The sequence below is a fragment of the Rhabdonatronobacter sediminivivens genome (genome assembly GCF_013415485.1).
In the GTDB taxonomy this organism is placed as follows: domain Bacteria; phylum Pseudomonadota; class Alphaproteobacteria; order Rhodobacterales; family Rhodobacteraceae; genus Rhabdonatronobacter; species Rhabdonatronobacter sediminivivens.
The window spans coordinates 56,891-111,370 of sequence record NZ_JACBXS010000006.1; the positions used below are offsets into that span (position 1 = coordinate 56,891).

Below are 54,480 nucleotides of genomic sequence, written 5' to 3' on the forward strand. Positions count from 1 at the left end.
GGCCAGTCGGTGGAGATCATCACCGCCGAGGGTCAGCGCCCCCAGGGCACCTGGATCGATATTGTGGTGACGGGCCGGGCCAAGGCCGCGATCCGGCGCTCCCTGCGTGAGGAAGACCGCGAACGCTTCATCCGCCTGGGCGCCGAACTGGCGCGGGTGGCGTTCGAGCATGTGGGCCGGAAAGTCAGCGACAAGGCCCTGGCCACGGCGGCCAAGGCGCTGGGCATTCCCGGCGGGCGCGAGGAGTTGCTGGCCCGGCTGGGTGCCGCGGAAATGAGTGCGCGCGCGGTGGTCGAGGTGCTCTATCCCGAACTCGCCGATCAGACCGGCGAACTGGTCGATGCCCGCCGTCCCGTTGTGGGGCTGGAACCCGAACAGTCCTTTCGCCGTGCCGCCTGCTGCCAGCCCTTGCCGGGCGAGCGGATCGTGGGCATCACCTATCGGGGCAAGGGTGTGGTCGCCCATGCCATCGATTGCGACGCCCTGGCCGATTACGAGGAACAGACCGAACGCTGGATCGACCTGCGATGGCATGAAGGTCGGCATGAAGCCGTCCATGTGGTGACGCTGGAGATGACCATATCGAATGATGCCGGCGTGCTGGGCCGTATCTGCAGCTTGATCGGCGAACAAAAGGCCAATATCTCGGATCTGAGCTTCGTGGACCGCAAGCCGGATTTCTATCGGCTGCTGATCGAGGTGGAGCTGCGCGATGTGGAGCATCTGCATCAGCTGATGACCGCGCTGGAGGCCGAGAATGACGTTGCCCAGATCGCCCGTCACCGGGACCCGAACCGCCGCCCCTGAGCGCATGCTGCGCCGGATGGCACCGGCGGGCCGGGGGCAAGGGGACTGAAATTGGTTTTCAAGCGCCGCACGGCTCCCAGCACCGGCCAGAAACTTCGCAGCCTGGTCTATCCACGCGGCGGGTGGTGGCGTGCGGCGGGCTATGTGCTGCACCGTCTGCGTCGGCTGCCCGATGCGCCGGAACGGATCGCCGTCGGTGTGGGGGCGGGAATCTTCGCCTCGTTCACGCCGCTGTTCGGGTTCCATTTCTTCCTGGCGGCTACGGTGGCGTGGATATTTCGGGGCAATATCTTTGCTTCGTTGTTGTCGACCTTCTTCGGCAATCCGGTCACCTTTCCCATCATCGTGGTCAGCAGTATCGAACTGGGCAGCCTGCTTCTGGGGCTGGACCGGACCATGACCGCGCCCGAAGTGATGAAGGCCTTTGGCGCGGCCTCGGCCGAGGTAACGGCCAATCTGGGCGCGCTCATCAGCGACAAGCCCGTCTATTGGGGGCATTTCCTGCGGTTCCTGTATCAGGTCTTCCTGCCCTATCTGCTGGGTGGGGTCATCCTGGGGACTGTCGTGGGTGTGATCGGCTATTTTGCCTCGCTGCCGGTGATCCGGGCGTATCAGGCGCGGCGCCGGGCGCGGCTGCGCGCGCGGTTTGAACTGGCCCGGCGCCAGGATGCCGCCCGCGCGGCGGAGGTTGCGGGCAAAACCGAAAAGCCCGATTGAGTTCGCAGGCTAAAAGGTTACAACTGTGCCGGAAGAGCCGAAACGGTGCAGGGGGCGGACATGGCAATCGAACGCAGGGATGAGCGCTTGCGGCTGGGGATCAATATCGATCATGTGGCCACGCTGCGCAATGCCCGGGGCGGGGACATGCCGGATCCGGTGCGCGCGGCGGTGATGGCGCAGGAGGCGGGGGCCGACGGGATCACCGCGCATCTGCGCGAGGATCGCCGCCATATCCGCGATGAGGATATCGCCCGGCTGATGGCGGCGATTGAACTGCCGCTGAACTTCGAGATGGCGGCGACCGAGGAAATGCAGCGCATCGCCCTGATGCACCGGCCCCATGCGGTCTGTATCGTGCCCGAACGGCGCGAGGAGCGCACCACCGAGGGCGGGCTGGATGTTCTGGGTGACGAGGCGCGGCTGCGCGACTATATCGCGCCATTGGCCCAGGCGGGGTGCCGGGTGTCGTTGTTCGTCGCCGCCGATGATGCCCAGATCGAGGCCGCCGCCCGTGTGGGTGCGGCGGTGGTCGAACTGCACACCGGCGCCTTTTGCGACCTGCACGCCGAAGGGCAGCATGACGCGCGCGACGCCGAGCTGCGCAAGCTGTACACAAGCGCCGTGCTGGCCCATCAGCTGGGGCTCGAGGTGCATGCCGGGCATGGGCTGACCTATGACACCGTCGGTCCCATCGCCGCCATGCCCGAGGTGGTGGAGCTGAACATCGGGCATTTCCTGATGGGGGAGGCGCTGTTCGTGGGGCTGCGGACCGCGATTGCCGAGATGCGCCGCCAGATGGACGCTGCCCGCGAATGATCCTGGGGGTCGGTACCGATCTGGCCAATATCGACCGGATCGAAGGCACGCTGGCGCGGTTCGGCGACCGGTTCCGCCAGCGGGTGTTCACCGAAACGGAACTGCGCAAGGCGGGCCGCCGCAGCGGACAGGAGGCGGCGACGCTGGCCAAGCGCTGGGCCGCCAAGGAGGCCTGTTCCAAGGCGCTTGGCACCGGGCTGCGCATGGGGATCGCGTGGAAGGACATGGGCGTTGCCAACCTGCCCAGCGGGCAACCGGTCATGGCGGTCACAGGCTGGGCGGCCGAGCGCTTGGCCGCGATGACTCCGCCGGATCATGTGGCGCGCATCCATGTCAGCCTGACCGATGACCACCCCTGGGCACAGGCCTTTGTGGTCATCGAAGCGCTGCGCGAGGAGGCCGCGTCCGGGTGATCCAGCGGAGCGCGCGTTCCGCGCGCACGCCTTCTGGCCCTGCGGGCGGTTGGGGGGCGCTGCCCCCTCTGCGCGCAAGCGCGCATTCACCCCCGGAGTATTTTCGGCAAGATGAAGGGGAGGGCGCGCGTCGGCTGTTGGTGAAACAGGAACGGCGCGGCCCTTGAGGCCGCGCCGTTCGCCTGCGTCATCATGTGGTTCAGAGTTTTTCGATCAGTTCCGGCACGGCGGTGAAGAGATCGCCCACCAGACCGTAGTCTGCCACCTGGAAGATGGGCGCTTCCTCATCCTTGTTGATGGCGACGATGATCTTGGAGTCCTTCATCCCTGCCAGATGCTGGATGGCGCCCGAGATGCCGACGGCAATGTAGAGTTCGGGCGCGACCACCTTGCCGGTCTGGCCCACCTGCCAGTCATTCGGGGCGAAGCCCGAATCGACCGCGGCGCGGCTGGCGCCGACGGCGGCGCCCAGCTTGTCCGCCAGTTGCTCGATCAGCTTGAAGTCATCTTCGGAGCCGACGCCGCGCCCGCCGGAAACCACGACACCTGCCGAGGTGAGATCGGGCCGGTCGCTGGCGGCAACCTTGTCCTCGACCCATTCGCTGAGACCGGGGTTGTCAGCAGAAGCAATGGTTTCGACCGGGGCGGGGCCCCCTTCGCCGGCGGCATCAAAGGTGGAGGTGCGGATGGAGACGACCTTCTGCGCGTCCGAGGATTTCACCGTCTGCAGCGCGTTCCCTGCGTAGATCGGGCGTTCGAATGTGTCGGCATCGACCACGCCGGAGACATCGGAGATCACCATCACGTCCAGAAGCGCGGCCACACGGGGCAGCACGTTCTTGGCGTCGGTGGTGGCGGGGGCCAGAATATGGCTGTAGTCGCCCGCAAGGCTGACGATCAGGGCCGCGGTGGGTTCGGCCAGGCGGTGGCCGAGGCTGTCATCCTCGGCGCAGAGGACCTTGGTCACGCCGTCGATCTTGGCCGCTTCGGCAGCGGCATCGGCGGCGCGGGCGCCTGCGCAGAGCAACGTCACCGGCCCGATGGCGCGGGCGGCGGTGACGGCCTTGGCGGTGGCATCGCGGTTGAGCGCGCCATCGGTGACTTCGGCAAGCAGCAGAACGGACATCAGAGCACCCCCGCTTCATCCTTGAGTTTCGTGATCAGCTCATCCACCGAGCCAACCTTGACGCCGGCGGCGCGGGCAGGCGGTTCGGAGGTCTTGAGCACTTCCAGCCGGGGGGTGACATCGACGCCGTAATCGGCGGGGGTCTTTTCCTCGAGCGGTTTTTTCTTCGCCTTCATGATATTGGGCAACGAGGCGTAGCGCGGCTCGTTCAGGCGCAGGTCCACGGTGACGATGGCGGGCATCTTCACCTTGATGGTCTGCAACCCGCCGTCGACCTCGCGCGTGACCAGGGCGTGCTCGCCCTCGACCTTCAGCTCGGAGGCAAAGGTGGCCTGCGCCCAGCCGGTCAGCGCCGCCAGCATCTGGCCGGTGGCGTTCATGTCATTGTCGATCGCCTGCTTTCCGGCGATCACCAGGCCGGGGTCTTCGGCGTCGATCACCGCCTTCAGCAGCTTGGCCACGGCCAGGGGTTCGATATCGGTGTGCACGTCATCGGCTGCAACGATCAGGATGGCGCGGTCGGCGCCCATGGCCAGCGCGGTGCGCAGGGTTTCCTGCGCCTGCTTCACGCCGATGGACACGGCCACGATCTCGGACACCGTGCCGGCTTCCTTGAGGCGGATCGCCTCTTCGACGGCGATTTCGTCGAACGGGTTCATGGACATCTTGACGTTTGCCAGATCGACTCCGCTGCCATCGGTCTTGACCCGGACCTTGACGTTGTAGTCGATCACGCGCTTGACGGGTACAAGGACCTTCATGGGCGTGACTCTCCGCTTCTGAGGGTCCGGGCGGGGTGCCCGGACGGGTTTCTGCGCCGATGTCTAGCGGGTTGGTGGGCCGGAAAACAGGCCAAATCCGACGAAACCCTGCGCCCGGACGTCGCGTTCCCGGGCTTTGTGGGCCACGGCCGCGGATTTCTGCGGCCATGGCGCGGGGCAGGGCGTCTAGCGCGTGAGGCCAGGCACCCAAAGCACGTCGGCACGGCCGCTGTCATTGGCGATGCGCCCGGCAACGAACAGCCAGTCCGAGACGCGGTTGAGGTAGCGCAGGGCTGATTCGTTGATCCCTTCGAGGGCGGCAAGCGCCACGGTCTGCCGTTCGGCCCGGCGGGCCACCGTGCGGCACAGGTGCAGATGTGCCGAAAGCGCGCTGCCGCCGGGCAGGATGAAGCTGCGCAGGGGCTCCAGGTCGGCGTTCATGGCGTCAATCTCGGATTCGAGCCGGTCCACCTGGGCGGGCAGGATGCGCAGGGGCGTGTATTCGGCCTCGGCGTCGCGTTCCATATCCGGGCGGCAGAGGTCGGCGCCCAGATCGAAGAGGTCATTCTGGATGCGGGCCAGAGCCTCGGCCATGTCGCCTGTTGCGTGCAGCCGCGCCATGCCCAGCGTGGCGTTGAGCTCATCGACCGTGCCATAGGCCGCCACCCGGGCCGAGGTCTTGGAGACGCGCGTGCCATCCCCCAGAGCGGTCTGACCGGCATCGCCGGTGCGGGTATAAATCTTGTTGAGAACGACCATCGGTTACCCCGTCTGTGCCTTGAACCATGCAAAGGCGACGATCAGGATCACGGCCACGAATTGCGCCCCCAGCCGCCAGCGCATCAGGCGGTTGGCGTGTTTGCGATTGAATTCGCCACCGCGCGCAAAGCCGCCGACGCCCACCAGCAGGATTCCCAGCACCACAAGGGACGCAATCGCGCCAAGGATGAAGAGCGGATCGTTGAGCATGAACACCTCCTGCCGTCGCCTCAAGGGCATGTAATGGTTCCGGCGGAAAAAGCGAACGGGAATCTTGGATCGATGCGAGGAAGCGCCAATCGAAAGGGCCGCCCCGATACGGGGCGGCCCAAGCGAGCTTCAGGAGATGGAGCCAGTTAGAGCCTTGGCTCAATCGAAAGGATCGCCCGTCCGGGCTGCCGTCAGGACGCTTCCCTTTCGACTGTCTTCGCACCTCTCTCCAACATCACTCTAGACACTGGACCACCTCCTTTCATTACGTTGCTGTTGATACCGAAGGTGGCACATATTTTGTGTATGTCAAAAGAAATCATGCGATGGGTTGCGAAAATTTCCCCACGATGATCCGGAATGGCACCAATGCAAGCAGCGCCAGTCCCAGTTTCACCATCCAGTCCGCAACGGCCAGGCTGACCCAGAGCGGAACCTCGGGGCCGACGCCCAGAAGCGGCAGCACATCGGCGGCCCAGCTGACATCATCGGCAGGGTTGATGAAGGCGAGCGAGGCCGAAAAGGCGATGGTGAAGAACAGCGCGGTATCGACCGTGGAGCCGACCAGGGTCGAGGCCAGCGGCGCGCGCCACCAGCGGCCTTCGCGCAGGCGGTCAAAGATCACCACATCCAGCATCTGTGCCGTCAGGAAGGCGATGCCGGACCCCAGCGCGATCCGCAAGGTGGTGGCGTCAAAGGCCGTGGCCACCAGCGAGAAGGCAACGCCCACGGCGAAGCCGACCCAGACGACCTTGCGCGCGGCCGAAGGGCCGTAGAAGCGGTTCATCAGGTCATTGACCAGAAAGGCCAGCGGATAGGTGAAGGCCCCCCAGGTGAGCCAGTTGCCGAACAGGAATTGGACAAGGATGTTCGAGGCGACGACAATCGCCGCCATGGCAAGGATGCCGGGCAGATGTGCGCGAGTCATGGATCTATCCGTTTTGACAAGGTTGCGGAGACTTGGCCGCACCCGTTCGGGCACGGCAGGCGGTGCGTTACACCGCCCGGGGCCCGCGCGCAAGGGTCTGGCTGGCGCTCAGCGCGCGCGCAACGCGTCCCGGATTTCGATCAGCAGCTCTTCGGTGGTGGGGCCTTTGGGGGCTGCGGGTTCCGGATCTGGCTGGGGGCGCTGGCGGATGCTGCGCAAGCGGTTGACGAGCTTGACCAGCACGAACACCACCCAGGCGGTGATCAGGAACTTGATGACGGCATTGATGAAATTGCCGTACATGAATTGCGCATCACGGACGCCAAAGCTGAGTTCCGAAAAGTCCACACCGCCGACGACAAGCCCCAGCAGCGGGTTGATCAGATCCTGCACCAGGGAACTGACGATGGCGGTGAAGGTCGCCCCGATGATGATGCCGACGGCCAGGTCGATGACATTGCCGCGGGCGATGAAATTGCGAAATTCGGTCAGCATGCGATCCTCCGGTATCCGATCCGGAGCGCAGTCTGGCCGAAAGCTGCGCGGTGGCAACCCCGGGCGGGCGCAGGCGCGTGGCGCTCAGCCGCACTCGCCCCATTGCTGGCGCTTGCGATACAGGGTCGATGGTGACACGCCCAGTTCCCGCGCCGCCTGCGGAACCGACCCGTCATTGCGCCGGATCGCGGCCTCGATCGCCATGCGTTCGATCCGCGCCAGCGTCCAGCCCCTGAACGGATCTTCCGGCGCGGTTGCGTTGCCTGCAGGGGGGGGCGAGGGCGCTGCGCAGGCTTCGCTGGCCGACTGTTCCTGCAGCCGTTTCGGCAGCATGTCCGGCGTCAGAACCGGACCTTCGTTCAGGACCACCGCATTGCGCAGAACATTGATCAGTTGCCGGACATTCCCGGGCCAGGGCAGGGCGCGAAACAGGTCCAGCACCGCGGGGGCGATCCGGTTGAGGGTGCTTCCTTCCTCGGCGGCCATGCGTTCCAGAAGGGTCTGCGCCAGTTCGACCACATCCTCGCCCCGGTCGCGCAGGGGGGGCATGTGGATCGGCACCACATGCAGGCGATAGAACAGATCCTCGCGGAAGCGGCCGTGGCGGACCTCGTCCTCGGGGTCGCGGTTGGTGGCGCAGACGATGCGCACGTCCAGCTTGCGCGCCCGGGTGGCGCCCACCGGCGTGATGGTCGAGGTCTGCAGGAACCGCAGCAACTTGGTTTGCAGGTTCAGGTCCATCTCGCAGATTTCGTCCAGGAACAGGGTGCCGCCATCCGCTGCTGCGGCGGCGCCCTGCTTGTCGGAAATCGCCCCGGTGAAAGAACCTTTCAGATGGCCGAAGACCTCGGATTCCAGCAGGTCGCCGGGGATCGCGCCGCAGTTCAGGGCGATGAACGGTTTTTCCCGCCGGGTGGACAGCCGGTGCACGGCTTCGGCGCACAACTCCTTTCCGGTGCCGCTTTCGCCGGTGATGAAAACCGTCGCCATGGACCGCGCCACCGAGCGGATCAGGCGATAGGTTTCCTGCATGGAAGGGGAGGCGCCGATGAACGGGGGCAGGGTATCGCGCTGGCCGCCGAGTGTTGCGGCGGGTACGCAGGACCTTGCCTTCAGGGCATGGGTGACAGCCTCGATCAGGCGCGCCCGGTCCACAGGTTTGACCAGAAACTCATGGGCTCCGGCGCGCATCGCGCTGACGGCGCGGTCAATGGACCCGTGGGCGGTGACCACCACCAGCGGCGTGTCCGGCGCGATCTGCTGAAAGGTCTGCAACAGATCCAGCCCGTCGCGATCCGGCAGCATCAGGTCCATGACTGCCAGCACCGGCCGGCACCTGCGGAGCTTCTCGATCGCCTCGGCCCCCGTCTCGGCGGCCTCCACCTCGAACCCTGCAGCCTTCAGGACGGCGCTGTAGGTCAGCCGCAATGACGCTGTGTCTTCTACCAGAAGGACAAGCGGAAACCCCGTGCCACCACCATGCGATGCGTCAGCGGCCATTGCAGCACCTGCAGACCGATGACGCGCCCGCTTGCCGCCAGTCGTCCGGCGTCCTTGGGGATTCGGGATATCTGCACGGGTTACTGAGATACAGGCGCATTCTTTCCGGAAAGCGGCCCGCGATTGACACAGGGGGATAGAGAGTCACGTCACTTGGGTTCCCGAAAAACACATTCCAAAACACGTTGCGGTTGCGGAACATGCACCGCCAGCACGCCATAACGATGAACAGGTATACACGGAAAAGCAACACGAAGTTGTGAAAAAAGCACTGGCTCGCGTCCTGGCATGTGATGCGCAAGCAAGAAGCGACCTGCCCAGCGGCCGGGGCCGGGGGCAGGCGCTTGGCTTCAGTCCCGGGCCGCAAGACCAAGCGGTTTCAGCGCGGCGGTGATCTCGTCCAGGATGGCCGGGTCATCGATGGTGGCGGGCATGTTGAAGGGTTCGCCATCGGCGATCTTGACCATGGTGGCGCGCAGGATCTTGCCCGAGCGCGTCTTGGGCAGGCGATCCACCACCACCGCGTGCTTGAAGGCGGCAACAGGGCCGATTCTTTCGCGGACCAGTTTCACGCATTCGGCCGTGACCTCGGCATGGTCGCGGGTGACACCGGCATTCAGGCACAACAGGCCCAGCGGCAACTGGCCCTTCAATTCATCCGAAACGCCGATCACCGCGCATTCGCCCACATCCGGGTGGCTGGCCAGCACTTCCTCCATGGCGCCCGTGGACAGGCGGTGCCCGGCCACGTTGATCACGTCATCGGTGCGCGCCATGATGTAGACATAGCCGTCCTCGTCCAGATACCCGGCGTCGCCGGTTTCATAGTAGCCTGGAAACGTGGTCAGATAGGATTTGCGGAAACGGTCTTCGGCGTTCCACAGATTCGGCAGCGTCCCCGGCGGCAGCGGCAGCTTGATGGCAATGGCGCCCAGTTCCCCGGGCGGCAGCGGGTTGCCGCCTTCATCCAGAATGTGAATCTCATGCCCCGGCATGGGCACCGACGGGCTGCCGATCTTGACCGGCAGCGGCTCCAACCCCATGGGGTTCCCGGCGATAGCCCAGCCGGTTTCCGTCTGCCACCAATGGTCGATCACCGGCACGCCCAGCTTGTCCTGCGCCCAGAGGATCGTATCCGGGTCCGCGCGTTCGCCGGCCAGATACAACACGCGCAGCGAGGACAGGTCATAGTCCCCCACCAGCTTGCCCTGCGGGTCCTCACGCTTGATGGCGCGGAAGGCGGTGGGGGCGGTGAAGAAGCTGACGACGCGATGTTCCTCGATCACCCGCCAGAAGGTGCCCGCGTCCGGCGTGCCCACGGGCTTGCCTTCGAACACGAGGGTGGTGGCGCCGTGGATCAGCGGGCCGTAGCAGATGTAGCTGTGGCCCACGACCCAACCCACGTCCGAGGCGGTCCAGAACACCTCGCCCGGGTTGACGTTGTAGAGGTTCTTCATGGTCCAGGCGAGGGCGACCAGATGCCCGCCCGTGGCGCGGATCACCCCCTTCGGCTGGCCCGTGGTGCCTGAGGTATAAAGGATATAGGCCGGATCGCTCCCCTTGACCGGCACGCAATCGGCGGGGGTGGCGTCTTTCTGAAACGCATCCCAGTCATGGTCACGCCCGGGGATCAGTTCGGCGCGTTCCTGTTCGCGCTGGAAGATGACGCAGAAATCAGGCTTGTGCGTGGCCATGTCGATGGCGCCGTCCAGCAGCGGTTTGTAATGGACCACGCGCCCCGGTTCGATCCCGCAAGACGCCGCGATGATTGCCCTGGGCTGCGCGTCATCAATCCGCGTGGCCAGTTCGCGCGCGGCAAAGCCGCCGAAGACCACCGAATGGATCGCGCCCAGCCGTGCGCAGGCCAGCATGGCCACCAGCGCCTCGGGGACCATGGGCATGTAGATCAGCACCCGGTCGCCCTTTGACACGCCCTTGGCGGCCAGCGCACCGGCCAGCCGTGACACGCGGTCCAGCATCTGGGCATAGGTGATATGGGTCTTGGTGCCGGTCACCGGGCTGTCGTGGATCACCGCCACCTGATCGCCGCGGCCTGCGGCCACATGGCGGTCCAGCGCGTTGAAGCAGGTGTTCACCTCGGCATCGGCGAACCATTCATAGATCGGGGCGCGGTCATCGAACAGCGCCTGCGTCGGTGGTGTCACCCAATCGATCGCCCCGGCCTGGTCCATCCAGAAAGCATTGCGATCGGTGATCGAGCGCTTGTAGATCTCGGCGTAACCCATGTACATCTCCTCCGGCCACATTGGCATTTTGTTACGCGAGTGACGGGGCGTCACGCAATGCTGTTACCGGCACCAACGAGGGCTATCTTGTGGAAATTTGCAAATTTTTCCCCGGAATCTGGAATCAGTTTGCAAAGCCCGCATTTCTGCAAAAGAACACCAGTGCCATCGCTGATTTTGCAAAGTCATGGCTGCGCGCTGCGGCGCCGCACAACCGCCAGCCCATACCCGGAGGCCCTTCATGCGCAGCATCCTGATCACCGGTTGTTCCTCGGGGATCGGCTACCATGCTGCCCATGCCCTGGCCGCGCGTGGCTGGCAGGTCTTTGCCACCTGCCGCAAGCCCGCCGATTGTGCGCGCCTGCAGGCCGAGGGGCTGGAGAGTTGCACGCTGGATTACACCGACCCCGAAAGCATCGGCGCTGCGCTGGACCATGTCCTGACCGTCACGGGCGGGCGGCTGGATGCGCTGTTCAACAATGGTGCCTATGCCATCCCCGGCGCGGCCGAGGATCTGCCCACCGATGCCCTGCGCGCCATATTCGAGGCAAACCTCTTTGGCTGGCATGACCTGACCCGCCGGGTGATCCCGGTGATGCGCGGGCAGGGCGGCGGGCGGATCGTGCAGAATTCATCCGTGCTGGGCTTGGCGGCCCTGCGCTGGCGAGGGGCCTATGTGGCGACGAAATTCGCACTCGAAGGGCTGACGGATGTGCTGCGGCTGGAAATGCGCGGAACCGGGGTGCATGTGGTGCTGATCGAACCCGGCCCGGTGACCAGCCGTATCCGGCAGAACTCGATCCCCCATTTCGAACGCTGGATCGACTGGCGCGCCTCGCCGCGCCGGGCGCAATACGAAGGGGAGTTGCTGGCGCGGCTGTATGAAGATCGCGCCCCGGACCGGTTCGAATTGCCCCCCGATGCCGTGACCCGGGTTCTGATCCGCGCGCTTGAGGCGCGCGCCCCCCGTCCGCGCTATTTCGTGACCCTGCCCACGCATGGCATGGCCGCTGCAAGGCGCCTGTTGCCGGGGCGGGCACTGGACTGGCTGCTGGCGCGGGTGTGACGGCACGCGACAGGCGCGCAGGGGCGGCGCTTGTCGCGGCCAAAGGAGGCAGAGGGGGTTTACAGGAACTCGCGTTCGCTCAGCGCGCGGGCCACTTCGGCGCGGACCAGCTTGCGGATGGACCGGGTCAGCCGCTCGCCCATGGTGCCGTGCAATTCCTCGCGCAGGATCTGCGCCACCAGATCCCGCAGCATGGCTTCGTCGATCACCACATCGGCCGGGGCCTCTTCCGCATCGGGCCGCGGTTGGGGCATCGAAGGGGCGCCGGCTTCGGCATCCTGCGCGTCCGCCCCGCCCGGCGCGGACCCCGCTGCGCCCCGGTTCTCCGCCGCAATGCGTCGCACGGCCGCGTTCACGCTTTCGCCGTCAGGCTGCCCCGCATCCGCTGCCGTCGGTTGCGGTGATGCCGGGCCGTTGGCCGCTTCGGGCATCCCGTTCGTGTTGACCACGCGCAGGGATGGCGTCAGCAACAGCCGATCCGATGGCGCCCGCGCCAGCGCGGCCTCCTGCGATACCAAGCGGCGGATCGAGGACAGCACATCCTCGATTTCCCGCGGGGACAATGAATCCGACATGCCTGCCCTGCTGTTTCTTGTTGTTGTGCCAGCCTAACCCGAAACCCCGTCCGATGGAATCCCGGAATCGGCCCTGTCCGCTGGCAGGGTTACTGCCGACCCAGCGATTGCAGCACCCGGTCCAGCGCCTCACCCTGCGCAGAGCGCGCGGGGGCGTTCTGCACCGCGTTGAAATACGCTTCCGGGTCATAGGTGGGAATGCCAAGGTTCAGGTGATCGACTGTCAGCAGCCCCATCGCTTCCAGAACCGAATAGGCGGCCACCTGCAGTTGCGCCTGTTCGGACACCAGCGCGGCGCGGGCGTCCAGAAGCTCCTGCTCGGCGTTGAGCACATCCAGCGTGGTGCGCGCGCCCAGCGCCGCCTCTTCGCGGACCCCGTCATATGCGGTCTGCGCGGCGCGGATCTGGCGTTCGCTGGCATCGATCCGTGCGCTGGCGACCTCCATCCGGGACCAGGCCTGGGCCACGTTCTGCAACACCTGTGCCACCGTCTGGTGCAGGTTGGACCGCGCCGCGTCACGGCGCGCAATGGCCTGGCGGTTCTGTGATGACAGCGCCCCGCCGCTGTAAATGGGGCGCGAATACTCCAGCCCCAGCGAGGCGGACTGGTTGGTGCCGCTACGCTGCACCCCCTGCGGGGCAGCGTCAAGGCTGCGCGAGGTGCCGAACCCGGCACTGGCCGAGCCGGTGACCGATCCCAGCCGTTGCGCCGCCGCGCGTTCGGCGTTCAGATCGGCGGCGGCAACCTCATGCTGGGCCTGGCGGATGGAGGGATGCGTGACCCGTGCCACCTGCTGGGCGGCGTCCAGGTTGCGCGCGGTGGCGGGCAGGGCCGGGGGCTGGCGCAACTGGCTTGGCGCGGTGCCGGTGGCGAAGCGATAGGCCTCACGCGCGATCTGCAGATCGCCCTGCGCGGCGGCCAGCAGGCTGCGTGCGCCCGCCAGACGCGCTTCGGCAATGGCGACATCGGTGCGGGTGACCTCACCGACCTCGAACCGCTCCTGCGCGGCGCGCAATTCCTGCGTGATCAGCCGCACGTTCGATTCGCGCAAAGCCACCGTGTCCGTGGCCGAGCGCACATCCATGAAGGCCGCAATCGCATTCAGCAGCACCTGCTGTTCCAGCCCCACCAGCGCCGAGCGCACCGCCAGCACCTGTTCGCGCGCTGCCTGCACCCCCAACTGCCCGCGCCCGAAATCATAGAGCGTGACAGTGGCCGACAGGTTCAGCGACGCGGACAACTGGCTGCTGTCGCCGCGCAGCGAATCCTGGTTGAATTGCGCCTGGCTGCGGGCGACGAAATTGACCACCGGGCGCAGGCTGGCCACGGCCTGGGCCACGTCTTCATCGGCCGCGCGCAGCGTGGCGCGGTTCTGGTCCAGCAGGTTCGAGTTGCGATAGGCCGCAACGAGGGTGTCCGTCAGCGACTGTGCCGACAGCGGCGGAGCGCCAAGGGCCAGCACCGCCAACCCTGCCAATGCGACCCTGCGCGCGCCCCTGATCCAGCCGCCCGTTCCGTGAAGTCCCTGCATTCTGCCTGCCTCCTGCATGGGGGCGTTTGCCCGGTTATTGGCGTGCCTTTTCCTGCCCGTCTGGCCCGCACGCATGGCCCGGGCCCGTCAGAAGCTGAATGCGCGTTCGCGCGCGAACCCTTCCAGCACCGGCGCGGCGGCGTTGAATGCATCGCGCCAGGCGATCCGGCCATCGGTCTTGACGCCGATATGGGCCACGCCCAGCGCGCCATCCATGAACAGGCAGCCCACGCGGCCACCTTCGGCCAGTTGATCGGCCAGCGCCTGGGGAAAGGTTTCGACCCCGCCCTGGACCATGATCACATCATAGGGGCCGCTGCCCGGGGCGCCGGTGGTCAGTTCGGCCTGCCGGATATCGGCATTGTCGGCGCCCATGGCGCTCAGCGCGGCCTGGCCCTCGGCCACCATGGTGGCATTGTCATCGATACCGACCACGGCCTCGGCCATCTGCGCGATGACGGCGGTGGAATATCCCATCCCGCAGGCGACATCGAGCACCAGATCGGTTTCGCCGATGTTCAGCGCATCCAGAAACTTGGCCAGGGTGCGCGGCTCCAGCAGCACACGGCCATCGCCCAGGTTCAGGTTTTCGCCGACATAAGCCGCTTCGGCCAGGGGCTTGGGCACAAAGGCTTCGCGCGGCACCCGCAGCATGGCGTCGATGATGGGAAACTTGGTCACATCCGAAGGCCGCACCTGGGTATCGACCATCATGATGCGGCGGGCGGGATAGTCCGTCATGGAATGAACTCTCGGCTTTGCTGTATCGCGATAACTCTTGCCACATAAACGCGGGGCGGGCAACAAGGCGCAGCACCTTCGGCGGGGGTTGTGCCCCCGGCGTTACGGCACAAACGGAAGGAGAGAACATGCTCAAGGTCTATCTGTCCGGTGAGATCCACACCGACTGGCGCGAGCGGATCATCGAGGGCGCGAAGGGGCTGGAGGTCAGTTTCAACAGCCCGGTGACGGATCACGCGGCCTCGGATGATTGCGGGGTCGCCATCCTGGGGGCCGAGGAGAACAAGTACTGGCATGACCACAAGGGCGCCATGGTCAATGCCATCCGCACCCGCAAGGGGATCGCCGATGCCGATGTGGTGGTGGTCCGCTTCGGCGAAAAATACAAGCAGTGGAATGCCGCATTCGACGCCGGGTATGCCAGCGCGCTGGGCAAGTCGCTGATCATCCTGCACCCGCCCGAACATGCCCATGCGCTCAAGGAAGTCGATGCCGCAGCCCTGGCGGTGGCGCAGGAGCCTGAGCAGGTGGTCGATGTCCTGCGCTATGTGCTGACCGGCAAGCTGCCCGGCTGAGCGCCCGGATCAGCCCGGAAAGCCCGGCGCGGCGCGCAGATACCCGGTGAGCAGCCCGCGGCGGTTATGGATCGGCCCGCCCAGCCGCGCCTGCGCCGCCGGGTGGCCTGCGTCCAGCACCCCCGCGCGGATCAGCAGCGCGGCAATCGCGGCCTCCGAGGCGCGGGTGCCGCCATCCACGATCTTGAGCGCGATTCCCAGCCGCTGCTGTGGCAGGATCGCCACGAATACGGCCTCGGCCCCGGTCTTGATCGCCGCCTGCTGGCCCATGGCGCGCATCAGTTCGGTGCAGGCGCGGCCTTCGCCCGCGACCAGTTCGGGGTGCAGCATCATCGCCTCTCGCAGGCGGACCATGGCGCGGGCGCGGGCATCGCCACTGTCGCTGGCAGCGGCAAAAGCCGCCATGGCGCGTGCCAGCCCGGTGACGGTGGTGATGAAATTCGGCGCCGAACAGCCGTCGATCCCGTATCCGGGCGCAGTTTCGCCGGTGACCGCCTCGAACGCCTCAAGCACTGCGCGCTGCACTGGGTGATCGGCCTCGACATATTCCGCCCCGCCCCGCAGGTGGCGGTTCAGCATCAGAAAACCCGCATGCTTGCCGGAACAGTTGTTGTGCAACTGGCACGGCGCATCGCCTGCGCGCACCAGCGTGTCGCGGCTGTCGCTGTCATAGGGGTCATGCGCGCCGCAGCGCAGGTCGCTTTCGCCCAGGCCCATATCCGCCAGCCAGCGCGCCACGGCGTCCGTATGGATCGCCGCCCCCTGATGCGAGGCGCAGGCCAGCGCCAGATGCTGCGGCGTCAGCTCTGCGCCTGCGCCGCTTTCCAGCAGCGGCAGCGCCTGGATCATCTTGGCCGAGGAGCGCGGGTATATCGGCGCATCCGCATCGCCCCAGCTGTCCACCACGGCGCCGCTGGCATCGCAGATCACCGCATGCCCGGCATGGACACTTTCCACCATCTCGCCGCGCCAAAGCTCGATCATCCGGTGGGCCTGCGGGGCGGAATTTTCGCGCAGCATTGCCTGCTCCTGCTCACGGCTGCGCGATTTTATGCGAACGGCCCTTTCCGACCGCCGCCTGTTCGCGCTATTACGGGTCCGGTTAGAGCACGACCGCCCGCGACAGACAAGACGCCCGGCACCGATCGGGTCAGGGCGCGGATGGAATGGCGGGCGGACAGAGCAGGCTGGAGGCTGTGGGACAGATGATCGCAACAAGTAGACCCTTTGCACCAATGAACCTTGCGCTGGGCGTGGCGATGGCCCTTGGCGCGGCAGCGCAGGCATATGCACAGGACTCCACCAACCGCGTTGCGGTGGAGACCGCCTGGAGCGTGTTCGTCGATGGCGATCCGCGGGAATGCTGGGTCGTCTCCTCGCCGCAGGAGGTGGTCAACACCCGGGGCGGGCAACCGGCCAGTGTGCGGCGCGGCGATATCCTGCTGTTCACCACCTATCGCGCCGGTGGCACACCGGGCGAGGTGTCGTTCACCGGCGGCTATCCGTTCGACCCGGACTCCACCGTGGGGCTGACCATCGGCTCGAACGAGTTTCAGTTGTTCGTCGAAGGGCAATGGGCCTGGGCCGGTTCGGCCGAGGATGACGCCGCAATCATGGCCGCCATGCGTGGCGGGGCCGAGGCTGTGCTGACCGCGCGCTCCTCGCGCGGGACGGACACGCGGGACACGTTCTCGCTCTTCGGCTATACGGCGGCGACCGAAACCGCGGCCGAGCGCTGCGCCGAGTGACACCGGCCCCCAGCCGGGGGCCAGACGATGAATTGCTGCGCCGGGCTGTCATGCCCGGCGTTTCTTGCTATATGACAGGGGCCATGCCCCGCCCGGAGAAGACCCCATGACCGCCACCGCGCCCATCACCCAGGACGTGCTGACCATCCGGCGCACCCCGCCGCAGGAGGGCAAGACCAACCTCATCGGCCTGACCCGCTCCCAACTGGCCGAGGCACTGCGCGCCATCGGCACGCCTGAGCGGCAGGTCAAGATGCGCCTGGGCCAGGTCTGGCAATGGCTCTATCACTGGGGCGTGCGCGATTTCGCGGCCATGACCAACCTGGCCAAGGACTACCGCGCGCTGCTGGAGGACCATTTCACCATCGACCTGCCGCAGGTGGTCAGCCGCCAGGCCAGCGCCGATGGCACCCGCAAGTATCTGCTGCGCATCGCCGGCGGGCATGAGGTCGAAACCGTCTACATCCCCGAAGAAAACCGCGGCACGCTCTGCGTGTCCAGCCAGGTAGGCTGCACGCTGACCTGTTCCTTCTGCCACACCGGCACGCAAAAGCTGGTGCGTAACCTGACCGCCGCTGAAATCGTCGGCCAGTTGATGGTCGCGCGCGATGATCTGGGCGAATGGCCGGTGCAGGGCGCGCCGAAGAATGAAACCCGGTTGGTCAGCAATCTGGTGCTGATGGGCATGGGCGAGCCGCTCTACAATTTCGAAAATGTCCGCGATGCCATGCAGGTGGTGATGGACAATGAAGGGCTGACGCTGTCGCGCCGCCGCATCACGCTCTCCACCAGCGGCGTGGTGCCGGAGATCGCGCGCACGGCGCAGGAAATCGGCTGCCTTCTGGCGGTGTCCTTCCATGCCACCACCGACGCGGTGCGCGACAAGCTGGTGCCGATCAACAAGCGCTGGAACATCGCCGCGCTGCTGGACGCCCTGCGCGAGTATCCAAGGCTGTCGAACTCGGAACGGATCACCTTTGAATATGTCATGCTCAAGGGGGTGAATGACTCGGATGCCGATGCGCGGCGGCTGGTGAAGCTGATCGCGGGGATCCCGGCCAAGATCAACCTGATCCCCTTCAACGAATGGCCCGGCGCCCCGTATGTGCGCAGCGACTGGGCGCGGATCGAGGCCTTTGCCGACATCATCCACAAGGCCGGTTATGCCAGCCCCATCCGCACCCCGCGCGGCGAGGATATCATGGCCGCCTGCGGGCAGTTGAAATCGGAAACCGAACGGGCGCGGAAATCCCGCGCTCAGATCGCGGCCGAGGTTGCGGGCGGGGCAGGGGGCTGATGCCCGTCATCCTACTGGTCGTAATCGGCGCGGCGGCGGGCTATGTGGCTACGCGGCTGATGCGCGTCAATGTGGACATGCCCACCGCCATGGTGGTGGGGGTGATCGGCGCGGTGCTGGGCGGCATGGCGTTTCGGTTCCTCATGGCCTCGGCGGGCTGGGTGGTGATGTTCGTGATCGCACTTCTGGCCTCGATGGGGCTGATCTGGGTCTGGCAGAAATACCAGGGTCGGCGCTGAGGCATTTTCCCCCGGTTGCCGGTGCGCGGTCGCTTCAATCCCCCGTGGCCATGCCCTAGGGTCCGCTGGCGTAACTGATCAGGGGGCTGACATGCATTCATCCGAGATTGCGGTTCTGGGAGCAGGGGTTGTCGGCCTTTCGGTGGCGCTGCGCCTGGCCGATGAAGGCCACGCGGTCACGCTGATCGCGCCCGAGGACAGGGGCGACGGGGCCTCTTATGGAAATGCGGGGGTGATTGCCGATTACGCGGTTTTGCCGGTGGGCACGCCCGATGTGCTGCGCAACCTGCCGTCGCTGCTGTTTGACCGGCTCAGCCCGCTGGCGATCCGGCGCTCGGCAGTCCTGTCGCTGTTGCCCTGGCTGACCCGCTTTGCCCTGCAATCCTTGCCCGGCCCCGCGCGGCGCAATGCCCGCGCCATTGCCGCGCTGCTGGCCGATGCTGCCGCCGAATGGCGCGATCAGGCGGACCGGATCGGCGGCAGCGATGTGCTGCGGCGGCGTGGCTCGCTTTACCTCTATGAAAGCGCTGCGGATATCTCGGAGGCGTCCCTGCAGTGGCAGCGGGATCTGGGGGTGCAGGTTGAGCGCCTGGGGCGCGATGAACTGGGGCAGCTCGAACCGGGCCTTCCTGGCGAAGCGGCTGTCGGTGCGGCCTATTTCCCCAACACCATGACCGTCAGCGATCCGGGCCGGATGCTGCGCCTGCTGGCGGCAGCCGTGCCCGGCGCGGGGGTGGCGCGCATCACTGCCCGCGCCACGGGGCTGGAGCGGGGGGCCAATGGCGTGATCATCCGCTGCGATGACGGCACGCATCTGTGCGCGCGCCGCGTGGTGCTGGCCGCGGGCGCCTGGTCCCGCCCGCTGGCCCGCATGGCCGGGGACCGGGTGCCGCTGGACACCGAACGCGGCTATCACATCGAATTCGACATGGAGGAGCAGCCGATCACACGCCAGATGACCCCGGTGTCACGCGGCTTCTATTTCTGCCCCATGGAAGGGCGGCTGCGCGTGGCCGGCACGGTAGAGCTTGGCGGGCTGGGGGCGCCGGCCTCTCCCCACCGGGTTGCGGTGCTGGAGGAGGGCGCCCGCGCCGTGCTGCCGGACCTGCCTGCGATCAGCCGAAGCTGGATGGGCTGCCGCCCGTCGCTGCCCGACAGTGTGCCGGTGATCGGGCCGTCACGCGCGGGGGATGATGTGATCCATGCCTATGGCCACGGGCATCTGGGCCTTACCCTGGCGCCGGTGACGGCGCGGATGGTGGCGGATCTGGTGGCCGGGCGGGGGGGCGTGGCCGCGCCCTATCTGCCAAGCCGTTTCTGAGCGGCCGCCGCCAGCGCCGCCCCCGCCAGACAGGCGGCAAACACTGCGGCGGCCACGGTCACGATGCTGGGCCCCGAAGGCGTATCCAGCCGCAGCGACATCTGCAGCCCGCCCCAGACCGCAACCATGCCGATTGCAATGGCCAGCAGCGCCATGGCTTCAGGGCTGCGGGCCATGTTGCGTGCGGCGGCGGCGGGGATGATCAGCATGGCCGCGATCAGCAGCGCGCCGATCACCTTGAGCGCCACCGCCACCACGATGGCCAGCGCCACGGTCAGCACCATCCGTTCGCGCGCCGGATCAATCCCCGAGGCATGGGCCAGGTCCTCGTTCAGGGTGGCGGTCAGCAGCGCCCGCCAGCGCCAGGCCATCAGCGCCGTCACCAATGCCGCGCCGCAGGCAATTACCCCCAGATCAAAGCGGGACACCGCCAGGATATCGCCAAAGAGATAGGCCGTCAGATCCACGCGCACATTGGGCAGGAAGGATACCGCCACCAGCCCCAGCGCCAGCGCCGAATGCGCCAGCACGCCCAAGGTCGTGTCCATGGCCCATCCGCGCCCCGCCAGCGCCGAGACAATCATCGCCATCATCAGCGCGACCATGCTGGTGCCGATGAAGATCGAAATCTGGAACCCGAGTGCCAGCGCCACACCCAGAATCGCCGCATGGGCCGTGGCATCGCCGAAATATGCCATTCGGCGCCAGACCACAAAACAGCCCAGAGGTCCCGCCGCCACCGCAACTGCCAGCCCGGACAGCAAGGCGCGTATCAGAAAATCATCCAGCATCAGCGCGTTGAGGCCTTTTCTTGATCTATCTCCTCGACGGGTGCCGGGTGGTCACGGTCGCAGTTCTCGTCATGGCTGTGATCATGCTCATGTTGATAAAGTGCAAGTGCACCCCCGGTCCCCATTCCGAACAGCGCACGGTATTCGGGCGCGCGGGCGACCACCTTTGGCGCTCCCTGGCAGCAGATATGCCCATTCAGGCAGATCACACGGTCCGCGGCGCTCATCACCACATGCAGGTCATGGCTGACCAGCAGCACCGCGCAGTCCAGCGTCTGGCGCACCTCCTCGATCAGTTTGTAGAAGGCTGCGACGCCGGGCTGGTCCAGCCCCTGGGTGGGTTCGTCCAGCATCAGGATATCAGGGTCCGACAGCAGGGCGCGGGCCAGAAGCGCGCGCTGGAACTGCCCGCCCGACAGTGTTGCCATGTCCTGCCCGGCGATATCTGGAACGCCCACCTGCGCCAGGGCCGTGGCAATGCGCGCGGGGCTCTGTCGCACGGGCAGCGACAGGAACCGGCGCACCGGCAGGGGCAGGGCGGCATCGATATGCAGCCGCTGCGGCACATAGCCGATCCGCAGGCCGCGCGCCCGTCTGACCCGCCCCGCCGAAGGGGTCACAACCCCCAGCAGGGCCCGCAACAGCGTGGACTTGCCCGACCCGTTCGGCCCCACAACGGTGACGATCTCGCCGCGGTCAATGGCAAAATCGACGCCGCCGAGCACCTGCCGCCCGCGATAGGCCACGGCCAGCCCCTGCGCTTCGATCAGCGGGTGCGGGGAGGTCATGACGTCGCGCATTGGGGGCAGAGGCCCACGGCCTCGATACTGGCGCGTTCGACGCTGAAGCCCACGGTGCCCGCGGTCCGCTCCAGCGCCTGGCGCGGGGCTGCAGAGGGGGCCTCGGCCACGCTGTTGCACAGGCGGCAGATCAGGAACACGGCCTGATGAGCCTCGCCCGGGTGGGAACAGGCGGTAAAGGCGTTCAGCCGCTGGATGCGATGGGCCAGACCATTGTCCACCAGGAAATCCAGTGCACGATAGGCCACCGGCGGCTGGCGACCGAACCCGTCCTGGGCCAGACGCTCCAGCACCTCATAGGCGCCGAGGGCGCGATGATCCTCCAGCAGGATTTCCAGCGTCCGGCGGCGCACGGGCGTCATGCGCAACCCGCGCTGGCGGGCCAGTTCTTCGGCCCGCGCCATGCCCTCGCGGGCGCAATGGGCGTGGTCATGGGCTTCGAAGGCGCGTGCCGGATCCGAAGGGGCGGGCATGGGAAACCTCGCTTGACTTGTGATGGTATAACATATTATCCCCGCATGGAACAGGAACAAGAGGTTTGAGATGCGTTACACCATCACGCTGCTGAGCGCCAGTCTGGCTGTCCCCGCCTTTGCCGATGCACCGCGCGTCATCACCGATATGCCTGTGGTCCATTCGCTGGCCGCGCAGGTGATGGGTGATCTTGGTACGCCGGACCTGCTTCTGGACCGCGGCGGGGACCCGCACAGCTTCCAGCTGCGCCCCACCCAGGCCCGCGCCCTGGAGCAGGCGGATGTGCTGTTCTGGGTTGGTGAGGAGTTGAGCCCCTGGCTGCAGCGGGCCATCGACGGTGTGGGCGTTTCGGGCGCGGTTGTGACTTTGATCGAGGTCGAGGGCCTGCACCGGATGGAGTATGCCTTTGGGCATGACCACGCCCATGATGACCACGGCCACTCGCATGACGGCGACCACGGGCATGGCCATGATGACCACGGCCACTCGCATGACGGCGACCACGGGCACGGCCATGATGACCACAGCCATTCGCATGATGACGACCACGGGCACGGCCATGATGACCACGGCCACTCGCATGATGACGACCACGGGCATGGCCATGATGACCACGGCCATTCGCATGATGACGACCACGGGCACGGCCATGATGACCACGGCCATTCGCATGATGACGACCACGGGCATGGCCATGATGACCACGGCCATTCGCATGATGACGACCACGAGCATGGCCATGATGATCACGGCCATTCGCATGATGACGACCAAGGGCACGGCCATGATGACCACGGCCATTCGCGTGATGACGACCACGGTCACGGCCACGATGATCACGGCCATTCGCATGACCATGGCCACAGCCATGACGGGCTGGACCCGCATGCCTGGATGAACACCGGGAATGCCAAGCTGTGGCTGGACGCCATCGCCGCGCATCTGTCCGAGATCGACCCCGACAACGCCGAAACCTACGCCGCCAATGCCGAAGCCGGCCGTGAACAGATCGCCGCCCTGGCCGAAGAGGTGGCCGAGATGCTGGCGCCCGTGGGTGCCGCGCCGCTGGTGATGTTCCATGATGCCTATGGTTATCTGGCCGACCAGTTCGGGTTGAACATCGCCGGGACCATCGCGCTGGGCGATGCCGCGGCCCCCGGCGCGCAGCGCCTGTCCGATCTGCGCGCGCAGCTGGCCGACGCCGGCGCCGCTTGCGTCTTCCCCGAGGTCAACCATTCCTCGCGCTATGTGGATGTGGTGGTCGAGGGCACCGGCGTTGGTGTCGGGGCCGAACTGGACCCCGCCGGTGTGCTTCTGGAACCGGGTGCGGGGCTCTATGCCGAATTGATGCGCAACATGGCCCGCGATATCGCCGAATGTGCGCGCGGCTGAGCATCGAGGCACCCTGGAAGGGGCCGCGCGGGCGGCCCCTTTTCCATTTCACGGCACCTGGGGGCTGGACCGGCGGGGGCTGAAAGTCTAGGTCTGGACAAGGACACAAAGGACCGGCCGATGACTGACAAGCCCCCCCTGACCCTGTATCTGGCAGCCCCGCGCGGGTTCTGCGCCGGTGTGGACCGGGCCATCAAGATCGTGGAAATGGCGCTCGAGAAATGGGGCGCGCCGGTCTATGTCCGCCATGAAATCGTGCATAACAAATTCGTGGTGGACGGGCTGCGCGCCAAGGGCGCGGTGTTTGTCGAGGAACTGGAGGATTGCCCGACCGACCGGCCGGTGATCTTTTCCGCCCATGGCGTGCCAAAATCCGTCCCGGCCGAGGCGCAGGCCCGCCAGATGCTCTATGTCGATGCCACCTGTCCGCTGGTCTCGAAGGTGCATATCGAGGCCGAGCGCCACCACGCCAACGGGCTGCAGATGGTGATGATCGGCCACGAAGGCCACCCCGAGACCGTGGGCACCATGGGCCAGTTGCCCGCGGGCGAGGTGCTGCTGGTGGAAACGGTGGAAGACGTGGCGGGGCTGGAGGTGCGCGACCCGGAGAAGCTGGCCTTCATCACCCAGACCACGCTGTCGGTCGATGATACGGCGGGTATCGTCGCGGCCCTGAAGGCGCGGTTTCCCGCCATCATCGGCCCGCACAAGGAAGACATCTGCTACGCCACCACCAACCGCCAGGAAGCCGTCAAGGCGATTGCGCCGCATATCGACGCGCTGCTGGTGATCGGCGCGCCGAATTCGTCGAACTCGCAACGCCTGGTCGAGGTCGGGCGCGCGAAGGGCTGCAGCTATGCCCAGCTGGTGCAGCGCGCGGGCGAAATCGACTGGCGCGCGCTGGAGGGTATCCGCAGCGTGGGCATCACGGCCGGGGCCTCGGCCCCCGAAGAGCTGGTGAATGAGGTGATCGAGGCCTTCCGCGCGCGGTTCGACACTACGGTGGAGCTGGTGGAAACCGCGCGCGAGCGGGTGGAATTCAAAGTCCCCCGCGTGTTGCGCGAGCCTGCATGATCCCGCGCCCGGCGCTCTGGCTGGGGCTGGCGGGGCTGTTGCCCTTCCTGTGGGGGGTGGGCACGCTGCTCTCGCCCGCGTTGGCCGAGGTGACCCTGCGCAGCATCGGGCCGCGTTTCGTGGGCCCCTATGTGCTGATCGCTTACGGCACGGTGATCCTGTGTTTCATGTCCGGGGTGCTCTGGGGCTTTGCGGCCCGGGGCGAGGCGGGGCGCTGGCGCGGCTATGCGCTGTCGGTGCTGCCTGCGCTATGGGCGTTCTTCTTCGTCGGCGGCGGGGCGGTGCAGGCGCTCTGGGCGTTGCTCACGGGGTTCGTGGTGTTGCTGGTAATGGACATGCAGTTCGGGCAATGGGGGCTGACCCCGCGCTGGTGGATGCGCTTGCGGCTGATCCTGACCGCCGGGGTGGTGGCCTGTCTGGCGCTGGGGCTGGTGCTGGGCTAAACGCGGGCCGGAACCCATGTGAGGAAAAGCGCCCATGATCCTGTATTCGATGCCGTCTTCGGGCAACAGTTACAAGGTGCGGTTGCTGTTGGCGCTTCTGGGGCGCAGCGACATTCGCCTGATCGATGTCGAGCAACAGTCTCCGGCTCTGGCGAAGGCCCATGCCGAAGGCCGCCTGCCCTTTGGCAAGGCGCCGGTGCTGGAGATGCCCGATGGCACGCTCTTGCCCGAATCGAACGCGATCCTGTGCTGGCTGGGCGAGGGGACGCCCTTCATGCCTGCGGACCCCGCCGTCCGTGCCCGCATGCTGGCCTGGATGTTTTGGGAACAGAACCAGCACGAAGGCGTGATTGCGGTGCGCGCCTCGCTGCGCCACTATGCCCATCGCTGGGCCGAGGCCACGCCCGCGCGCATGGCGGACTTGCTGGCGCGCGGCCATGCCCTGTTGCAGATCATGGAGGATTATCTGGCCGGGCGCGACTGGCTGGTGGGGCAGGGGCCATCCCTCGCCGATATCGCTCTGTTCGGCTATACCCACAGCGCGGGTCCGCGCGGCGGGTTTGATATGGCGCGTTTTCCCGCGATCGAGGCCTGGATTGCGCGCGTGCGGGCCTTGCCCGGATACAGGGGGCTGGAATGACCCGGATCGTGGCCTACACGGACGGTGCCTGTTCCGGCAATCCGGGCCCTGGCGGCTGGGGCGTGCTGATGCAGGCCGAGCGTGATGGCGCGGTGATCCGCGAACGCTCCCTCTCGGGCGGTGAGGCTGAAACCACCAACAACCGCATGGAACTGATGGCCGCGATCATGGCGCTTGAGGCGCTGTCCCGGCCCAGTGCCATTACCATCGTCACCGACAGCGCCTATGTGAAGAATGGCGTCACCCAGTGGATCCACGGCTGGAAGCGCAATGGCTGGCGCACCGCCAGCAAGAAACCGGTAAAGAATGCCGAACTGTGGCAGCGGCTGGACGCGGCACGGGCGCCCCATGACGTGACCTGGGAATGGGTGAAGGGCCATGCGGGCCACCCCGAGAACGAGCGCGCCGACGAACTGGCCCGTGCCGGCATGGCGCCGTTCAAACCGGCAAGGGCGCAGCAGGCGCCGACATGAGCCTCCTGCAATGGCTGGATTATGCTGCGGTCTTTGTCTTTGCCGTCACCGGCGCGCTGGCTGCCAGCCGGGCGCAGCTCGATATCGTGGGGTTCCTGTTTCTGGGCTGCCTGACGGCGGTGGGCGGCGGCACCCTGCGCGACATGATCCTGGGCCGCGATCAGGTGTTCTGGGTGGCCGATCCGGGGATGATCCTGTCGGCCTGTCTGGCCGCGGTGCTGGTGTTCTTTACCGCGCATCTGCTCGAATCGCGCTTGCGGGCGCTGGAATGGTTCGATGCCATGGCGCTGTCGGTGGCAGTGCCCGCCGGGGTCGGCGTTGCGCTGGGCATGGGGCAGGACTGGCCGATCGTGCTGATCATGGGGGTGGCCACGGGAACCTTTGGCGGGTTGATGCGCGATGTGGTCGCCAATGAGGTGCCATTGATCCTGAAGCAGGGCCAGCTTTATGCCACCGCCGCCCTGGCCGGGGCGGGGGTGGCCGTGCTGGCAGATACCGCAGGCGGGCCGCAATGGGTGGCGCTGTTGTCCTGCGCGGCAGTGACCTTTGCCCTGCGCGCAGGCTCCATGGCCTTTGGCTGGTGTCTGCCGGTCTACAAGAGCCGCCCGCCAAGGCGCTGATCCCGTTTCGGAATGACCTGCGTTCAGCCCGCGTTAACCCGCGGCGGATATGGTGCTCTTCAGGAACAGCACGGGGTGGCGCATGGGGCAGGAGATAGTTCGGGCAGGGGCAGGGCGGGACCCGCTGCGCGTGAAGCAGATGGCGCTTGCCGAAGGTCTGGCGCTGATGCCGAAGCGCCCGCAGAACGCCGCAACGGCGCATCTGACGGGGCAGCAGAAGGCCGCGGTGATCGTGCGCCTGCTTCTGGCCGAAGGCGGGCAGCTGCCGCTGACCAGCCTGCCGGAATCCCTGCAGACGGAATTGACCACGCAGATCGCTGCCATGCGGCTGATTGACCGCGCCACGCTTGACGCGGTGGTCGAGGAATTTCTGGACACGCTGGATCAGGTGGGTCTGGCCTTCAGCGACGGGTTGCACGGGGCGCTGTCGCTTCTGGGCGACCATATCAGCGAGGACGCCTCGGAGCGGTTGCGCGCGATGTTGGCGCAATCGGATCAGTCGAATCCATGGGGGCATGTGGAAGCCGCATCCGATCAGGTTCTGTCCGAATTGCTGAATGGGGAAAGCCCGCAGATCGGTGCGGTGACCCTTTCGCGGCTATCGACGAAAAAGGCATCGGCCGTGCTGTCGCTGATGGAGGGGGGGCTGGCCCGCCGGGTGGCGCTGGCCATGGCGCATACCGAGCGGATCTCGCCCCAGGTGGTGCATCGCATCGGGCAGGCGCTGGCCAGGCAGATCGACGCGCGGCCCAAGCGCGCCTTTGTCAGCGATGCCAGCCGCCGGGTGGGCGAGATTCTGGACATCAGCCCGGCGCCCTTGCGCGACAGCATGCTCAGCGGGATCGAGGCCGAGGACGCCGAATTTGCCCGTGGCGTCCGCCGGGCAATATTTACCTATGGCGACCTTCCGGAAAGGCTCGCGCCCCTGGATGTGCCGCGTCTGGTGCGGGACCTGGATCAGGAGGTGTTGCTGATCGCGCTCTCCGGCACGCTGGGCCAGAAAGACACGCGCAATGAGGCCGCTTCCGAGTTCATGCTCGCCAATCTTTCGCAACGCCTCGGCGCCACTTTGCGCGAAGAGGCAGAGATGAGCGGCTCGGTCAATCCGCGTGATCTGGATTCTGCGCTCAAGAGGATCGTCGCGACCGTTCGCGCCATGGCGCAGGCGGGTGACATCAAGCTGGTGCAGCCCGAGGAGGAATAACGCGCCCGATGGCATCCGTGTGACCGGCCCTGCTGCTGATTGATGCCACATGCTGCGGCGCCGTGGCGGTGGCAAAGGTCATTCAGCCCCCCGCTGTCGCATGGCTGCTCCGGTGCACCGGGCGCTGACACTGCAACAGCTGGACGGCGATGGCGTGTCCATGTCCCTTCGTGAGCCGGGTCCCGGTGTCGCGTTGCCGGGGCGGGGGAAATGTCTGGGCCCGGGCGGGGTTGCTTCAGCGCCATTGGCCATTCCTGCGGCACCCTGCCGCCAAACAAAGGCCCGGACCGTTGCCGGTCCGGGCCATCTTTCAAGGGCTTTCATGAGGGAGGAGGAAAGGATCAGCCCTTGGAGAAGTCAGGGTAGGCTTCCATGCCCAGTTCAGTGGTATCCAGGCCGGCGATCTGCTCCTCGTCGCCGACGCGGATGCCCATGACCGCCTTGAGGATCAGCCACAGGATCAGCGAGCCGAAGAACATCACCGCACCGATGGCGACGATCCCGATGATCTGGTTGACGATGCTTGCGTCCGGGTTGGTCAGAACCACGGCCAGCGTGCCCCAGATGCCCGCAAACAGGTGCACTGGAATAGCGCCGACCACATCGTCGATCTTGAGCTTGTCCAGCATCGGAATGGTCAGCACCACGATCACACCGCCCACGGCGCCGATCAGCGTGGCCATGCCCAGACCGGGGGTCAGAGGCTCGGCGGTGATCGACACCAGACCGGCCAGCGCGCCGTTCAGCACCATGGTCAGGTCCGGCTTCTTGTAGAGCAGTTGCGACAGGATCAGCGCGGCGACGGCACCACCCGCCGCGGCGGTGTTGGTGTTGGCGAAGATGCGGCTGACGTCAGCCACGTCGGACACGGTGCCCATGGCAAGCTGCGAGGCACCGTTGAAGCCGAACCAGCCCAGCCACAGGATGAACATGCCCAGCGTCGCCAGCGGCAGGTTGGACCCCGGCATCACGTTGACTCTGCCGTCCGTCCCGTATTTGCCGTAGCGCGCACCCAGCACGATTGCACCGGCCAGAGCCGCCCAGCCGCCCGCGCCGTGCACGATCGACGACCCGGCGAAGTCCAGGAAGCCCAACTCGTCCAGCCAGCCCTCGCCCCAACTCCAGGAAGCCTGGATGGGATACAGGATGCCGGTGATGAAGACCACGAAGATCAGGAACGGAAACAGCTTGATCCGCTCGGCCACAGCCCCCGACACGATCGAGGCGACAGCCGCACAGAACATCAGCTGGAAGAAGAAATCCGACCCGATGGAAGCGTATTCCACATCGTCAAGTTCGTCGAAGGGAACGCCAACGGGTTCCAGAACCGTGGGCGCAACCCCGCCAAGCCAGCCTTCGACCACCCAGTCACCCAGCGGGTACATCAGGTTGAAGCCGACCAGGTAATAGGCGATGGCCGCCAGCGAGAACAGCGCCACATTCTTCGTCAACTGCATGGTCGCGTTCTTCGACCGCACCAGCCCGGTTTCCAGCATGCAGAAGCCGGCGGCCATGAAGAACACCAGAAAGCCGCCGATCAGGAACAGCAACGTGTTGAAGATGAACACCATCTCCATGCCAAGCATTTCAATGGCCTCGATGCCGTTGGCGGCCTCCTCGGCCTCCTGGGCCATGCCAAGGCTGGGCACAAGTGCCGCCGCGGCCACCAGCGGAAGGTATCTTGTCAGTTTCATCTGATGAGAGTCCTTGTCTGTTGGATCAGATTGATACGCGACGGTCAGAGCGCGTCGTCATCGGTTTCGCCGGTGCGCACGCGCATGGCCTTTTGCAGGTCCAGCACGAAGATCTTGCCGTCCCCGATCTTGCCGGTTGCCGCGGACTTGCGGATCGTCTCCACAACCTCTTCGGCCATGGCGTCACTTGTGGCGATTTCCAGCTTCACCTTCGGGACAAAATTCACGGCATATTCAGCGCCGCGATAGATTTCCGTATGCCCCGATTGCGCGCCGAAGCCCTTGATCTCGGTAACCATCATGCCGCGCACGCCCAGGGCGGTGAGCGCCTCGCGCACCTCCTCGAGCTTGAACGGCTTGACCGTGGCGATGATGAATTTCACGTGTTTCCCCTTCTGTTCAGCCGGGACCTCGTGGGTCGCACAGGCAGCATTCAGGGCGCGGAAGAAGGGCTGGGCAAGAATTCACAGCGGTGTGCGCGGCAGTGAACGCGAAAAGTTGCACAAAATTTGCACAAAACGCGCAGTTCGCTTAGTAATTAGGCAAACAGCTGATACGAATCGGCGCCTTTCCGCCATTCGCGGAACCGGCCCGGGCGCTGGCGGGTTCCAGGCGTGGCCCGGCCATCACATGACCGCGAAGTCACACCACGCCCTGACGCGGGGCGCGGTGTCGACAGGGCCCGATGCATGGGGTAATCTGCGCGCCAAGGGCAAACTTGCACAGCAAGACAGAGCAGAGCTTCGGATGAGCAGGAACAATCAGCGGCGCGGTGCGCTGGTGGCGCAGCGTGAAACGGCGCAGGCACGCAAGCCCGCGCCGGCGCGGGCGGCAAAGGGCAAGGCGCCCGCGCACAAGAAGCGCAAGCCCCCGGCCGGGGGCGGGAATGTGATCACGCGCTTCTTCCGCGCCATCTTTCGCATGGTCTGGCGTATTGTCTGGGGGGTGGTGTGGCGCACCACAGCGGTTGTGGCCGCCATTCTGGCGGTGGCGACCTTCTATTTCCATTCGACCCTGCCGGATCTGAGTGAACTGCTGGACGGGCGGGCGCGCGGGTCGGTGACGATGATGGATATCGACGGGCAGGTGTTTGCCTGGCGCGGTGACAGTTTCGGCGGTGCCATCACCGCTGATACGGTGTCTCCGCATCTGAAGAACGCCATTGTCGCGGTCGAGGATCGCCGCTTCTACAACCATTTCGGTGTCTCGCCGCGCGGAATCGCGGGGGCGATCCGGGCCAATACGGCGGCCGGTCGGGGGGCGTTTTCCGGGGCCGGGGGGTCCACAATCACCCAGCAGGTGGCAAAACTCCTGTGTCTGGGCGTGCCCTTTGACCCGGATGAATGGGCGTCCGAGGCCGCCTATGAGGCCGACTGCCGGCGCGGCACCGTCTGGCGCAAATTGCAGGAACTTCCCTATGCTTTCGCGCTGGAGGCGAAGTTCTCGAAGGACGAGATCCTGACGATCTACATGAACCGTGCCTTCCTGGGTGCCGGATCGCGCGGGTTCGAGGCCGCCGCCCGGCGCTACTTCGGCCGCTCTGCCAATGAGGTCAGCGCGCCCGAGGCCGCGATGCTGGCAGGGCTGCTGGTGGCGCCGTCCTATTACGCGCCCACGCGCAACCTGGAGCGTGCGCAGCGCCGGGCCAATGTGGTCATCAACCTGATGGCCGAGCAGGGCTTTCTGACCGATTACGAAATCGCCGAGGCGCGCGCCCATCCGGCCACCCTGTCGGAGAGCGCACGGCAACCCAGAGGCGGGTACTTTGCCGATTGGCTCATGTCTTCGGCCCCGTCCTATCTGACGCATCAGACGACCGAGGATGTGCTGATCCGCACCACCTTTGACCCGCGTATCCAGGCCGCTGCCGAAGAGGCGCTGGAATATGTGTTCGAAACCCGCGTGCGTTCGGGCTCGGAGGCCGAGGCGGCAATCATCGTCATGTCCGCAGATGGCGCCGTGCGCGCTGTGGTGGGCGGGCGCGAGAATGCGATCGGAGGGTTCAACCGCGCCATCCAGGCCCAGCGCCAGACCGGGTCGGCCTTCAAGCCCTTTGTCTATGCCGCCGCGCTGGAAAACGGGTTCCAGCCTTTTGACATGGTGGAGGATGCGCCGCTGACGCTGCATATCCCGGGGTCCGGTGCATGGTCTCCGCGCAACTACACGAACGAGTTCAAGGGCATGGTGACCCTGACCGAGGCGCTGGCACATTCGCTGAACATTCCCGCCGTGCGCGTTTCCGAGGCCATGGGGCGGGAACAGGTGCGCAATGTGGCCAACCGTTTCGGCATACGCAGTGAATTGGCCGATGGCCCGGCGCTGGCGCTGGGGTCTTCGGAATCATCGCTTCTGGACATGACCGCGGCCTATGCGGGTATCCTGAATGGCGGCAGTGCGGTGCGCCCTTATGGGATGACCGATCTGCGGTTGCTGGGCGACCATGAGCCGCTGATGGGCCGTCCCGGGGGGCTGGGTGACCGGGTGGTCTCCGAGGAAACGGCGCGCGCCCTGACCTGGATGATGCATCAGGTTGTGGAAACCGGCACCGGCGGGCGGGCAAAGCTGAACGGCTGGCAGGTGGCGGGCAAGACCGGCACCACCCAGGCGGCGCGGGATGCGTGGTTTCTGGGCTTCACCGCAGAATATGTTACCGGTGTCTGGATGGGGTATGACGACAACTCGCCGCTGACCGGGGTGACGGGGGGCGGTTTGCCGGCGACGATCTGGGCCGAGACGATGACCCGTGTGCATCGCGGCCTGGAGCCCCGTCCGCTGCCCATGGAGGAACCTGTCGCACCGGAATGGGACGCACCGGTGACCGATCGCGGAGCGGAAGGCGGCACCCGGAGCGGGGCGCCGGAGCGGGGTTCGGCGATCGAGGATGCGATCCGGGGCGTTCTGGGTGGGATTTTCGGAAACTGACGCGCGGAACCGCGCGGATCAGCAAGCGGAGCGCGCGTTCCGCGCGCGTGCCTTCTGGCACTGCGTGCGGTTGAGGGGGCAGTCTGCCCCCTCTGCGCGCGGGCGCGCATTCACCCCCTGAGGATATTTCTCCAAGGGTGAGGGGATGTGCGGTTCAGGGGGGGGCGTCCGCGGTGGGACAGGCGCCGAGATGGGTGGTGCCGCGGGCGCGCGCGAGGGTGATCTGGCGTTGGCGTTCGCGGAAGGCCTCACGTCGCTGCGGGGAGAATTCGCCCTGGCACTGGTGGCATTGCACGCCCTCCTCGTATTCGGGGCGGGCGCGGTCGGCGGGGTGCAGCGGTCGGCGGCAGGCGTGGCAGAGGTGGTGCGGGCCTTCGCGCAGCCCGTGTTCCACCGAGACGCGCTGGTCGAAGACAAAGCAGGCGCCGTGCCAGAGGCTTTGGCCCTCGGGGATATCTTCGAGGTATTTCAGGATCCCGCCCTTGAGGTGGTAGACCTCCTCGATGCCCTGTTCGAGCAGGAAATTGGTGGATTTCTCGCAGCGGATGCCGCCGGTGCAGAACATGGCGATACGCTTGTTGTGGAAGCGGTCGCGGTTTTCGGCCCACCATCGGGGAAACTCGCGGAAGCTTTCGGTGCCGGGGTCGATGGCGCCTTCGAAGCTGCCTATGGCAACCTCATAGGCATTGCGGGTGTCGATCACGGCGACATCGGGGGCGGTGATCAGCGCGTTCCAGTCGGCTGGGTCGACGTAATGGCCGGTGCCCGCGCGCGGGTCCACATGGGGTTGGCCCATGGTCACGATCTCGCGCTTCAGGCGGACCTTCATGCGGCCGAAGGGCATGGCGCTGGCCGTGCTTTCCTTCCATTCGAGCTGCGCGCATCCGGGCAGGGCGCGGATATGGGCCAGCATGGCGTCGATGCCTGCGCGCGGCCCTGCGATGGTGCCGTTGATCCCTTCGCCCGCCAGCAGGAGCGAGCCGCGCACGCCATGGGCCCGAGCCAGGGCCAGCAGGGGCGCGCGCAGGGTGGCGGGGGCGTCGAAGCGGGTGAAGTGGTAGAGGGCGGCCACGGTGAACATGAGCGGCGTTTAGCGCCATGCGGGCGGCGGGGCAAGGTGGGGCGAGGGGGATGCGGCATTGACGCCCGATGCGCGCGGGCGTAGCTCTGGTGTGCCAGCGGCGAGGGAGAAGGCCCATGACAGGCAAGGCGCTGATCGTGATCGATGTGCAGAATGATTTCTGCCCGGGCGGGGCGCTCGCGGTTGCCGATGGTGACGTGATCGTGCCGGGGATCAATGCGCTCATGGGGGATTACGATGCGGTGGTGCTGACGCAGGACTGGCATCCGGCAGGGCATAGTTCCTTTGCCAGCCAGCATGCGGGGCGCGCACCGCTGGAGATCACCGAGATGCCCTATGGCCCGCAGGTGCTCTGGCCCGACCATTGTGTGCAGGGCAGTGCGGGCGCTGCGTTCCACCCGGATCTGGCTGTGGACCGGGCGCATCTGATCATCCGCAAGGGGTTCCGGCGCGAGATTGACAGCTATTCGGCGTTTTTCGAGAATGACCATGAAACGCCGACCGGGCTGGAGGGATATCTGCGCACGCGCGGTATTGTGGCGCTGGACATGGTCGGTCTGGCCACGGATTTCTGTGTGCAGTATTCGGCACTGGATGCGGCGCGGTTGGGGTTTTCGGTGCGGGTGCTGGGGGATTTGTGCCGGGGGATCGATCTGGATGGCTCCATGGCGGCGGCGCTGGAGGCGATGCGCGCCGCCGGTGTGGATTGTCGCTGAGGGATCGGGCCGATGGATATTGCCACCCGCGTCTACAATCATCGATGGAAGCTGGACCCGATTGTCCGGTCGCTGATCGATACGGATTTCTACAAGCTGCTGATGTGTCAGTCGGTGTTCAGCAACCGGCGCGATACGCGGGTGACGTTCAGCCTGATCAACCGGTCGGACCATGTGCCGCTGGCACGTCTGGTCGATGAGGGTGAGTTGCGTGAGCAACTGGACCATATCCGGAGCCTTTCGCTGAGCCGGGGCGAATCGACTTGGCTGCGGGGCAACACGTTTTACGGCAAGCGCCAGATGTTCCGCCCCGATTTCATGGAGTGGTTCGAGGGGCTGCGCCTGCCACCCTATCATCTGGAGCGGGTGGGCGATCAGTATGAACTGACCTTTGAAGGCGCCTGGCCGGAGGTCATGCTGTGGGAGATCCCGGCCCTGGCGGTGTTGATGGAGTTGCGCGGGCGCGCGGTTCTGGGAGAGATGAAGCGGTTCGAGTTGCAGGTGCTCTATGCCCGCGCCATGACCAAGCTGTGGGAGAAGATCGAGCGCTTGCAGCCCATTGAAAATCTGCGCATCGCCGATTTCGGAACGCGCAGACGGCATAGCTTCCTGTGGCAGGACTGGTGCGTGCAGGCGATGATCGAAGGGTTGGGGGCACGGTTTGCGGGGACCTCGAACTGTCTGATCGCCATGCGGCGCGAGGTCGAGGCCATCGGCACCAATGCCCATGAACTGCCCATGGTCTACGCCGCGCTGGCCGACAGCGATGCCGAACTGGCGCAGGCGCCCTATCAGGTGCTGGCCGACTGGCATGCCGAGCATTCGGGCAATCTGCGCATCATCCTGCCCGATACCTTTGGCACCCGCGGGTTTCTGGAGCGCGCCCCGGACTGGCTGGCGGGCTGGACCGGGATCAGGGTTGACAGCGGCCGCCCCGAGGAGGGGGCCGAGAGTGCCATCGACTGGTGGAAGCGCCATGGCGAGGACCCGCGCGAGAAGCTGATCATCTTCTCGGACGGGCTGGACGCGGACCGGATCGAGGCTCTGCACGCGCGGTTTTCCGGCCGGGTGCGGGTGAGTTTCGGCTGGGGGACCCTGTTGACCAATGATTTCCGCGGCCTGTGCCCCGGCGACCGGCTGGCGCCGTTTTCGCTGGTCTGCAAGGCGGTGGCGGCGGATGGGCGGCCCACGGTAAAGCTGTCGGACAACCCGCTCAAGGCCATGGGGCCGCAGGATCAGGTTGAGCGCTACAAGCGCGTGTTCGGTGTGGGCGCGCAGGAGGCCATGGCGGTGGAGGTCTGAGCGGCGCCCGCGCCAGTGTCCAGGCGCCTTCAGGCGGCGGCTTCGGTGGCGATGGCGCGGATGCGGCCGACCATGGCGCGCAGCCCGTTCGAGCGCTGCGAGGACAGGTGTTCATCCAGGCCCAGGCGGGCCAGTTGCGCCTGGGCGTCGATGGTGGCGACCTCGGACACGGGGCGGCCGGCGTAGAGTGCATGCAGGACCGCGATCAGGCCGCGCACGATCATGGCATCGCTGTCGCCCTGGAAGTCGAAGCGCGCCTGCGGTCCGGTGCCGTCGATCACCGGCTGGATCCAGACCTGGCTGGCGCAGCCTTCGACCTTGGTGGCGGGGACCTTCAGCGCCTCTTCCATCGGAGGCATGGCCTTGCCCATGTCGATGACATGGCGGTAGCGGTCCTCCCAGTCGTCCAGGAAGTCGAAGGTTTCGGCCAGCTCTTCGAAGGTTTCGGTGCTCATGCGGGTGTCCTGTTGATGCTGAAGGGGATGTAGGCGCTGGCGCGCGCCGGGTCCAGCCCCGGGGCAGAGCGGTGGCGGGTTTTCAAGGGCCGCATATTGCGCTAACCCGAAGACAGGCGAGCGAAAGGGGCGCAGGATGAGCAAACCGCTATTGGCCGGTCTGGCGCTGGCACTGGTGCTGGGGGGGTGTGGCACGGTGCGCGAGTCGCGCGTGAACCCGTTCAACTGGTTCGGCCAGTCCCAGGAAGAGGTGACCCTTGCCCCGCGGGGGGGCTGGTCCGGTGTTGTGGACAATCGCGCGCTGGTGGCCGAGGTCAGCGAGATGGCGGTGGAGCGTTTCCCCGGGGGGGCGATCGTCCGTGCCGCGGGGATCACGCCCACCCAGGGCTGGTGGGATGCGGAACTGGTGGCGCTGAATGACGGGCGCCCCGTGGACGGGGTTCTGACCTATGAATTCCGCATTGCCGCGCCACGGACGCCGACCCGGGTCTCCACGCCGCAGTCGCGCACGGTTTCGGCGGCGGTGCGGATTTCCGACCGGCGCCTGGAGGGGGTGCGCAGCATTGTCGTGCGCGGGGCGCAGAACGCGCGCAGCGCGCAGCGCTGAGGCCGGGGTGCCGTCCGGCTGAGGGCGGCGCGGTCTGGCAGGTGTTCCAGGCGGAGCGCGCGTTCCGCGCGCAAGCCTTCTGGCACTGCGTGCGGTTCAGGGGGCATGCTGCCCCCTGCCGCGCTGTTGGTGCGTTCTGACGATTTCCGGGTGTCTCTGGCTGTCTGGCAATGGGGGCAGGCCCGTGATGGGTGTGGCCGGTATGGTCAGCAGAGAACCGGATCCCGGATGCCCCCCGCGGCCGCGATTCGCAGCCCCGGCGAATAGGCGGTGGGTTTGGTGATCGTCCAGGCCGCGGGTGGGGCAGTGCGGGCGCGCAGGCGGGTCAGTTGCCAGCGACCGTAGGTGTCGGGGGGCGGGGGCAGGCTGTCCAGGTGCCAGCGGCTTTCGACCCCGGCGCCGCCACCTGTGCCCGGGGTCAGCAGCAGGCCCAGTGGGGCGCGGCTTCGGGTCTGGCGGCGGTCCTGGCCCGGGCGGTGGGTGCGGGCGCGGGCAGCGCCGGTTTCGGCGGCCAGGTGCAGCCGGCGCACGGGCGTCAGTTCGGGTGGTTCGGGCAGGTCAATCACCACCAGCGCGGCGCTGCCGCCGCGCAGGGCTTCCTCGGCGCACCAGAGCAGGTCGATGCCCTGGGGGCAGTCCACCATCACCAGCGGGCCGGGGTGCGCCCAGGGGGCCAGCCCATGCGGGTTGATCCGGTCCCCGTTCCAGGCGGGACGGATCCAGACCGTGGCGGCGGTGGTGTCGTGCTGCCCGGTGGCCCCCATGGCCCAGGCCGCCAGCAGCCTGCGGGCCGGGCCGCAGGCTTCATGCACCCGCCCCTGGCGCAGGGCGATGCCGGGCAGGAGCGTCAGGGCCGCCGCGTCGCTGCCGGGGGGCTGCGATGCGGGCATGACGGGCAGGGCGGGGTCTTGCGGGGGCATGGCGTCGGTTCCATGGCGCGGGGGCTGCATGGCGGGGATATAGTTTGTTCCGCATTTGTTCTCAAGCGATATGCCTGCGCGCATTTCCCCTTGCCCCCGGTCGCATCCGCGTTAGGCTTCGCGCAAATTCAGAGATGGGTGTTCCGGTGGGCCGAGCGTGACGCCTGCCATGCCCCGCAGCGTGATCCGGAGCCGACGCATGAAGAAGATCCCCCTGGCCCGCACCGGCCTGACCGTGTCCGAATACTGCCTGGGCACCATGACCTTTGGCACCCAGACCGATGAGGCCGATGCCCATCGTCAGCTGGACATGGCGTTGGAGGCCGGTGTGAATTTCCTCGACACCGCCGAAATGTATCCCGTCAATCCCATCAGCGCCGAGACTGTCGGCGTGACCGAGGAGATCGTTGGCCGCTGGCTGGCCGCGCGCAAGCCTGCGGACATGATTGTTGCCACCAAGATCACCGGCGCGGGCAGCGCCGCCATTGCGGATGGCGCGCCGATCACGCCCGCGCGGATGCGCGCGGCGGTCGATGCCTCGCTCACCCGGTTGCGGGCCGAATGTCTGGACATCTATCAGTTGCACTGGCCCAATCGTGGATCTTATCATTTCCGCAAGCATTGGACCTATGACCCGCGCGGCCAAGGCCGGGCCGAGGTGGAGGCGCATATGCTGGAGCTCCTGCGCTGCGCGCAGGAGCTGGTCACTGCAGGCAAGATCCGGCATCTGGCGCTGTCGAATGAATCCACCTGGGGCACCGCGCTCTGGCTGCGCCTGGCCGAGGAGCACGACCTGCCGCGCGTGGTCAGCATCCAGAACGAATATTCCCTGCTGTGCCGCCATTTTGACACGGATCTGGCGGAACTGAGCGTGCATGAAGATGTGCCGCTGCTGGCGTTCTCGCCGCTGGCGGCGGGGTTGCTCACGGGGAAATACGCAGGCGGGGTGATCCCCGAGGGCTCGCGCCGGGAACGCAACCCGGAACTGGGCGGGCGCATCACGCCGCGGGTGTTCGAGGCGGTCTCGGGCTATCTGGGGCTGGCGGTGCGGCACGGGCTGGACCCGGTGCATCTGGCGCTGGCCTTTACCCGGTCGCGCCCGGCGGTGACGATCCCGATTCTGGGCGCCACCACCTCTGGGCAACTGGAGGTGGCCCTGCGCGGCGCTGGGCTGGAGCTGTCGGCAGAGGTGCTGGAAGATATCGACCGGATGCACCGCATCCATCCGATGCCCTACTGAGGCCCGCCCATGCGCCTGCGCCCCGCCTTGCTGATTGCCGCGGCCCTGCTGGGGCTGGGGGGCTGCCTTGGCGGGCTGACGCAACAGGGCGCCGAGGATGCGATCGAGGTGAGCGCGCTGCCCCCACCCACAGAGGGCAGACCCGGCGACGGAGATGGCGGCGAGGGTGACGGGCAGGCGGGCGCCGACGCCGCAGAGGAGGCGCCGGGGGCTGCCGACGCACCGCTTGCCGAAGGCACCGAAGCGGAGGCCCTGCCTGCAGGGACGGAGGAGGAGGCCGAGGCCCCTGCGCCCCCGATCAACCCCGCGCTTGTCCGTGCGCGGGCAGAATGCGCCGCCGAGGGGGGGCGGCTGGTGCCGGTGGGCGGGGCACGGTTGTCCTGCCTGCGCGACACGCGCGATGCCGGGCGCCAGTGCCGCGCCCGGGGCGATTGTGAGGGCGAATGCCTGGCGCGCAGTGGCACATGCGCCCCGGTGAGGCCGCTTTTCGGGTGCCATGAAGTCCTGAACGCCCGGGGCGCCAGGGTAACGGAGTGCATGGAATGACCACCACATTGGCGCATGTGCGCGCGCTGCTGTTCGACAAGGACGGCACGCTGTTCGATTTTCAGCGCAGCTGGTCGGCCTGGACCGTTGGCGTGCTGGAGAAACTGGCGCCGGGGGATCGCGGGCAGCAGGACCGGCTGGCGGATCTGATCGGTTTTGACCGCGGCGGCGCCCGCTTCCGCCCCGGGGCGCAGTTCATCGGCGGCACCCTGGCTGAAACATGCGATCTGCTGCTGCCGCATCTGCCCGGGGAATGGAGTGCCGACTCGTTGCGGCGCTGGGCCGTGGACGAGGCCGCCGGAGCCGAGATGATCCCGCCCCTCCCGCTGGCCCCGCTTCTGGACGGGTTTCGTGGTCGCGGGCTGGGGCTGGGGGTGGCCACGAATGATGCCGAAAGCGCCGCCCGGCAGCAACTGCGCGCCGCCGGGATCGACACGCGGTTTGATATGATCCTGGGGTACGATTCAGGGTTCACGCCCAAACCGGCGCCGGACATGCTGTTGGGGTTTGCGGCGCATCTGGGGCTGGACCCGGCCGCGGTGGCCATGGTGGGCGACAGCACCCATGACCTGCATGCGGGGCGCGCGGCGGGAATGACCACGGTGGCGGTGCTGACCGGGGTGGCCGGGCGGGACGCGCTGGCACCGCATGCGGATATCGTGCTGGAGGATATCGGCGGGGTGCAGGCGCTGCTGGACGCCGCAGCCTGAGCGCTGGCGCGCGGCGCCGGGCTGGTGTAGGGCCGGGGCCATAGGCTGACAGGGCTGCAAGGGGAAGGCACGGCGTGGCAGGCAGGCGCGATCATCACCGCAAGAGCACGCGCGACCCCGCGCCGCACACGCCCGCCCCGGCGCAGGGAGAGCTGTTCCTGACCGCGCCGCCAGGGCTGGAAGATGCCTTGCGGGATGAAGCCGCGGCGCTGGGTTTCGCAGCCCCGCAGGTGGTGCCGGGTGGGGTTCTGGTCACCGGTTGCTTGGCGCAGGCCATGCGCGCCAATCTTTTGCTGCGCGGGGCCGGGCGGGTGTTGTTGCGCGTCGCTGCCTTTCGGGCGCTGCATCTGGCGCAGCTGGACAAGCGCGCGCGGCGCGTGCCCTGGGAAGAGTTCCTGCGCCCGGATACGCCCGTGCGGATCGAGGCCACCTGCCAGCGCTCGCGCGTCTATCACGAAGGCGCGGCGGTGCAGCGTGTGGCCGGGGCCATCGCGGACCGCGTGGGCGCCCCCCAGGACCCCGAGGCCCCCTTGCGCGTCATGGTGCGGATCGAGGATGACCTCTGCACGCTCAGCATCGATACCTCGGGGGCGCCGCTTCACCGGCGCGGGACCAAGCTGGCGGTGGGCAAGGCGCCCTTGCGTGAAACGCTGGCGGCACTTTTCCTGCGTCAATGCGGCTATGACGGGCAAGAGCCGGTGGTGGACCCGATGTGCGGCTCGGGCACCATCGTGATCGAGGCTGCGGCGATCGCCGCCGGCCTGCCTCCCGGGGGGGTGCGCAGTTTCGCCTTTGAAGGGCTGGCCGGGTTTGACCCGCGCGCGTGGGAGGCCCTGCGCGCGCAGCATTCCGCCGCCGCCCAGACGGCGCTGCGGTTTCATGGCGCGGACCGCGATGCGGGGGCGGTCGCCATGGCGCAGGACAACGCCGCGCGCGCCGGTGTGGGCGATTTCTGCAGCTTTCAGCAAGCCCCGGTCAGCGCACTGATGCCCCCGCCGGGGCCGTCCGGGCTGGTTATGGTGAACCCGCCCTATGGCGCGCGGATCGGGGCGCGGCACATGCTGCACGCGGTTTATGGCGCGCTGGGCCAGACCCTGCGCGCGCGCTTTGCGGGCTGGCGCGTGGGGGTGGTGACCTCGGACGGGGGGTTGGCGGCCTCGACCGGGCTGCCCTTTGGCCCGCCGGGGCCGCCGGTGCCGCATGGGCCGCTGAAGATACGGCTCTATCAGACCGGACCCTTGCGCGGCGGATGATCGCAGCGCAAAACGGGGTCCTGCGGACATGCGTGATGTGAAACGGCGGGTCTCGCCGGGTTGGGAGCAGGGGAACATGGAGCATTCGGAGCCTTCGGTCGGTGTTGTCATCCGGACCCGGGACCGGCCGGTGTTTCTGGCCCGGGCGCTGGCTTCGGTGCGCGCACAGACCCATGGCACCTGGCAGGTGGCGCTGGTCAATGACGGGGGGGCGTCCGGCCCGGTGGATGCGCTGCTGGCCCCCGCGGGGGGCGCCCCGGCGGTGCCGCCAGAGCGCCTGCATCTGCTGCATCTGGACCCTGGTGTGGGGCGCGCGGCGGCCTTCAACCGTGGGGTGGCGGCCCTGCAGACCGATTTCATCACCTGCCTTGATGATGATGACACCTGGGAGCCGGGCTTCATGGCGGCACTTGTGGCGTTTCATGCGCAGATCGCCCCCTTGGTGCGGGACCTCGGCGGGGTGGCCGCGCTGGCCCGCGCCGTGATCGAGGAATTTCTGCCCGACCCCGCGGACCCCCTTCACGGCACCCTGCGCGAACTGGGCGAGGAACCGCTGCCCCGCGCCTTTCAGCGGTCGGAATTCTTCCTGAACCCGCTGGCCTATGCCTGTTACCGGCAGGATCTGTATCCGGTGCAATGGATGCTGCGGCGCGAAGCGGTGCTCCGGACCGGCGGTTTCCCCGAGGCCTTTGACGTCATGGAGGATCGCGCCTTCATGAACCGGTTCCTGCGCGACCATCGCCTGGCGATCCTGGACAAGCCGCTGGCCCGGCACCATCGCCGCGCCGCGCGGCGCAGCGATACCGCGCGCACAGTGGCGATGAACACGTTGGACAACCCGTCCTATGACTGGCGGATGTATGCGGATCTGGCGCTGTCGCCCGATGGGCTTGACCCTGCCTTTGAATTGCTGCGCGAGGTGAACTACGAAACCAGCGCCATCTGGCAGAAGATCGATGGCGAGGCCTCGGACCTGCGCCAGCGCCTGGCCGCGCTGGAAGCCGGCATGGCCAAGGCGGCACCGGGCCGTCCCGCACCCGCCCCCCCCGCCGCCCCAGCCAAACGGCCCAAGGCGGCGCTGTTCGACCTGTGGCACAGGGCGTCAGGCCCATGGCAGGCCGGGGTGATCGCGCCGGATACGCCCTTTGCGGACCGTTTTGTGCTGTCGCAGGGGTTTTCACAGCCTGGGACAATGTTCGCACTGTCCGTCCCTGACCAGCGGTTCGAGGTGCAGATCCCCGAAACCCGCGACTGGGCCGCGGTTGAATTCCTGCTCGACGGGCTGATCCCCCGCGGCGCCGGGCTGCGGTGGGAGTTATCCCTGCATGGGGATACGGGCTTTCTGTTCGAAACCGCCCTTTGCCAGCGCCTTGCCGAGGCTGACGGCCAGGTCCGTCATCAGTTCCATGAACCCTGGGTCCATGCCTGTCGCCCCGGCGCCGGGTGCCGCGTGACGCGCCATTTCGACTCTGGCGCCCTGGCCGTGGGACAGGCGCCGCGCCTGTCGGTGATCCTGCCGCGGCAGGCCCGGAATTTCCGTTTCTGCTGTGCGGGTTTCGTGCTAGAAGCCGGTTGAGGTTACGCAGGGCAGGACACGGGGTTCAGGCAGATGGAGATGGGCGCCATCGCGGAATTCGCGATCCGGGGCGAAGGGGGGATCGACCTCTTTCGCCGCGTTGATGAACCGGAAAAGCGCCGCCACCGCTTCGAATGTATCGCCAGCCTGCCATGGTCGGATGACAGCAATCTGCCCCGCGATGATGCCGGTGCCGTCTTTCACATCCGGCCCAATCCGCACCTGCGCGCCGCCCTGCGCGCCGCCCTTGCGCGGCTGCAGGATCACGAAGCGCGGATGCAACCGCTGCGGCTGGGCGATCTGCGCAGCTTTCCCGGCGCGGCGGCAGCGGGGTTTGACAGTTTCGTCTATCTCGATTTCCTGCGGGCCTGGCTGGTGGCGGACATGACCATCGCGCGCACTGAAAGCGCCCTTGCGGCGGGCGAGATGCCGGATCATGCGACCCTGTCCACCGCGCTGCGCCTGTTGCTGGATTTCAACCGCCTTGGCCGTGGGCGGGCGCTGTGCAACGCCGTGCTGCCAGGGCTGATCGGACAGGTCACGCCCCGGGCTGCGCGTTCGGACCGTCACGCGAACCTGGCCTATGCGCTGCGGCTGGCAGGCGATCTGCTGCTGCGCGCGGGCGATCCCGCGCGTGCACTGGACGCCCATGAAGCGGCGGTGATGATGGGTGAGAACCGCTTTCGCCGCCGCCGCGCGATTGCAGCGGCCCTGGCCGCAGGTGACCGCCCCGCCCTGGAGCGGCATCTTGCACTGTTCGCACGCCGCTGGCCGCTGCCCGCTGATCTGGCGCAGCTGCGCGCCGACACTGCGCCCCAGACCACAGCCGGAGACCCTCAATGACCCAGCCCGCCCAAGCGCCTGGCCAGGAAGCTGCCGCGCGCGCGAATATCACCGATATCCTGTGCATCGGGGCGCAGAAAGCCTCGACCAGTTGGCTGCATCATGTGCTCAACGCCCATCCGCGCACCCATGCGTTTCCCAATTCCCGGCCCGTCACCTCGACCAACAAGGAGGCGCATTTCTGGGACTGGAACCGCAAGCGCGGGATCGACTGGTATCGCACCCTGATGACGCCCCCGGACCCGACCATGCTGTCGCTGGATTTCACGCCGGAGTATTCCACCCTGTCCGAAGGCGATATCGCGGAGTGCAAGCGGCTGAACCCCGATGCGCGGGTGATCTATGTGCTGCGTGATCCGCTGGCGCGGGCGGTTTCGGCGGTGCGGATGCACACCAAATGGGCCACGGATGATGCCGCCGCCGATGCGGTGCAGGTTCCGTTTGACGATGCGTTTCTGGAGCTGGTGGCGCGGGCGGGAATTGTGTCCATGGGCTCCTATGTGGCCAATTTCCAACGCTGGGCGAAGCATTATGACGACATTCTGGTGCTCAATTACGAGGATATCCGCCGCGACCGGCATCAGGTGATCGACCGGGTCTTTGCCCATTGCGGGCTGGAGATCGACACCATGCCGCCCGAGGCAAAGGCCGAGTTCGATGCGCGTATGGCCAAGCGTGTCTGGGCCAGTGTGCCCTATGCCCTGACGCCTGAGGCCTTGCATTTCCTGCACGGGCTGATGTGGCCGAAGCGGCAAGCGGCCGAGCGGTTCTTTGGCTTCAACTTCGAGGAATACCGCGAGATCCTCGGGCATGTCTGAGCCCGGGTCTGCGCTGCCGGACCCGCCCCGGGTGCTGTTTGCAGGCGGGGGGAGCGCCCCCGAGCCGCGCCCTCCCGCCCAACCCGCACGCCTGCGGCGGGCGCTGTTCGGCGCGGGGCGCCGGACGGGGGTATCTGATTGAGCGCGCGGGGCGGCATAGCCGCATGGCCCGGGTTATCCCCCGAGGCGCTGACCGAATGGCTTTGGGTCGGCGGAGGCTGCCCTGAAGACTGCACTGCGGGGGTGGAGGCCGCGATTGCCGATGGGGCGCGGCATGGCGAAGTTGCGCGCGCCCTGCGGGTTCTGGCCCGTGCCGGGTTGGTGCTGGACCGGGTGGCGCAGGCGGTCTGCGCGCGTTGGCCCGCGTCGGTGGACATGGCGGTTCTGGCGGTGGATCTGTCATCGCCGTCAGAGCGCGAAGCGGCGTTTGCCGTCCTCTCGGAGCGCGTGGCAGCGGCGCCTGAACGGGCGGCGGCGCAGGCCCGCGCGCGGCGCCGTCATGGCCATGTGTCGGACGCGCGGGGGGTGCTGGCAGGGTCTGACCGGGACCGGGCGTTGCAGGCTGCGCTTGCACTGGATGCCCTGGCGCTGGAGGAGGCCGCGCTGCACATTGCCGCCCTGGGGGCGGAGGGCGCCGCTTTGGGCGCGCGTCTGGTCTGGTTGCGGGACGGGGCGGCCGCGCTGGCGGAGCATGCGAAGGAACAGGGCAGGGGGACAGCCGCATTCTGGGCAGCAATGTTCCGCATCTGGATGGCCGAGCAGGATCTGACCTGCGCACAGGCGGCGTTGGCAGCCTGGCGGGACCTTGGCGGCGATGCATCGGCGCTGCACCGTGCAGAGCTGCGGCTGATGCTGGAACGGGGCAGCGCCGACGCCGTGCGTGATGTGCTTGCAGCCGGGTTGGATATGTCCGCGCCCTGGCGTTGGGATGCGGCGGATCACATGCTCTGGTTGCGCAGCGGTCTGGCCTGCGCGGCGCCTGCCGCCGATCTGGCCCGCCATGCCGCTAGCGCGCATCGGCTGTTTGCCCGGCATAACGGGCTGTTGCATCTGCATTTTCTGTGCCGTGAAGCGGCCTGCGATTGGCGCGTTCTGGTGCCGGGGGCCATGCTTGATGCGACGCCGGAACAGTCCCTGGCGGTGGCGCGGGCTGATCTGCGCATTGGCCTTCCGGCGCGCGCCTTGGGGCGGATCAGGGTGGCCTTGCGCTGTTGTGATGCAGAGGATGCAGCCCTCCGGCAACGACTTTGGGCCACGCGCGCCGAGGCATTGATGCGCGCCGGGCGCCTGGACGCCGCCGCCGCGGTGCTGGAGCGGGCTGCGCCTGTCGGCGCACCGGCAGCGGCTGACTTCGCCGCGCTACAAGCCGAATTGGCGCTTATGCGGCGCCAGCCGGGGGCGGCGCTGGCGGTGCTGGACCCGGTCATGTCGCGGTCCTCGGCGCGGCCGGCGCTTTGGGTGCTGCGGGCGCGGGCAGAATTCGCGCGCGGCGCCTTCGCCGCGGCACAGGCTGCGCTGAGCGCCCGCTCGGAACTGACAGGACAGGCTGCGGCGGCTGATCCCCGCGCGCGACTCGTCGCGGATGCGCAGACGCCGGCGCGCTCGGCCGGGTGGGCGGCGCATATGCTGGTGCAGCGGGCGCTCTGGCCCTTTGTGCCGGGCGGGGGCGGGGCGATCCCGCGGCAGCTGATTCACTACTGGGAGGGCCCGGAAAGCCCCGCACTTGCCCGGTCGCGCGCGCGTTGGGCGGCGCTGCATCCGGGGTTTGCGCAGCGCGTGTTCGATGCGGCCCAGGCGCTCCACTGGCTGCGCGCGCGGGGGTTTGACACGCTGGCCGCGCGCTTCGCTGCGCTGCCCGGCCCCGCCCTGCGGGCGGATCTATTTCGGCTGTGTATCATCCTGCAAGAGGGGGGCGTATTTGCCGATCTGGACGAATACCCGCGCCTGCCGGTCACCCCGTGGCTGGAGCGGGCGGACTGCGTGCTCTGTATCGAGCGCGGCTTTGGCACGGTGGCCAATAATTTCATCGCTGCTGCGCCCGGGCAGGCATTGATCGCCCAGGCGCTGGAGCATGCCTGCGCGGCGCTTGAGGCCACGGCCCGGCCCTGTCCCTGGTGGGATACCGGGCCTGCGCAGCTTGCCCGCGCGGTGGCGGCCCGGATGCGCGCCGATGCGCCGCCGCCGGGGGTGCGGCTGCTGTCGCAGGAAGCGTATGACCGCAGGGTGTCCACCAATCTGCCCTGGCCCCACAAGCGCGGCGCGGAACATTGGCGCAATGCCGCGCCGGTGGACAGCATCCCCGGCACCGCCTAGACTTGGCCCCGCAACCGGCGGGCAGGGACCATGAGCGCAGCCGAATTCACCGAAGACACGCCCAGCGTCGAAGAACGCCGCGCTGCCGAGGCGCTGATCATTGATGTGGACGGGTTCGAAGGGCCGCTGGATCTGTTGCTGACGCTGTCACGCACGCAGAAGGTGGACCTGCGCCGTATATCCGTGCTGCAACTGGCAGAACAATACCTGGCCTTTGTCGAAAGCGCGCGGCGGCTGCGGATCGAACTGGCGGCGGATTATCTGGTGATGGCGGCCTGGCTGGCGTATCTGAAATCGCGCCTGTTGCTGCCCCCCGATCCCACCGAGGACGGCCCCTCGGGCGAGGATCTGGCGGCGCATCTGGCCTTTCAGCTGGAGCGGCTGGCGGCCATGCGCGAGGCAGCGGCGCGGTTGATGGCGCGCGACCGCAAGGGGCAGGATTTCTTTGCCCGTGGCGCGCCCGAGGCCGTGGCCCGGACCCGCAAGACACAGTATCAGGCAAATCTTCTGGACCTGATGCAGGCCTATGCCCGGCTGCGCACGCGTGATGAGTTTCGCCCTTATGCCTTTGAACGGCGTGATATTTTCGCGCTGGAGGCCGCTCTGGAGCGGCTGGGCGCGCTGCTGCCTGAAACCCCGGACTGGACGGCGCTGCAACGCTTCCTGCCCGAGGGCTGGCGCGGGGCGCCGGCGCGGAAGCGTTCGGCCATGGCCTCGACCTTTGCGGCGACGCTGGAACTGGCCAAGCAGGGGCAGCTGGAACTGCGCCAGGGGGACACCTTTGCCCCCATCCATCTGCGCCGGAAACCCGGCGCATGAGCGCGGATACCGATCCATCACTGTTTGCCGCCCCGCCCATGGCCGAGCAGGAACGCATGGTGGAGGCGATGCTCTTTGCCTCGGCCGAGCCGCTGCGGGTATCGGATCTGGCCGCGCGCATGCCCCATGGCTGCGACCCGGCCGAGGCGCTGATGCATCTGCGCTCGCGCTACGCGGGGCGGGGGGTGCATCTGGTGCGGGTGGGGGATGGCTGGGCCATGCGTACGGCGCCGGATCTGGGCTGGCTGCTGCAGGCCGAGCGGGTGGAGACCCGCAAGCTGTCCCGCGCGGCCATCGAAACCCTGGCCATCATCGCCTATCACCAGCCCGTCACCCGGGCCGAGATCGAGGAAATCCGCGGCGTGGCGGTGTCACGCGGGACCATCGACCAGTTGCTGGACATGGAATGGATCCGGCTGGGGCGGCGGCGGATGACGCCGGGGCGGCCGGTGACCTTTGTGGTGACCGAGGGGTTTCTGGATCACTTCGGTCTGGAATCGGCGCGCGATCTGCCCGGGCTGGCCGAATTGCGCGCCGCCGGGTTGCTGGACAGCCGCCCGCGGCCGGGGCAGGTGGCAGAGAGCGACGAGGAGGATGAAAGCCCCCGGCGCGGACAGAGCGAGTTGTTTGAGGATTGACGGGCACGCCAAGCCGATGTGCCTTTGGCGCGCGGGGGAAGCGCCCCCGAGCCGCGCCCACCCGCCCACCCCGCGCGCCTCGGGGGCGCTGATCGGCTGGCGCCGATCAGGGGGGCGCGGGCTGGTTATTCTGCGGCTTCGGCGGCGTCGCTGGCCTCGATCTCGGCGGCGCGTTTTTCAACCAGTTCGACGATATGGTCGATCATCTGGTCATTGCTCATCTTGTGGCTTTGCTTGCCTGCCACATAGACCATGCCGGACCCGGCCCCGCCGCCGGTGAAGCCGATATCGGTCATCAGCGCCTCGCCCGGGCCATTGACCACGCAGCCGATGATCGACAGCGACATGGGCGTCTTGATATGCGCAAGCCGGTCTTCGAGCGCGCTGACGGTCTTGATCACGTCGAACCCTTGCCGCGCGCAGGAGGGGCAGGAGATCACATTCACGCCGCGGTGGCGCAGGCCCAGGGATTTCAGGATTTCATAGCCGACCTTGACCTCTTCGACCGGGTCGGCGCTGAGGCTGACGCGGATGGTATCGCCAATACCCATCCACAAGAGGTTGCCCAGCCCGATGGCGGATTTCACCGTGCCTGAAAGCATCCCCCCGGCCTCGGTGATGCCCAGATGGATGGGCGCGTCGGTGGCATCGGCCAGCCCCTGATAGGCGGCAGCGGCCAGGAACACATCCGAGGCTTTCACGCTGATCTTGAATTCGTGGAAATCATTGTCCTGCAGGATGCGGATGTGATCCAGCCCGCTTTCGATCATCGCCTCGGGGCAGGGTTCGGCGTATTTCTCCAGCAGGTGCTTTTCCAGACTGCCCGCGTTCACCCCGATCCGGATGGAGCAGCCATGGTCGCGGGCGGCCTTGATGACCTCGCGCACGCGCTCGGCGCTGCCGATATTGCCGGGATTGATGCGCAGGCAGGCGGCGCCGGCCTCGGCGGCCTCGATCGCGCGTTTGTAGTGGAAATGGATGTCGGCCACGATCGGCACCGGGCTTTCGCGGCAGATCTCGCGTAGGGCGCGGGTGGCGGCCTGATCGGGGGCGGAAACGCGGACAATATCGGCCCCGGCCTCGGCGCAGCGGATCACCTGGTCCAGCGTGGCCCTGACGTCCCCGCTGTCTGTGTTGGTCATGGTCTGCACGGTGATGGGTGCATCCCCGCCCACGGGGACATTGCCAACCATGATCTGGCGTGATTTCCGCCGCTCGATATTGCGCCAGGGGCGGATGGGGTTGTGGCTCATTGCGGTTCACCTGTCATCGGTCGCGGAAACGGATCGCGGGCGCTTGGTATAGAGATAACCTTGAAGCCGGGTGGCGGCAATGCGCAAGGGGTGTCAGCATAGGCTGACACCCCGGAAAATGCAAACCGCCTGCGGCGCTGTGATCAGTCGCTCCCGGCCTCGGCCAGGGCGATGAAACGTTCCAGATCGGCATCACGGCTGAGGTCCGCGGTTTCAAAGCGTTCCCGCAACCCTTCGGCAGACAGCGCCACCTGATCCACCACCTGCGCCCCGGGGGCGGCGGGACCATAGGCCTGCCCGTTGACCATGAAATAGACCGACCCCGAGTTTCCCGCGCGCAGGATCGGCGCATCTTCGGTCTGGGGCACGGTGTAGCGTTCGCCCGCGTCCAGGATCTTTTCGAACAGCACGGTGCCATCAGCAGCACGCACGCGCACCCAGCTGGGGCGGACGGCCAGAAGCTCCACTGCGGCGGGCGCTTCCTCAACCACCTGGATGGAGCGGTTTTCCGGGGCCAGAGCCTCGGCCAGGGCGCGCGACATGGCGTCATCCTCGTCTGGGGTGGCTTCGGTGTCCCGGCGCGGGGTGATTGCGGCAATGGGGCCATCGCGCGATTCCATGACCGGCACATCCAGACCCTGCGGGCGGTGCACCCGCACCGACCCTTCGGCAACACGGGTCGAGGGCAGGGGCTCCATGGCCGCCGGTTCGGCAAGCGCAAAGCTGGTGTCAACATCCAGGCTGGTCGCGCTGGGCACGGCATCGAGCGGGTCCAGTTCGCTCAGCACATTGGGTGCCTGATCCGCCGGGGCCAGTTGCACGCGCTGCACCTCGTTGAACACAGTCCAGCCGCCGTAGCCCAGCCCTGCAATCAGCGCGACAAGCACGGCGATGGAGCCAACCGCGCCCGGTTCGATCCGGCGCCAGAAGGGTTCAGGCTCGGGCGCGATGGACAGACGGTTGAGCAGCCCGTCCGGAACCTGCTTGACCGCCGGGCGGGCCGGGGTCTTGGCCCGGGCCATGCCATCCATGCCGCTGGGAATGGCGAAACCGGTTTCGGCGCAGAATTTCGCGTAGGTCCATTCCGGGTCCATGCCCAGATACTTGGCATAGGAGCGCACATACCCGGCAACGAAGCTGGGCGCCTCGAAGACGCTCAGATCCCCGTTTTCGATCGCGGTGATATAGGTTGCGCGGATGTGCAGTTCGCGCTGGACGTCCAGCAGTGACTTGCCCAGGGTCGCGCGCTCCCCGCGCATGACATCGCCCAGACGCAGATCATAGTCGTCAAACCCCATGGGCCAGGACGAATCACGTCCCTCCTCAGCGGGTTTTCTTCCCAGCCAATTCATGAAACCGCCCCCGATAACCGCCATTGTTCTGGGTGCTTTTCTCCGAGTGCCTTCTTCGGGCCTTTCGCTCACACCTCTGTTTTCTGATACCTATATGGTAGCAGATCGCAACCCGAATTAAAGGATTTTGTGTCTCAGGCCGAAAGTTCGGCGCGATTCAGCGCACAGTGCGACCACAGATTGTCCATCGCGCGGACAAGATGGTTGATCATCCCAGGGTTGTGCACCGGAGAGGGCGTGAATCGCAGCCGTTCGGTGCCGCGCGGCACGGTGGGGAAGTTGATCGGCTGGACATAAACGCCGAATCTGTCCAGCAACATGTCCGAGATCAGCTTGCAATGCACTGGGTCGCCCACATGGACGGGGACGATATGGCTGCCGTGGTCGATGATCGGCAGGCCCAGACCCTTCAGGCGCATTTTCAGGATGCGGGCGTGTTCCTGCTGCTTGTCGCGCAGGGCCTGGTCGGTCTTCAGATGCCGCACGCTGGCGCGCGCCCCCGCCGCCACCGCCGGCGGCAGCGAGGTGGTGAAGATGAAGCCCGGTGCATAAGAGCGGATGGCATCGCACAACTTTGCGCTGGCGGCGATATAGCCGCCCATCACGCCATAGGCCTTGGCCAGGGTGGCGTTGATGATGTCGATCCGGCCCATCAGCCCGTCACGTTCGCATACGCCCGCGCCACGGGGGCCGTACATGCCCACGGCGTGGACCTCGTCGATATAGGTCAGGGCGTTGAATTCCTCGGCCAGGTCGCAGATCGCCTCGATCGGGCCGAAATCGCCATCCATGGAATAGATCGATTCGAAGGCGATGAGCTTGGGCGCGGCAGGGTCGTCAGCCTCCAGCAGCTCGCGCAGATGGGCGACGTCATTGTGCCGGAAGATGCGCTTTGCCCCACCATTGCGGCGCACCCCTTCGATCATCGAGGCATGGTTGAGCGCATCCGAATAGATGATCAGCCCGGGGAACAGGCGCGGCAGGGTGCTGAGCGTGGCATCATTGGCAATATAGGCCGAGGTGAAGACCAGCGCGGCCTCCTTGCCGTGCAGGTCCGCCAGTTCGGCCTCAAGCTGCTTGTGGTAGATCGTGGTGCCCGAGATGTTGCGCGTGCCGCCTGAACCGGCGCCGGTGGCGTCCAGCGCCTCATGCATCGCATCCAGCACGACCGGGTGCTGCCCCATGCCCAGATAGTCATTGCCGCACCACACGGTGATGTCCTGCTGGCTGCCATCGGGGCGGGTCCAGACCGCGTGGGGGAAATGGCCCTTGCGCCGCTCGATATCGATGAAGGTGCGATAACGTCCCTCTTCGTGCAGGCGGGTCAGGGCGGCATCGACGGCGGCAGCGTAGTTCAAGACATTCTCCCTGGCAGAAGGCTGGGCTGCGTTCCTTATACCATTCGCAGCGCGTTGCGAAAGCGTTACAGGGCGTAGGTGGCGCAAAACATGATCTGGATCAATGTCGACAGTGTCGCAGGGGTTTGGGCGGCGTCACCTGCCCCCACGTCACCTGCCCCCACGTCACCTGCCCCCACGTCACCTGCCCCCACGTCACCTGCCCCCACGTCACGGGCCCCCACGTCACAGGTTAGCCCGCAGGCGCCAGTTCCAGCACAACCACGCAGGACGGCCCGCCGCTGCGCTCGGCCTCGCACATGGACAGGGCGGCGTCGCGGGCGGTATCGGGGTCAGGCAGTTGCGCCAGGGCGGCGACGCCCTGCGCGGGCATGCCGTCACGGATGAAGCCCTGCGCCGGGGCCACGGCGATGGCGCCATGGCCGGGGCCATCGCCCATGAACAGCGCCAGCGCCTGCGGGTCATTGCCCACCAGGCGCAGGGTGTCCAGTTCCTCGGGCGTGAGGAACTCATGGGCATGCACGGTGACGGTGCTGTCGGCCAGGGTGTAGGTTTCGGTTTCGGCGGCGATGGCCGGGGTGGCGGCAAGGGCGGCCGTCAGGGAAAGTGCCGCAATGGCGGGGCGGGGGGCGGTCACGCGCATGGTGGATACTCCTTCGCTGTTCGGCGGAGTTCTAGCACAACCGGCGCCGCGGGACAGCCCCCGCTGGCCGGTGACCTTGCGTGCGCGGGCAGGGTCAGAAGCGCGCTTCAATCCGGCGCCGGGGTGATCTAGGGTGCGCGCAACAACCCTGTTTGTGGAGATCACCATGACCGACCGACTTGCCCCGGTGCTGGACCGGATCGATTGCGACATGGACGCGGCGCTGGACCGGCTGCTGGCGCTGCTGCGCATCCCGTCGATTTCGACCGATCCCGCCTACAAGGCCGAGTGCGACCGCGCTGCCGACTGGCTGGTGGCGGATCTGGCCGCGATGGGCGTTAATGCGGAAAAGCGCGCCACCGACGGACACCCTATGGTGGTGGGGCATCTGCGCGGGCGGGGGCCGCATCTGCTGTTCTATGGCCATTATGATGTGCAGCCTGTGGACCCGCTGAACCTGTGGCACCGCGACCCGTTCGACCCGGCGATCGAGGATACGCCTGCGGGCCGCGTGATCCGGGGCCGGGGCGCGGCCGATGACAAGGGGCAACTGATGACCTTTGTCGAAGCCTGCCGCGCCTGGATTGCGGTCCATGGCAGCTTGCCGGTCAACATCACCTTCCTGCTGGAAGGCGAGGAGGAATCTGGCTCGCCCTCGCTGGTGCCGTTCCTGCGCGACAACGCAGCCGAGCTGACCGCCGATCTGGCGTTGATCTGCGACACCGGCATGTTCGACCCGCAGACGCCCGCCATCACCACCATGCTGCGCGGCCTGCTGGGCGAGGAGGTGACCATCCACGGCCCGTCAAAGGACCTGCATTCGGGGATGTTCGGGGGCGCCGCCATGAACCCTGCGCGGGTGCTGGCGCGTATCCTGGCCGATCTGCATGACGATCAGGGCCGGGTGACGGTGCCGGGATTCTATGACGGGGTGCCCGAACTGAGCCCCGAGCTGCGCGCGCAATGGGAGGGGCTGGATTTCGACCACGCGGCGTTTCTGGGCGGCGTGGGGCTGTCCGAACCGGCGGGCGAGGCCGGGCGCAGCGCGCTGGAGATGATCTGGTCCCGCCCGACCTGCGAGATCAACGGCATGTGGTCCGGCTATACGGGCGCGGGGTTCAAGACGGTGCTGCCGGCGCAGGCCTCGGCCAAGGTCAGCTTCCGGCTGGTGGGCGATCAGGACCCGCTGGCGATCCGCGAGAGCTTCCGCGCCTTTGTGCAGGAGCGGTTGCCCGCCGATTGCCGGGCAGAATTTGCGCCCCACGGGGCGTCCCGGGCATCGGTCATGGCGACGGATCACCCCGCCTTTGAGGCGGCGCGGCAGGCGCTTTCAGATGAATGGCCGCGCGCTGCTGCCTTTATCGGCAGTGGCGGGTCGATCCCCATTGCCGGGTATTTCAAGGGGATGCTGGGCATGGAGTCGATGCTGATCGGCTTTGGCCGCGATGATGACCAGATCCATTCCCCGAACGAGAAATATGATCTGGAGAGCTTTCACGGCGGCATCCGGTCCTGGGCGCGCATTCTGGACGCGGTATCGAAGGACGGCTGAAGGCGCGCTGCGCCCCTCCTCGGGCGCGCCCGCCCACCCACCCTGCGCCCTCGGAGGGGCGCGCCCGGCCCCCGTGGGCCGGG

The 54,480-nt window shown here is 67.1% G+C and carries 56 protein-coding genes (1 of these 56 running past the window's edge); 32 read left to right on the forward strand and 24 right to left on the reverse strand.

What is annotated here, in order from left to right; all coding sequences use genetic code 11:
* The 4 genes in view from HUK65_RS04150 to acpS are tightly spaced (at most 60 nt apart) and all read left to right on the forward strand, a layout consistent with a single transcriptional unit that may run on beyond the window.
* On the forward strand, positions 1-807 hold the 3' portion of the coding sequence (locus HUK65_RS04150) for a RelA/SpoT family protein (RefSeq protein WP_179904880.1). It extends 1,317 nt beyond the left edge of the window; 807 of the gene's 2,124 nt are visible here — the last part of the coding sequence; the start codon falls outside the window, past its left edge; it ends in the stop codon at positions 805-807.
* A 51-nt stretch (positions 808-858) separates the two neighbouring features.
* The gene (locus tag HUK65_RS04155; protein WP_179904881.1) at positions 859-1,524 is read left to right on the forward strand and encodes a DUF2062 domain-containing protein; all 666 of its coding nucleotides are present in this window, start codon (positions 859-861) and stop codon (positions 1,522-1,524) included.
* A gap of 60 nt (positions 1,525-1,584) precedes the next feature.
* Entirely contained in the window at positions 1,585-2,343 is a 759-nt protein-coding gene (locus tag HUK65_RS04160; protein ID WP_179904882.1) for a pyridoxine 5'-phosphate synthase, read from the forward strand.
* Positions 2,340-2,756, forward strand: a complete 417-nt coding sequence (acpS, locus tag HUK65_RS04165) for a holo-ACP synthase (protein ID WP_179904883.1) — start codon at positions 2,340-2,342, stop codon at positions 2,754-2,756. Before HUK65_RS04160 ends, acpS begins: the two co-directional genes overlap by 4 nt.
* 199 nt (positions 2,757-2,955) lie before the next feature.
* Here the strand turns inward: acpS and HUK65_RS04170 are convergent, their stop codons facing one another.
* From HUK65_RS04170 to HUK65_RS04205, 8 genes are all read right to left on the reverse strand, one after another.
* A complete protein-coding gene (locus tag HUK65_RS04170) occupies positions 2,956-3,882 on the reverse strand; it encodes an FAD-binding protein (protein WP_179904884.1) in 927 nt (308 codons plus the stop codon).
* Positions 3,882-4,643 (reverse strand): electron transfer flavoprotein subunit beta/FixA family protein, encoded by a 762-nt coding sequence (locus tag HUK65_RS04175; RefSeq protein ID WP_179904885.1) that lies wholly within the window; start codon positions 4,641-4,643, stop codon positions 3,882-3,884. Before HUK65_RS04175 ends, HUK65_RS04170 begins: the two co-directional genes overlap by 1 nt.
* Positions 4,644-4,829: 186 nt before the next feature.
* Positions 4,830-5,402: a cob(I)yrinic acid a,c-diamide adenosyltransferase gene (locus tag HUK65_RS04180; protein ID WP_179904886.1), complete on the reverse strand. Its 573-nt coding sequence runs from the start codon at positions 5,400-5,402 to the stop codon at positions 4,830-4,832.
* A 3-nt stretch (positions 5,403-5,405) separates the two neighbouring features.
* The gene (locus HUK65_RS04185; RefSeq protein WP_179904887.1) at positions 5,406-5,612 is read right to left on the reverse strand and encodes a twin transmembrane helix small protein; all 207 of its coding nucleotides are present in this window, start codon (positions 5,610-5,612) and stop codon (positions 5,406-5,408) included.
* Between the two features lie 319 nt (positions 5,613-5,931).
* On the reverse strand, positions 5,932-6,540 hold the full coding sequence (locus HUK65_RS04190) for a queuosine precursor transporter (RefSeq protein ID WP_179904888.1): 609 nt from the start codon (positions 6,538-6,540) through the stop codon (positions 5,932-5,934).
* Positions 6,541-6,648: 108 nt separating this feature from the next.
* On the reverse strand, positions 6,649-7,035 hold the full coding sequence (gene mscL / locus HUK65_RS04195) for a large-conductance mechanosensitive channel protein MscL (RefSeq protein ID WP_179904889.1): 387 nt from the start codon (positions 7,033-7,035) through the stop codon (positions 6,649-6,651).
* 84 nt (positions 7,036-7,119) lie between these two features.
* A complete protein-coding gene (locus HUK65_RS04200) occupies positions 7,120-8,535 on the reverse strand; it encodes a sigma-54-dependent transcriptional regulator (RefSeq protein ID WP_179904890.1) in 1,416 nt (471 codons plus the stop codon).
* A gap of 350 nt (positions 8,536-8,885) precedes the next feature.
* Entirely contained in the window at positions 8,886-10,781 is a 1,896-nt protein-coding gene (locus HUK65_RS04205) for a propionyl-CoA synthetase (protein ID WP_179904891.1), read from the reverse strand.
* A 241-nt stretch (positions 10,782-11,022) separates the two neighbouring features.
* Between HUK65_RS04205 and HUK65_RS04210 the strand changes: the two genes are divergently transcribed.
* Positions 11,023-11,847, forward strand: a complete 825-nt coding sequence (locus HUK65_RS04210; RefSeq protein ID WP_179904892.1) for an SDR family oxidoreductase — start codon at positions 11,023-11,025, stop codon at positions 11,845-11,847.
* 59 nt (positions 11,848-11,906) lie between these two features.
* Here the strand turns inward: HUK65_RS04210 and HUK65_RS04215 are convergent, their stop codons facing one another.
* From HUK65_RS04215 to HUK65_RS04225, 3 genes are all read right to left on the reverse strand, one after another.
* Positions 11,907-12,422, reverse strand: coding sequence for a hypothetical protein (locus HUK65_RS04215; protein WP_179904893.1), 516 nt, complete (start codon positions 12,420-12,422; stop codon positions 11,907-11,909).
* A gap of 89 nt (positions 12,423-12,511) precedes the next feature.
* Positions 12,512-13,954, reverse strand: coding sequence for a TolC family outer membrane protein (locus tag HUK65_RS04220; protein WP_179904894.1), 1,443 nt, complete (start codon positions 13,952-13,954; stop codon positions 12,512-12,514).
* An 87-nt stretch (positions 13,955-14,041) separates the two neighbouring features.
* Positions 14,042-14,695: a protein-L-isoaspartate O-methyltransferase family protein gene (locus HUK65_RS04225; protein WP_179904895.1), complete on the reverse strand. Its 654-nt coding sequence runs from the start codon at positions 14,693-14,695 to the stop codon at positions 14,042-14,044.
* A 128-nt stretch (positions 14,696-14,823) separates the two neighbouring features.
* Between HUK65_RS04225 and HUK65_RS04230 the strand changes: the two genes are divergently transcribed.
* Entirely contained in the window at positions 14,824-15,270 is a 447-nt protein-coding gene (locus tag HUK65_RS04230) for a YtoQ family protein (protein ID WP_179904896.1), read from the forward strand.
* A gap of 9 nt (positions 15,271-15,279) precedes the next feature.
* Here the strand turns inward: HUK65_RS04230 and HUK65_RS04235 are convergent, their stop codons facing one another.
* On the reverse strand, positions 15,280-16,290 hold the full coding sequence (locus HUK65_RS04235) for an asparaginase (RefSeq protein WP_235441757.1): 1,011 nt from the start codon (positions 16,288-16,290) through the stop codon (positions 15,280-15,282).
* Positions 16,291-16,505: 215 nt separating this feature from the next.
* On the opposite strand from HUK65_RS04235, the gene HUK65_RS04240 reads away from it, so the two are divergent.
* From HUK65_RS04240 to HUK65_RS04255, 4 genes are all read left to right on the forward strand, one after another.
* On the forward strand, positions 16,506-17,018 hold the full coding sequence (locus HUK65_RS04240; RefSeq protein WP_179904897.1) for an invasion associated locus B family protein: 513 nt from the start codon (positions 16,506-16,508) through the stop codon (positions 17,016-17,018).
* 106 nt (positions 17,019-17,124) lie between these two features.
* Complete coding sequence (gene rlmN, locus HUK65_RS04245) at positions 17,125-18,315, forward strand: 23S rRNA (adenine(2503)-C(2))-methyltransferase RlmN (RefSeq protein WP_179904898.1); 1,191 nt, start codon at positions 17,125-17,127, stop codon at positions 18,313-18,315.
* Entirely contained in the window at positions 18,315-18,554 is a 240-nt protein-coding gene (locus HUK65_RS04250; protein WP_179904899.1) for a GlsB/YeaQ/YmgE family stress response membrane protein, read from the forward strand. The genes rlmN and HUK65_RS04250 overlap by 1 nt, the downstream gene beginning before the upstream one ends.
* 91 nt (positions 18,555-18,645) lie before the next feature.
* Positions 18,646-19,875 carry an NAD(P)/FAD-dependent oxidoreductase gene (locus tag HUK65_RS04255; RefSeq protein ID WP_179904900.1) on the forward strand — a complete coding sequence of 410 codons (1,230 nt, stop codon included), beginning with the start codon at positions 18,646-18,648 and terminating at the stop codon, positions 19,873-19,875.
* Here the strand turns inward: HUK65_RS04255 and HUK65_RS04260 are convergent.
* From HUK65_RS04260 to HUK65_RS04270, 3 genes are read right to left on the reverse strand one after another with little or no spacing between them, the layout of a single operon-like run.
* On the reverse strand, positions 19,854-20,666 hold the full coding sequence (locus HUK65_RS04260; protein ID WP_179904901.1) for a metal ABC transporter permease: 813 nt from the start codon (positions 20,664-20,666) through the stop codon (positions 19,854-19,856). The genes HUK65_RS04255 and HUK65_RS04260 overlap by 22 nt on opposite strands.
* Entirely contained in the window at positions 20,666-21,454 is a 789-nt protein-coding gene (locus HUK65_RS04265) for a metal ABC transporter ATP-binding protein (protein WP_179904902.1), read from the reverse strand. Before HUK65_RS04265 ends, HUK65_RS04260 begins: the two co-directional genes overlap by 1 nt.
* On the reverse strand, positions 21,451-21,939 hold the full coding sequence (locus HUK65_RS04270) for a Fur family transcriptional regulator (RefSeq protein ID WP_179904903.1): 489 nt from the start codon (positions 21,937-21,939) through the stop codon (positions 21,451-21,453). Before HUK65_RS04270 ends, HUK65_RS04265 begins: the two co-directional genes overlap by 4 nt.
* A 70-nt stretch (positions 21,940-22,009) precedes the next feature.
* Here HUK65_RS04270 and HUK65_RS04275 point away from each other — a divergent pair, with 70 nt between their 5' ends.
* The 7 genes from HUK65_RS04275 to HUK65_RS04305 all read left to right on the forward strand — a co-directional run bounded on the left by HUK65_RS04275 (position 22,010) and on the right by HUK65_RS04305 (position 27,786).
* Positions 22,010-23,332: a zinc ABC transporter substrate-binding protein gene (locus HUK65_RS04275; protein ID WP_179904904.1), complete on the forward strand. Its 1,323-nt coding sequence runs from the start codon at positions 22,010-22,012 to the stop codon at positions 23,330-23,332.
* 120 nt (positions 23,333-23,452) lie between these two features.
* Entirely contained in the window at positions 23,453-24,406 is a 954-nt protein-coding gene (ispH, locus tag HUK65_RS04280; RefSeq protein WP_179904905.1) for a 4-hydroxy-3-methylbut-2-enyl diphosphate reductase, read from the forward strand.
* Positions 24,403-24,849, forward strand: coding sequence for a DUF3429 domain-containing protein (locus HUK65_RS04285; RefSeq protein ID WP_179904906.1), 447 nt, complete (start codon positions 24,403-24,405; stop codon positions 24,847-24,849). The genes ispH and HUK65_RS04285 overlap by 4 nt, the downstream gene beginning before the upstream one ends.
* A 34-nt stretch (positions 24,850-24,883) precedes the next feature.
* On the forward strand, positions 24,884-25,489 hold the full coding sequence (locus tag HUK65_RS04290) for a glutathione S-transferase family protein (RefSeq protein ID WP_179904907.1): 606 nt from the start codon (positions 24,884-24,886) through the stop codon (positions 25,487-25,489).
* Positions 25,486-25,962, forward strand: coding sequence for a ribonuclease HI (gene rnhA / locus HUK65_RS04295; protein ID WP_179904908.1), 477 nt, complete (start codon positions 25,486-25,488; stop codon positions 25,960-25,962). The genes HUK65_RS04290 and rnhA overlap by 4 nt, the downstream gene beginning before the upstream one ends.
* Positions 25,959-26,582, forward strand: a complete 624-nt coding sequence (locus HUK65_RS04300) for a trimeric intracellular cation channel family protein (RefSeq protein ID WP_179904909.1) — start codon at positions 25,959-25,961, stop codon at positions 26,580-26,582. Before rnhA ends, HUK65_RS04300 begins: the two co-directional genes overlap by 4 nt.
* An 82-nt stretch (positions 26,583-26,664) precedes the next feature.
* The gene (locus HUK65_RS04305) at positions 26,665-27,786 is read left to right on the forward strand and encodes a flagellar motor switch protein FliG (protein ID WP_179904910.1); all 1,122 of its coding nucleotides are present in this window, start codon (positions 26,665-26,667) and stop codon (positions 27,784-27,786) included.
* A 341-nt stretch (positions 27,787-28,127) separates the two neighbouring features.
* Here the strand turns inward: HUK65_RS04305 and HUK65_RS04310 are convergent, their stop codons facing one another.
* A complete protein-coding gene (locus tag HUK65_RS04310; protein WP_179904911.1) occupies positions 28,128-29,480 on the reverse strand; it encodes an ammonium transporter family protein in 1,353 nt (450 codons plus the stop codon).
* Between the two features lie 44 nt (positions 29,481-29,524).
* Entirely contained in the window at positions 29,525-29,863 is a 339-nt protein-coding gene (locus HUK65_RS04315) for a P-II family nitrogen regulator (RefSeq protein ID WP_179904912.1), read from the reverse strand.
* A gap of 364 nt (positions 29,864-30,227) precedes the next feature.
* Between HUK65_RS04315 and HUK65_RS04320 the strand changes: the two genes are divergently transcribed.
* A complete protein-coding gene (locus HUK65_RS04320) occupies positions 30,228-32,402 on the forward strand; it encodes a transglycosylase domain-containing protein (protein ID WP_179904913.1) in 2,175 nt (724 codons plus the stop codon).
* A 154-nt stretch (positions 32,403-32,556) separates the two neighbouring features.
* Here HUK65_RS04320 and trhO read toward each other — a convergent pair whose 3' ends face one another.
* Entirely contained in the window at positions 32,557-33,483 is a 927-nt protein-coding gene (gene trhO / locus HUK65_RS04325) for an oxygen-dependent tRNA uridine(34) hydroxylase TrhO (RefSeq protein ID WP_179904914.1), read from the reverse strand.
* Between the two features lie 116 nt (positions 33,484-33,599).
* Between trhO and pncA the strand changes: the two genes are divergently transcribed.
* Both pncA and HUK65_RS04335 read left to right on the forward strand, forming a co-directional pair.
* Positions 33,600-34,199, forward strand: coding sequence for a bifunctional nicotinamidase/pyrazinamidase (pncA, locus tag HUK65_RS04330; RefSeq protein ID WP_179904915.1), 600 nt, complete (start codon positions 33,600-33,602; stop codon positions 34,197-34,199).
* 12 nt (positions 34,200-34,211) lie between these two features.
* A complete protein-coding gene (locus HUK65_RS04335; protein WP_179904916.1) occupies positions 34,212-35,501 on the forward strand; it encodes a nicotinate phosphoribosyltransferase in 1,290 nt (429 codons plus the stop codon).
* 29 nt (positions 35,502-35,530) lie between these two features.
* Here the strand turns inward: HUK65_RS04335 and HUK65_RS04340 are convergent, their stop codons facing one another.
* Positions 35,531-35,956: a SufE family protein gene (locus HUK65_RS04340; protein WP_179904917.1), complete on the reverse strand. Its 426-nt coding sequence runs from the start codon at positions 35,954-35,956 to the stop codon at positions 35,531-35,533.
* A gap of 136 nt (positions 35,957-36,092) precedes the next feature.
* Between HUK65_RS04340 and HUK65_RS04345 the strand changes: the two genes are divergently transcribed.
* Positions 36,093-36,563, forward strand: coding sequence for a hypothetical protein (locus HUK65_RS04345; protein ID WP_179904918.1), 471 nt, complete (start codon positions 36,093-36,095; stop codon positions 36,561-36,563).
* 206 nt (positions 36,564-36,769) lie between these two features.
* Here HUK65_RS04345 and HUK65_RS04350 read toward each other — a convergent pair whose 3' ends face one another.
* Entirely contained in the window at positions 36,770-37,513 is a 744-nt protein-coding gene (locus HUK65_RS04350) for an ImuA family protein (protein WP_235441758.1), read from the reverse strand.
* Positions 37,514-37,682: 169 nt separating this feature from the next.
* On the opposite strand from HUK65_RS04350, the gene HUK65_RS04355 reads away from it, so the two are divergent.
* From HUK65_RS04355 to scpB, 10 genes are all read left to right on the forward strand, one after another.
* Positions 37,683-38,723: an aldo/keto reductase gene (locus HUK65_RS04355; RefSeq protein ID WP_179904919.1), complete on the forward strand. Its 1,041-nt coding sequence runs from the start codon at positions 37,683-37,685 to the stop codon at positions 38,721-38,723.
* A gap of 9 nt (positions 38,724-38,732) precedes the next feature.
* On the forward strand, positions 38,733-39,269 hold the full coding sequence (locus HUK65_RS04360; RefSeq protein WP_179904920.1) for a hypothetical protein: 537 nt from the start codon (positions 38,733-38,735) through the stop codon (positions 39,267-39,269).
* Positions 39,266-39,979 carry an HAD family hydrolase gene (locus tag HUK65_RS04365; protein ID WP_179904921.1) on the forward strand — a complete coding sequence of 238 codons (714 nt, stop codon included), beginning with the start codon at positions 39,266-39,268 and terminating at the stop codon, positions 39,977-39,979. Before HUK65_RS04360 ends, HUK65_RS04365 begins: the two co-directional genes overlap by 4 nt.
* A 152-nt stretch (positions 39,980-40,131) precedes the next feature.
* Positions 40,132-41,232 (forward strand): THUMP domain-containing class I SAM-dependent RNA methyltransferase, encoded by a 1,101-nt coding sequence (locus tag HUK65_RS04370; protein WP_235441764.1) that lies wholly within the window; start codon positions 40,132-40,134, stop codon positions 41,230-41,232.
* A 28-nt stretch (positions 41,233-41,260) separates the two neighbouring features.
* Positions 41,261-42,808 (forward strand): glycosyltransferase family 2 protein, encoded by a 1,548-nt coding sequence (locus HUK65_RS04375; protein WP_179904923.1) that lies wholly within the window; start codon positions 41,261-41,263, stop codon positions 42,806-42,808.
* Positions 42,809-42,841: 33 nt separating this feature from the next.
* Positions 42,842-43,651, forward strand: a complete 810-nt coding sequence (locus tag HUK65_RS04380) for a hypothetical protein (RefSeq protein WP_179904924.1) — start codon at positions 42,842-42,844, stop codon at positions 43,649-43,651.
* Positions 43,648-44,469, forward strand: a complete 822-nt coding sequence (locus HUK65_RS04385) for a sulfotransferase domain-containing protein (protein ID WP_179904925.1) — start codon at positions 43,648-43,650, stop codon at positions 44,467-44,469. Before HUK65_RS04380 ends, HUK65_RS04385 begins: the two co-directional genes overlap by 4 nt.
* Before the next feature lie 138 nt (positions 44,470-44,607).
* A complete protein-coding gene (locus HUK65_RS04390) occupies positions 44,608-46,782 on the forward strand; it encodes a glycosyltransferase (protein WP_179904926.1) in 2,175 nt (724 codons plus the stop codon).
* A 30-nt stretch (positions 46,783-46,812) separates the two neighbouring features.
* A complete protein-coding gene (locus tag HUK65_RS04395) occupies positions 46,813-47,601 on the forward strand; it encodes a segregation and condensation protein A (RefSeq protein WP_179904927.1) in 789 nt (262 codons plus the stop codon).
* The gene (gene scpB / locus HUK65_RS04400) at positions 47,598-48,239 is read left to right on the forward strand and encodes an SMC-Scp complex subunit ScpB (RefSeq protein ID WP_179904928.1); all 642 of its coding nucleotides are present in this window, start codon (positions 47,598-47,600) and stop codon (positions 48,237-48,239) included. The genes HUK65_RS04395 and scpB overlap by 4 nt, the downstream gene beginning before the upstream one ends.
* Positions 48,240-48,364: 125 nt before the next feature.
* On the opposite strand, the gene ispG is transcribed toward scpB, so the two are convergent.
* The 4 genes from ispG to HUK65_RS04420 all read right to left on the reverse strand — a co-directional run bounded on the left by ispG (position 48,365) and on the right by HUK65_RS04420 (position 52,845).
* The gene (ispG, locus tag HUK65_RS04405) at positions 48,365-49,492 is read right to left on the reverse strand and encodes a flavodoxin-dependent (E)-4-hydroxy-3-methylbut-2-enyl-diphosphate synthase (RefSeq protein ID WP_179904929.1); all 1,128 of its coding nucleotides are present in this window, start codon (positions 49,490-49,492) and stop codon (positions 48,365-48,367) included.
* Positions 49,493-49,635: 143 nt separating this feature from the next.
* Complete coding sequence (locus HUK65_RS04410) at positions 49,636-50,844, reverse strand: helix-turn-helix domain-containing protein (RefSeq protein WP_179904930.1); 1,209 nt, start codon at positions 50,842-50,844, stop codon at positions 49,636-49,638.
* 134 nt (positions 50,845-50,978) lie between these two features.
* The gene (gene hemA, locus HUK65_RS04415; protein ID WP_179904931.1) at positions 50,979-52,202 is read right to left on the reverse strand and encodes a 5-aminolevulinate synthase; all 1,224 of its coding nucleotides are present in this window, start codon (positions 52,200-52,202) and stop codon (positions 50,979-50,981) included.
* Positions 52,203-52,434: 232 nt separating this feature from the next.
* Positions 52,435-52,845, reverse strand: a complete 411-nt coding sequence (locus HUK65_RS04420) for a hypothetical protein (protein WP_179904932.1) — start codon at positions 52,843-52,845, stop codon at positions 52,435-52,437.
* A 166-nt stretch (positions 52,846-53,011) separates the two neighbouring features.
* Here HUK65_RS04420 and HUK65_RS04425 point away from each other — a divergent pair, with 166 nt between their 5' ends.
* Positions 53,012-54,397, forward strand: a complete 1,386-nt coding sequence (locus HUK65_RS04425; protein WP_179904933.1) for a M20/M25/M40 family metallo-hydrolase — start codon at positions 53,012-53,014, stop codon at positions 54,395-54,397.
* Positions 54,398-54,480 lie beyond the last annotated feature (83 nt).

Excerpts from the sequence above, each read along its gene's own strand:
- HUK65_RS04160 (WP_179904882.1), top strand. The coding sequence starts at position 1,585 with ATGGCAATCGAACGCAGGGATGAGCGCTTGCGGCTGGGGATCAATATC.
- acpS (WP_179904883.1), top strand. The coding sequence starts at position 2,340 with ATGATCCTGGGGGTCGGTACCGATCTGGCCAATATCGACCGGATCGAA.
- HUK65_RS04170 (WP_179904884.1), bottom strand. The coding sequence starts at position 3,882 with ATGTCCGTTCTGCTGCTTGCCGAAGTCACCGATGGCGCGCTCAACCGC.
- HUK65_RS04175 (WP_179904885.1), bottom strand. The coding sequence starts at position 4,643 with ATGAAGGTCCTTGTACCCGTCAAGCGCGTGATCGACTACAACGTCAAG.
- HUK65_RS04180 (WP_179904886.1), bottom strand. The coding sequence starts at position 5,402 with ATGGTCGTTCTCAACAAGATTTATACCCGCACCGGCGATGCCGGTCAG.
- HUK65_RS04185 (WP_179904887.1), bottom strand. The coding sequence starts at position 5,612 with ATGCTCAACGATCCGCTCTTCATCCTTGGCGCGATTGCGTCCCTTGTG.
- HUK65_RS04190 (WP_179904888.1), bottom strand. The coding sequence starts at position 6,540 with ATGACTCGCGCACATCTGCCCGGCATCCTTGCCATGGCGGCGATTGTC.
- mscL (WP_179904889.1), bottom strand. The coding sequence starts at position 7,035 with ATGCTGACCGAATTTCGCAATTTCATCGCCCGCGGCAATGTCATCGAC.
- HUK65_RS04200 (WP_179904890.1), bottom strand. The coding sequence starts at position 8,535 with ATGGCCGCTGACGCATCGCATGGTGGTGGCACGGGGTTTCCGCTTGTC.
- HUK65_RS04205 (WP_179904891.1), bottom strand. The coding sequence starts at position 10,781 with ATGGGTTACGCCGAGATCTACAAGCGCTCGATCACCGATCGCAATGCT.
- HUK65_RS04210 (WP_179904892.1), top strand. The coding sequence starts at position 11,023 with ATGCGCAGCATCCTGATCACCGGTTGTTCCTCGGGGATCGGCTACCAT.
- HUK65_RS04215 (WP_179904893.1), bottom strand. The coding sequence starts at position 12,422 with ATGTCGGATTCATTGTCCCCGCGGGAAATCGAGGATGTGCTGTCCTCG.
- HUK65_RS04220 (WP_179904894.1), bottom strand. The coding sequence starts at position 13,954 with ATGCAGGGACTTCACGGAACGGGCGGCTGGATCAGGGGCGCGCGCAGG.
- HUK65_RS04225 (WP_179904895.1), bottom strand. The coding sequence starts at position 14,695 with ATGACGGACTATCCCGCCCGCCGCATCATGATGGTCGATACCCAGGTG.
- HUK65_RS04230 (WP_179904896.1), top strand. The coding sequence starts at position 14,824 with ATGCTCAAGGTCTATCTGTCCGGTGAGATCCACACCGACTGGCGCGAG.
- HUK65_RS04235 (WP_235441757.1), bottom strand. The coding sequence starts at position 16,290 with ATGCTGCGCGAAAATTCCGCCCCGCAGGCCCACCGGATGATCGAGCTT.
- HUK65_RS04240 (WP_179904897.1), top strand. The coding sequence starts at position 16,506 with ATGAACCTTGCGCTGGGCGTGGCGATGGCCCTTGGCGCGGCAGCGCAG.
- rlmN (WP_179904898.1), top strand. The coding sequence starts at position 17,125 with ATGACCGCCACCGCGCCCATCACCCAGGACGTGCTGACCATCCGGCGC.
- HUK65_RS04250 (WP_179904899.1), top strand. The coding sequence starts at position 18,315 with ATGCCCGTCATCCTACTGGTCGTAATCGGCGCGGCGGCGGGCTATGTG.
- HUK65_RS04255 (WP_179904900.1), top strand. The coding sequence starts at position 18,646 with ATGCATTCATCCGAGATTGCGGTTCTGGGAGCAGGGGTTGTCGGCCTT.
- HUK65_RS04260 (WP_179904901.1), bottom strand. The coding sequence starts at position 20,666 with ATGCTGGATGATTTTCTGATACGCGCCTTGCTGTCCGGGCTGGCAGTT.
- HUK65_RS04265 (WP_179904902.1), bottom strand. The coding sequence starts at position 21,454 with ATGACCTCCCCGCACCCGCTGATCGAAGCGCAGGGGCTGGCCGTGGCC.
- HUK65_RS04270 (WP_179904903.1), bottom strand. The coding sequence starts at position 21,939 with ATGCCCGCCCCTTCGGATCCGGCACGCGCCTTCGAAGCCCATGACCAC.
- HUK65_RS04275 (WP_179904904.1), top strand. The coding sequence starts at position 22,010 with ATGCGTTACACCATCACGCTGCTGAGCGCCAGTCTGGCTGTCCCCGCC.
- ispH (WP_179904905.1), top strand. The coding sequence starts at position 23,453 with ATGACTGACAAGCCCCCCCTGACCCTGTATCTGGCAGCCCCGCGCGGG.
- HUK65_RS04285 (WP_179904906.1), top strand. The coding sequence starts at position 24,403 with ATGATCCCGCGCCCGGCGCTCTGGCTGGGGCTGGCGGGGCTGTTGCCC.
- HUK65_RS04290 (WP_179904907.1), top strand. The coding sequence starts at position 24,884 with ATGATCCTGTATTCGATGCCGTCTTCGGGCAACAGTTACAAGGTGCGG.
- rnhA (WP_179904908.1), top strand. The coding sequence starts at position 25,486 with ATGACCCGGATCGTGGCCTACACGGACGGTGCCTGTTCCGGCAATCCG.
- HUK65_RS04300 (WP_179904909.1), top strand. The coding sequence starts at position 25,959 with ATGAGCCTCCTGCAATGGCTGGATTATGCTGCGGTCTTTGTCTTTGCC.
- HUK65_RS04305 (WP_179904910.1), top strand. The coding sequence starts at position 26,665 with ATGGGGCAGGAGATAGTTCGGGCAGGGGCAGGGCGGGACCCGCTGCGC.
- HUK65_RS04310 (WP_179904911.1), bottom strand. The coding sequence starts at position 29,480 with ATGAAACTGACAAGATACCTTCCGCTGGTGGCCGCGGCGGCACTTGTG.
- HUK65_RS04320 (WP_179904913.1), top strand. The coding sequence starts at position 30,228 with ATGAGCAGGAACAATCAGCGGCGCGGTGCGCTGGTGGCGCAGCGTGAA.
- trhO (WP_179904914.1), bottom strand. The coding sequence starts at position 33,483 with ATGTTCACCGTGGCCGCCCTCTACCACTTCACCCGCTTCGACGCCCCC.
- pncA (WP_179904915.1), top strand. The coding sequence starts at position 33,600 with ATGACAGGCAAGGCGCTGATCGTGATCGATGTGCAGAATGATTTCTGC.
- HUK65_RS04335 (WP_179904916.1), top strand. The coding sequence starts at position 34,212 with ATGGATATTGCCACCCGCGTCTACAATCATCGATGGAAGCTGGACCCG.
- HUK65_RS04340 (WP_179904917.1), bottom strand. The coding sequence starts at position 35,956 with ATGAGCACCGAAACCTTCGAAGAGCTGGCCGAAACCTTCGACTTCCTG.
- HUK65_RS04345 (WP_179904918.1), top strand. The coding sequence starts at position 36,093 with ATGAGCAAACCGCTATTGGCCGGTCTGGCGCTGGCACTGGTGCTGGGG.
- HUK65_RS04350 (WP_235441758.1), bottom strand. The coding sequence starts at position 37,513 with ATGCAGCCCCCGCGCCATGGAACCGACGCCATGCCCCCGCAAGACCCC.
- HUK65_RS04355 (WP_179904919.1), top strand. The coding sequence starts at position 37,683 with ATGAAGAAGATCCCCCTGGCCCGCACCGGCCTGACCGTGTCCGAATAC.
- HUK65_RS04360 (WP_179904920.1), top strand. The coding sequence starts at position 38,733 with ATGCGCCTGCGCCCCGCCTTGCTGATTGCCGCGGCCCTGCTGGGGCTG.
- HUK65_RS04365 (WP_179904921.1), top strand. The coding sequence starts at position 39,266 with ATGACCACCACATTGGCGCATGTGCGCGCGCTGCTGTTCGACAAGGAC.
- HUK65_RS04375 (WP_179904923.1), top strand. The coding sequence starts at position 41,261 with ATGCGTGATGTGAAACGGCGGGTCTCGCCGGGTTGGGAGCAGGGGAAC.
- HUK65_RS04380 (WP_179904924.1), top strand. The coding sequence starts at position 42,842 with ATGGAGATGGGCGCCATCGCGGAATTCGCGATCCGGGGCGAAGGGGGG.
- HUK65_RS04385 (WP_179904925.1), top strand. The coding sequence starts at position 43,648 with ATGACCCAGCCCGCCCAAGCGCCTGGCCAGGAAGCTGCCGCGCGCGCG.
- HUK65_RS04395 (WP_179904927.1), top strand. The coding sequence starts at position 46,813 with ATGAGCGCAGCCGAATTCACCGAAGACACGCCCAGCGTCGAAGAACGC.
- scpB (WP_179904928.1), top strand. The coding sequence starts at position 47,598 with ATGAGCGCGGATACCGATCCATCACTGTTTGCCGCCCCGCCCATGGCC.
- ispG (WP_179904929.1), bottom strand. The coding sequence starts at position 49,492 with ATGAGCCACAACCCCATCCGCCCCTGGCGCAATATCGAGCGGCGGAAA.
- HUK65_RS04410 (WP_179904930.1), bottom strand. The coding sequence starts at position 50,844 with ATGAATTGGCTGGGAAGAAAACCCGCTGAGGAGGGACGTGATTCGTCC.
- HUK65_RS04420 (WP_179904932.1), bottom strand. The coding sequence starts at position 52,845 with ATGCGCGTGACCGCCCCCCGCCCCGCCATTGCGGCACTTTCCCTGACG.
- HUK65_RS04425 (WP_179904933.1), top strand. The coding sequence starts at position 53,012 with ATGACCGACCGACTTGCCCCGGTGCTGGACCGGATCGATTGCGACATG.